The sequence below is a fragment of the Actinomycetota bacterium genome (assembly GCA_014360655.1).
GTDB lineage: Bacteria > Actinomycetota > Geothermincolia > Geothermincolales > RBG-13-55-18 > JACIXC01.
The window spans coordinates 1-57,671 of record JACIXC010000007.1 but is presented as its reverse complement, the minus strand read 5'-3'; the positions used below and the strand labels follow the sequence as shown (position 1 = coordinate 57,671).

Annotated in this window: 46 protein-coding genes and 2 tRNA genes (1 of these 48 running past the window's edge); 24 read left to right on the top strand and 24 right to left on the bottom strand. The window is 65.6% G+C overall.

What is annotated here, in order from left to right; all coding sequences use genetic code 11:
• Together H5T73_06580 and H5T73_06575 are read right to left on the bottom strand one after the other, a co-directional pair.
• Nucleotides 1-131, bottom strand: the 5' portion of a protein-coding gene (locus H5T73_06580) for an ATP-binding protein (protein MBC7247426.1). The gene continues 310 nt to the left of window position 1, outside the view; the window shows 131 of its 441 coding nt (coding positions 1-131); its start codon is at nt 129-131; its stop codon lies beyond the left edge, outside the window.
• Between the two features lie 2 nt (nt 132-133).
• The gene (locus tag H5T73_06575) at nt 134-505 is read right to left on the bottom strand and encodes an STAS domain-containing protein (protein ID MBC7247425.1); all 372 of its coding nucleotides are present in this window, start codon (nt 503-505) and stop codon (nt 134-136) included.
• A gap of 627 nt (nt 506-1,132) precedes the next feature.
• On the opposite strand from H5T73_06575, the gene lexA reads away from it, so the two are divergent.
• The 6 genes from lexA (at nt 1,133) to H5T73_06545 (ending at nt 6,716) form a co-directional block, all read left to right on the top strand.
• Nucleotides 1,133-1,738 carry a transcriptional repressor LexA gene (gene lexA, locus H5T73_06570; GenBank protein ID MBC7247424.1) on the top strand — a complete coding sequence of 202 codons (606 nt, stop codon included), beginning with the start codon at nt 1,133-1,135 and terminating at the stop codon, nt 1,736-1,738.
• A 158-nt stretch (nt 1,739-1,896) separates the two neighbouring features.
• On the top strand, nt 1,897-2,181 hold the full coding sequence (locus H5T73_06565) for a hypothetical protein (protein MBC7247423.1): 285 nt from the start codon (nt 1,897-1,899) through the stop codon (nt 2,179-2,181).
• Between the two features lie 24 nt (nt 2,182-2,205).
• Nucleotides 2,206-3,507: a DNA polymerase IV gene (locus H5T73_06560; GenBank protein MBC7247422.1), complete on the top strand. Its 1,302-nt coding sequence runs from the start codon at nt 2,206-2,208 to the stop codon at nt 3,505-3,507.
• 174 nt (nt 3,508-3,681) lie between these two features.
• Entirely contained in the window at nt 3,682-4,176 is a 495-nt protein-coding gene (locus H5T73_06555) for a DUF2284 domain-containing protein (GenBank protein MBC7247421.1), read from the top strand.
• A gap of 95 nt (nt 4,177-4,271) precedes the next feature.
• Entirely contained in the window at nt 4,272-4,418 is a 147-nt protein-coding gene (locus H5T73_06550; GenBank protein ID MBC7247420.1) for a hypothetical protein, read from the top strand.
• A gap of 84 nt (nt 4,419-4,502) precedes the next feature.
• Nucleotides 4,503-6,716 (top strand): DUF3604 domain-containing protein, encoded by a 2,214-nt coding sequence (locus H5T73_06545; protein ID MBC7247419.1) that lies wholly within the window; start codon nt 4,503-4,505, stop codon nt 6,714-6,716.
• On the opposite strand, the gene H5T73_06540 is transcribed toward H5T73_06545, so the two are convergent.
• The 7 genes from H5T73_06540 to H5T73_06510 all read right to left on the bottom strand — a co-directional run bounded on the left by H5T73_06540 (nt 6,677) and on the right by H5T73_06510 (nt 14,960).
• Nucleotides 6,677-7,558 carry a DNA-3-methyladenine glycosylase 2 family protein gene (locus H5T73_06540; GenBank protein ID MBC7247418.1) on the bottom strand — a complete coding sequence of 294 codons (882 nt, stop codon included), beginning with the start codon at nt 7,556-7,558 and terminating at the stop codon, nt 6,677-6,679. The two genes, H5T73_06545 and H5T73_06540, sit on opposite strands and share 40 nt — an antisense overlap.
• Before the next feature lie 215 nt (nt 7,559-7,773).
• A tRNA-Val gene (locus H5T73_06535) sits at nt 7,774-7,848 on the bottom strand.
• Nucleotides 7,849-8,190: 342 nt separating this feature from the next.
• On the bottom strand, nt 8,191-9,267 hold the full coding sequence (locus H5T73_06530; protein ID MBC7247417.1) for a hypothetical protein: 1,077 nt from the start codon (nt 9,265-9,267) through the stop codon (nt 8,191-8,193).
• Between the two features lie 550 nt (nt 9,268-9,817).
• Complete coding sequence (locus H5T73_06525) at nt 9,818-10,888, bottom strand: zinc ribbon domain-containing protein (protein MBC7247416.1); 1,071 nt, start codon at nt 10,886-10,888, stop codon at nt 9,818-9,820.
• 202 nt (nt 10,889-11,090) lie between these two features.
• Nucleotides 11,091-11,780 (bottom strand): response regulator transcription factor, encoded by a 690-nt coding sequence (locus H5T73_06520; GenBank protein ID MBC7247415.1) that lies wholly within the window; start codon nt 11,778-11,780, stop codon nt 11,091-11,093.
• Nucleotides 11,781-11,971: 191 nt separating this feature from the next.
• Nucleotides 11,972-12,820: a hypothetical protein gene (locus H5T73_06515; protein MBC7247414.1), complete on the bottom strand. Its 849-nt coding sequence runs from the start codon at nt 12,818-12,820 to the stop codon at nt 11,972-11,974.
• A gap of 37 nt (nt 12,821-12,857) precedes the next feature.
• Nucleotides 12,858-14,960: a vitamin B12-dependent ribonucleotide reductase gene (locus H5T73_06510; protein MBC7247413.1), complete on the bottom strand. Its 2,103-nt coding sequence runs from the start codon at nt 14,958-14,960 to the stop codon at nt 12,858-12,860.
• A gap of 487 nt (nt 14,961-15,447) precedes the next feature.
• Between H5T73_06510 and H5T73_06505 the strand changes: the two genes are divergently transcribed.
• The gene (locus H5T73_06505; GenBank protein MBC7247412.1) at nt 15,448-16,518 is read left to right on the top strand and encodes a hypothetical protein; all 1,071 of its coding nucleotides are present in this window, start codon (nt 15,448-15,450) and stop codon (nt 16,516-16,518) included.
• 341 nt (nt 16,519-16,859) lie between these two features.
• On the opposite strand, the gene H5T73_06500 is transcribed toward H5T73_06505, so the two are convergent.
• The 7 genes from H5T73_06500 to H5T73_06470 form a co-directional block, all read right to left on the bottom strand.
• Nucleotides 16,860-17,885: a hypothetical protein gene (locus H5T73_06500; protein MBC7247411.1), complete on the bottom strand. Its 1,026-nt coding sequence runs from the start codon at nt 17,883-17,885 to the stop codon at nt 16,860-16,862.
• 64 nt (nt 17,886-17,949) lie between these two features.
• The gene (locus H5T73_06495; protein MBC7247410.1) at nt 17,950-18,207 is read right to left on the bottom strand and encodes a glutaredoxin family protein; all 258 of its coding nucleotides are present in this window, start codon (nt 18,205-18,207) and stop codon (nt 17,950-17,952) included.
• A 271-nt stretch (nt 18,208-18,478) separates the two neighbouring features.
• Nucleotides 18,479-19,198, bottom strand: coding sequence for a Crp/Fnr family transcriptional regulator (locus H5T73_06490; protein MBC7247409.1), 720 nt, complete (start codon nt 19,196-19,198; stop codon nt 18,479-18,481).
• A gap of 56 nt (nt 19,199-19,254) precedes the next feature.
• Nucleotides 19,255-19,452: a ferredoxin family protein gene (locus tag H5T73_06485; protein MBC7247408.1), complete on the bottom strand. Its 198-nt coding sequence runs from the start codon at nt 19,450-19,452 to the stop codon at nt 19,255-19,257.
• A gap of 269 nt (nt 19,453-19,721) precedes the next feature.
• Entirely contained in the window at nt 19,722-20,951 is a 1,230-nt protein-coding gene (locus H5T73_06480; GenBank protein ID MBC7247407.1) for an NAD(P)/FAD-dependent oxidoreductase, read from the bottom strand.
• A 24-nt stretch (nt 20,952-20,975) separates the two neighbouring features.
• Nucleotides 20,976-21,731, bottom strand: coding sequence for a glutamine amidotransferase (locus H5T73_06475; protein ID MBC7247406.1), 756 nt, complete (start codon nt 21,729-21,731; stop codon nt 20,976-20,978).
• Between the two features lie 49 nt (nt 21,732-21,780).
• Nucleotides 21,781-23,172 (bottom strand): Mur ligase family protein, encoded by a 1,392-nt coding sequence (locus tag H5T73_06470; protein ID MBC7247405.1) that lies wholly within the window; start codon nt 23,170-23,172, stop codon nt 21,781-21,783.
• Nucleotides 23,173-23,542: 370 nt separating this feature from the next.
• On the opposite strand from H5T73_06470, the gene H5T73_06465 reads away from it, so the two are divergent.
• Both H5T73_06465 and H5T73_06460 read left to right on the top strand, forming a co-directional pair.
• Nucleotides 23,543-24,250 carry an HAD-IA family hydrolase gene (locus H5T73_06465; protein ID MBC7247404.1) on the top strand — a complete coding sequence of 236 codons (708 nt, stop codon included), beginning with the start codon at nt 23,543-23,545 and terminating at the stop codon, nt 24,248-24,250.
• Between the two features lie 150 nt (nt 24,251-24,400).
• The gene (locus H5T73_06460) at nt 24,401-25,336 is read left to right on the top strand and encodes a carbon-nitrogen hydrolase family protein (GenBank protein ID MBC7247403.1); all 936 of its coding nucleotides are present in this window, start codon (nt 24,401-24,403) and stop codon (nt 25,334-25,336) included.
• A gap of 243 nt (nt 25,337-25,579) precedes the next feature.
• Here H5T73_06460 and H5T73_06455 read toward each other — a convergent pair whose 3' ends face one another.
• Both H5T73_06455 and H5T73_06450 read right to left on the bottom strand, forming a co-directional pair.
• On the bottom strand, nt 25,580-26,719 hold the full coding sequence (locus H5T73_06455) for a DUF3048 domain-containing protein (GenBank protein ID MBC7247402.1): 1,140 nt from the start codon (nt 26,717-26,719) through the stop codon (nt 25,580-25,582).
• Between the two features lie 399 nt (nt 26,720-27,118).
• Entirely contained in the window at nt 27,119-28,000 is an 882-nt protein-coding gene (locus H5T73_06450; GenBank protein MBC7247401.1) for an amidohydrolase, read from the bottom strand.
• A 216-nt stretch (nt 28,001-28,216) separates the two neighbouring features.
• Here H5T73_06450 and H5T73_06445 point away from each other — a divergent pair, with 216 nt between their 5' ends.
• The 5 genes from H5T73_06445 (at nt 28,217) to H5T73_06425 (ending at nt 38,864) form a co-directional block, all read left to right on the top strand.
• A complete protein-coding gene (locus H5T73_06445) occupies nt 28,217-29,605 on the top strand; it encodes a HEAT repeat domain-containing protein (protein ID MBC7247400.1) in 1,389 nt (462 codons plus the stop codon).
• 17 nt (nt 29,606-29,622) lie between these two features.
• A complete protein-coding gene (locus H5T73_06440; protein MBC7247399.1) occupies nt 29,623-30,933 on the top strand; it encodes a hypothetical protein in 1,311 nt (436 codons plus the stop codon).
• A 337-nt stretch (nt 30,934-31,270) separates the two neighbouring features.
• Nucleotides 31,271-33,418, top strand: coding sequence for a DUF362 domain-containing protein (locus tag H5T73_06435; GenBank protein MBC7247398.1), 2,148 nt, complete (start codon nt 31,271-31,273; stop codon nt 33,416-33,418).
• Nucleotides 33,419-33,877: 459 nt separating this feature from the next.
• Nucleotides 33,878-36,721 carry a glycosyltransferase gene (locus tag H5T73_06430; GenBank protein MBC7247397.1) on the top strand — a complete coding sequence of 948 codons (2,844 nt, stop codon included), beginning with the start codon at nt 33,878-33,880 and terminating at the stop codon, nt 36,719-36,721.
• A 559-nt stretch (nt 36,722-37,280) separates the two neighbouring features.
• Nucleotides 37,281-38,864 (top strand): hypothetical protein, encoded by a 1,584-nt coding sequence (locus tag H5T73_06425; protein MBC7247396.1) that lies wholly within the window; start codon nt 37,281-37,283, stop codon nt 38,862-38,864.
• 349 nt (nt 38,865-39,213) lie between these two features.
• Here the strand turns inward: H5T73_06425 and mutM are convergent, their stop codons facing one another.
• The 4 genes from mutM to H5T73_06405 form a co-directional block, all read right to left on the bottom strand.
• Nucleotides 39,214-40,035, bottom strand: a complete 822-nt coding sequence (gene mutM / locus H5T73_06420) for a bifunctional DNA-formamidopyrimidine glycosylase/DNA-(apurinic or apyrimidinic site) lyase (protein MBC7247395.1) — start codon at nt 40,033-40,035, stop codon at nt 39,214-39,216.
• A 342-nt stretch (nt 40,036-40,377) separates the two neighbouring features.
• The gene (locus H5T73_06415) at nt 40,378-41,841 is read right to left on the bottom strand and encodes a HAMP domain-containing histidine kinase (GenBank protein MBC7247394.1); all 1,464 of its coding nucleotides are present in this window, start codon (nt 41,839-41,841) and stop codon (nt 40,378-40,380) included.
• A gap of 60 nt (nt 41,842-41,901) precedes the next feature.
• Nucleotides 41,902-42,594, bottom strand: coding sequence for a response regulator transcription factor (locus H5T73_06410; protein ID MBC7247393.1), 693 nt, complete (start codon nt 42,592-42,594; stop codon nt 41,902-41,904).
• Nucleotide 42,595: 1 nt separating this feature from the next.
• Nucleotides 42,596-43,516, bottom strand: a complete 921-nt coding sequence (locus tag H5T73_06405; GenBank protein MBC7247392.1) for a response regulator — start codon at nt 43,514-43,516, stop codon at nt 42,596-42,598.
• Nucleotides 43,517-43,836: 320 nt separating this feature from the next.
• Here H5T73_06405 and H5T73_06400 point away from each other — a divergent pair, with 320 nt between their 5' ends.
• The 5 genes from H5T73_06400 to H5T73_06380 all read left to right on the top strand — a co-directional run bounded on the left by H5T73_06400 (nt 43,837) and on the right by H5T73_06380 (nt 52,705).
• The gene (locus H5T73_06400) at nt 43,837-44,883 is read left to right on the top strand and encodes a hypothetical protein (protein ID MBC7247391.1); all 1,047 of its coding nucleotides are present in this window, start codon (nt 43,837-43,839) and stop codon (nt 44,881-44,883) included.
• A gap of 706 nt (nt 44,884-45,589) precedes the next feature.
• Complete coding sequence (locus H5T73_06395) at nt 45,590-47,179, top strand: IPT/TIG domain-containing protein (protein ID MBC7247390.1); 1,590 nt, start codon at nt 45,590-45,592, stop codon at nt 47,177-47,179.
• Nucleotides 47,180-47,355: 176 nt separating this feature from the next.
• Nucleotides 47,356-48,150, top strand: a complete 795-nt coding sequence (locus tag H5T73_06390) for an NAD-dependent deacylase (GenBank protein MBC7247389.1) — start codon at nt 47,356-47,358, stop codon at nt 48,148-48,150.
• A 232-nt stretch (nt 48,151-48,382) separates the two neighbouring features.
• Nucleotides 48,383-51,292, top strand: a complete 2,910-nt coding sequence (locus tag H5T73_06385) for a UPF0182 family protein (GenBank protein ID MBC7247388.1) — start codon at nt 48,383-48,385, stop codon at nt 51,290-51,292.
• Nucleotides 51,293-51,709: 417 nt separating this feature from the next.
• Entirely contained in the window at nt 51,710-52,705 is a 996-nt protein-coding gene (locus H5T73_06380) for a hypothetical protein (GenBank protein MBC7247387.1), read from the top strand.
• A gap of 60 nt (nt 52,706-52,765) precedes the next feature.
• Here the strand turns inward: H5T73_06380 and H5T73_06375 are convergent, their stop codons facing one another.
• The gene (locus H5T73_06375) at nt 52,766-53,392 is read right to left on the bottom strand and encodes a class E sortase (protein ID MBC7247386.1); all 627 of its coding nucleotides are present in this window, start codon (nt 53,390-53,392) and stop codon (nt 52,766-52,768) included.
• Between the two features lie 313 nt (nt 53,393-53,705).
• Between H5T73_06375 and H5T73_06370 the strand changes: the two genes are divergently transcribed.
• A tRNA-Met gene (locus tag H5T73_06370) sits at nt 53,706-53,782 on the top strand.
• Nucleotides 53,783-54,030: 248 nt separating this feature from the next.
• On the opposite strand, the gene H5T73_06365 is transcribed toward H5T73_06370, so the two are convergent.
• Entirely contained in the window at nt 54,031-54,726 is a 696-nt protein-coding gene (locus H5T73_06365) for a GerMN domain-containing protein (protein MBC7247385.1), read from the bottom strand.
• Nucleotides 54,727-55,370: 644 nt separating this feature from the next.
• Here H5T73_06365 and H5T73_06360 point away from each other — a divergent pair.
• The 4 genes from H5T73_06360 to H5T73_06345 all read left to right on the top strand — a co-directional run.
• The gene (locus H5T73_06360) at nt 55,371-55,739 is read left to right on the top strand and encodes a hypothetical protein (GenBank protein MBC7247384.1); all 369 of its coding nucleotides are present in this window, start codon (nt 55,371-55,373) and stop codon (nt 55,737-55,739) included.
• A gap of 98 nt (nt 55,740-55,837) precedes the next feature.
• On the top strand, nt 55,838-56,512 hold the full coding sequence (locus tag H5T73_06355) for a hypothetical protein (GenBank protein ID MBC7247383.1): 675 nt from the start codon (nt 55,838-55,840) through the stop codon (nt 56,510-56,512).
• A 335-nt stretch (nt 56,513-56,847) separates the two neighbouring features.
• Entirely contained in the window at nt 56,848-57,120 is a 273-nt protein-coding gene (locus tag H5T73_06350) for a GlsB/YeaQ/YmgE family stress response membrane protein (GenBank protein ID MBC7247382.1), read from the top strand.
• A 150-nt stretch (nt 57,121-57,270) separates the two neighbouring features.
• A partial coding sequence (locus H5T73_06345; GenBank protein MBC7247381.1) for a helix-turn-helix domain containing protein occupies nt 57,271-57,671 on the top strand: 401 nt, incomplete at its 3' end.

Sequence of the window (57,671 nt, the reverse complement as noted above, 5' to 3'; positions counted from 1 at the left end):
AGGTCGTCTATGCAATCCTCGCTGAAGTTCATGCGGCGGGCGATGGACCCGGCCAGCAGCCGCGCCAGGCTCACGTACTTCGCCTTTGCCGGCATCTCCAGCTCGAAGGCGGTGTCCCTTTCCCGGCCCAAGTTCACGCCCCCTCGATGTTCGCCAGCAGGTCCTCCCGTGACCGGTAGATGGGAAACACCTTGGTAAGACCGGTAATGCGGAAAATGCGCAGTATCCTCTCCTGGTTACAGATGATGCCCAGCTCTCCCTGGTGGTGCTTGACCCTCTTGAGGCCGCCCACCAGGACCCCCAGGCCGGTGCTGTCCATGAAGGCAACTTTTTCCAGGTCCACCACCACGCGGTATTTTCCCTCGTCCACGAGATCGCGTATGACGTTGCGCAGCTTCGGCGCGCTGTACACGTCCACCTCGCCCGATAGCACGATGAGGGCCAGGTCGCCGAGGTTTTCCAGGGTTACGTCGAGCTCCGAGCCTTCTCTCGTCTCTTCATCCATGGTCGACTCTCGAGTATCGCTTCATCTCCTTCCCCCGCAGGGGAAAGCCGCTCCAAGCGTGGGGTCTCCTACTTGGGCTTGGAGGGGCGCTTAACGACCGTGCCGCACTTGCTGCACTTGGCCTTATCCTCTCCCGGTTCGATGGACACCCGGGTGTTGCACTTCGGACAGAGAACCCTCAACACCTCGACGCTCGTCTTCTCATGTCCGTGAGGTCCCCTCACCATTTTTTCACCTCCAGCATTTCTTCGGAAACACTACCTTGATCCCGCTACGGCGAGGTCCACCAACTATTTACCCCCATCCCCCGCCTTTGAAACCTGCATGCGGTCGCGGGCCGCGTGGGGGCGCGGGGGAGGAGCGCGACCATGGTTTTCTACCACGCGCGAGGTGGGGATTCCTTCTCTTCTCTCCCGGAGCGCCCCCTCCCTTCGTGGGCCCGCGCGCCGTCGCGGCTGGTCCGGGACGGGAGGGCATCACCGCGGGTCACGGGCTGGGTGGCGTCACGGCGGGTCGCGCGCGATGCGACGGCCGCGGGGCCGTCGCGGCCCCGGGGGCGGGGTTGCATAAACAGGTGTTTACTATTAAACAGATGTTTACTATAATGGAGGCGGGAGGTGTCGGAGGATGGAGGAACTCACGCCCCGCCAGGAGGAGGCGCTGGAATTCGTCCTGGAAACGCTGGAGAGGAGGGGATACCCGCCCAGCGTGCGCGAGCTTTGCGAGGCCCTCGGCCTTTCCTCCACGCGGGGGGCCCTCCGGCACCTGGAGGCACTGGAGAGGAAGGGATGCATCTCCCGCGCCCCCGGCGCGCGCGCCATCCAGGTGCGGGACACGCTGCGGGGAGGCGTGGCCTACCTGCCCCTGGTGGGCGAGGTCCCGGCGGGACCGTTGCGCTATGCCTCCGAGGAGGTGGAGGAGTGGCTGCCGGTCCCCGCGCGCTGGGGAGGGAAGGGCAGGTTCCTCCTGCGGGTGAAGGGAGACAGCATGGCCGGCGACGGGATCTGCGACGGCGACCTGGTGGTGGTGGATCCCGGCGCTGACGTCGCGGAGGGGGAGATAGTGGTGGCGCTGGTGGACGGGGAAGCCACCGTGAAACGGTTGCGCCGCCGGGGGGAGACGGTGGAGCTGCATCCCTCCAATCCCCGCTACGCCCCGTTGCGGGTGAGGAAGGGGGAGGCGGAGGTGAGGGTGGCGGGAAAGGTGGTGTCGCTGCTGCGGGAGAGGGTATGAAGGTGAGTTGAGGCGACGGCCCGCGCGGCGTGCGGGACGCGGGTCGCGCGGAAGAGGCATCCAGGGAGGGCGCATGCCCTCCCTGCGTCCCTCGTCGGGGCGTGAGGCCCGCGCCTTGCCGGGGTTGGTGCCCGGGCGCCCGGCGGGGGCGCGTGGCCATGGCGGCAGGAACGACGGGGAGGAAGGAGAAGATGGTCACCCTGGTAGAGGAACCGGTGGACGTGTCGGCGGTCTTCCGCGGCGGGAAGCTGCGGCCCACCGCCTTCCTGTGGCGCGGCCGCCAGTACCGCGTCCGCAGGGTGCTGGGGAGTTACCGCGACATGAAGGGGCGCTACCTCGAGCTCCACTACTCGGTGATGAGCGACACCCCGGAGGTCTACGAGCTCCGCTTCTCCACCGACGGCATGAGGTGGAGCCTGGTGCGGGTGCACAGCGAGGGATAGCGGCGAGGTACAGAGGGGAGGGGCATGACGCAGTACGTCACGCGCGGCCTGCTGCGGGCGGCCGACCGGGGGCGGAGGGAAGGGGAGGGGCGCTGCGTCCTCCACCTGGACATGGACGCCTATTTCGCCTCCGTGGAGCAGAGGGACGCGCCCCTTTACCGCGGCCGCCCCCTGGTGGTCTGCCACACCTCCAGCGATTTCTGCTCCCACGGGGTGGTGGCCACCGCCTCCTACGAGGCCCGCCGCTGGGGGATAAAGGCGGGCATGTCGGTGTGGGAGGCGCGCAACCGCTGTCCGCACGCCTTTTTCGTCCATGCCGACATCCCCAAGTACCTGGACAACGCCCGGCGCCTGCGGCGCATCTGCGAACGGCTCTCCCATCGTGTGGAAGTTTTTTCCATAGACGAGCTCTTCGTGGACCTCACGCCCCTGCTGCGCCGGTACCCTCCGGGGGGGAGGCGCTGGGAGGAGGCCCTGCGGGTGGGCGGGAGGCTGAAGGAGGAGATACGGCGTGAGCTGGGCCTCACCGCCTCCGTGGGCATCGGCCCCAACAAGCTGGTGGCCAAGATGGCCTCCGAGTTCCGGAAGCCGGACGGGCTGACCCTGGTCCTCCCGGAACAGCTCCCGGACATACTCGCCCCCCTCCCCGTGGACAGGCTGGTGGGGGTGGGCGCGCGCATGCGCCGCCACCTCCGGGCCATGGGCATAGAGACCGTCGGGGACCTGGCGCGCGCGCCGCGGGAGGTGCTGCAGTGGAAGTTCGGGGTGGTGGGGAGCCTGCTGTGGGAGGCGGCCCACGGCCGGGACTCCGGGCCGGTGATGCGCGGGGGCGAGGGCGAGGAGATGAGATCCTTCGGCCACAGCCTTTCCCTGCGCGGCGGCACCCGCGACCTGGAGTACCTGGAGAACACCCTGCTGGGGCTGTGCGACGCCGTCACCCGCCGCATGCGCCGGGAGGGCTACCTGGGAAGGACGGTGAGCCTGCGCCTGCGCGTCGGCTACGCCCTGGGATACGCCCGCGCCCGCACCCTGCCCGGGTACACCGACCTCCCGTCGCCGGTCTACGAGGCGGCGCGCGACCTGCTGCGGCGGGAGGCCTCCTGCGGCCTGTGGACGGAGCCGGTGACCACGGTGGGGGTCTCCGTCTCGCAGTTGCGCCGGCGGGAGGAAGGCAGGCAGGTGACCATATGGGATATCATGGACGGCAGGGAGGAGAGGCTCACCGCCGCCCTGGACGCCATCCGCGACCGTTACGGAGAGGGGGCGGTCACCCGCGCCTCCCTGCTGGGGGACTTCGCCCTCTCCGGCATGAACCTCGCCCGCTGAGGCGCCGCGGGGGGGCGCCGGGCGGCGAGGGCCGCGCCTACGGCCGCCCGCGGCGTGCCTCGGGGCATGCCGGGGGAAGCGCGGCCGCCGGGGACGCGGCACCCCGCGTGGGCGGTCGGCGGGCCGGGGGCGTCCCCGCGGATGTCGGGAGGAAAAGAACGGGAGGTAGGATCCGTGATGGAAAGATATGTGAATATGGCCACGGGCATGGGAGCGCTGCATGCCCTGCTCATCGGCGTGTCGGACATCGTCTTCGACCCGCGCACCTACCTGAAGTGCGCCTGGGGGTGTCCCGAGTTCGGCCAGCTGAAATGCTCCCCCGACCTCATCAAGCCGTGGGAAGCCGAGCCGCTCCTGCGCCGCTACGACAAGGCGCTTCTCATCCACACGCACGTCAAGGAACAGGCCAACGAGATCGCCTGGGAGGTGGAACGCGCCGCCTTCCTCGACGGCCATTACTGGGCCTTCGCCCTCTACGACTGCCACGGATGCGAGACCTGCGAGGCCGTGTCGCGGCGGGAATGCGCCCACCCCGAGAAGGCGCGCCCGGGAGAGGATTTCCTGGGCATCGACGTCTATGCCACGGTGCGCCGCTTCGGCTTACCCATAGAGGTCCTCACCCACAGGGAACAGAGGCAGAACCGATATGCCTTCGTGTTCCTGGAGTAAGGGGTCGGGACGGCATGAGGACGCGGCGGATGACGGCGTTCGGATAATGCAGGCTGGAATAGGGGAAAGGAGGGCCCTGGATGGCGAGATGTACCATGTGCGGAGGTCGCGGATGGGTGTACTGCCCAACCTGCAAGGGAAACGGGATGATACCCATGCTGGCGGGGTCGGTGAAATGCGATAACTGCGGGGGAAGCGGCCGGCTGCCGTGTAACGGCTGCGGGGGAAAGGGGCAGGCGTAGGAGGCACGGGCGGGCGAGCGCGGGAGATACCCGCGTGCCCTCCCGCGGGAAGCGCTCTTCGATAAGTCATCGCCGAATGCGTGCATGGAGTCTGGATTGAGGAAATCGCTGAGAAGGGCGGGGAGAGCGGCGGCGGCGCTGGCGTGCGCCGCGGCCGGCGTGCTGGCCTGGGGGGTCGTGGATTTCCTGCGCGACCCCGGGTCCTTCCGGTGCGGGCGCAAGCCCGGGCCGTCCACGGAGACGGCCCCGGGCACGGCGGAGGTCACGCCCTCCACGGTGCGGGCGGGAGTAAGCCCGGTCACGGTCACCCTGCGCTTCCGCTGCGGGCCGGGCGGCATAAGCGAGGACGGCGGGATCAAGGTGGCGCTGTGCAGGCTACTTGATTTCGGCTCCCGCGGAAGGCGAACGGCTTTCCTGTACGGGCACGGATGGGGTGCGGTGCAGAACCTTTTCCCCCGCCTGCCGAATTATTACAGCTGTTCCCTGCGCACAAGCGGCGGCGCCCGCCTGGAAGTGGCTCCCCATGGGTATTTCCCCCTGCGGGCCGGCCTCCGCTTCCTGGGCCGTGAGTTCCTGCGCCGCTGCGGCATGAAGCTGGAGGCCCTGGACATCGCCTACCTGTACCTGGAGGAGCGCAAGATACGCATAAGGGTTAGAGGCGGTCGCCTGCGGGAAGGGGACGAGATCCTCGTGACCGTGGGCGATCGCGGACGCGGGAGCAGGGGCTGGAGATGCCCGCCCCACCCCTCGCGCGTGGAGCTGGCGGTGGAGGTGGATGAAAGGGGGACGGGGAACTACCGCCTCATCGCCGAGAGCCCGTCGCTGCGGGCGGTGGGAGGAAAGGCGGTGGCCCTGCAGCCGGTGCTCTCCTCTTTTGACGGGGAGGGGAGGGGGCGGCTGGTGCTGCGCGCCGTGGACGGCAGGGGCGACCTCGACCCTGCCTTCGCGGGAAGGGCGCGCCTGCTCGTGCCGGCGGGGATGGAGGCGCCGGAGGAGGCGGTCTTCCGCGAGGAGGACCGGGGCGTGGTGGTCGTCCATTGCAGGGCGACCGCTCCCGGCACGTACCGGGTGCGGGCCGAGGCGGGGGATATCGCGGGGGAGAGCAACCCCGCGTGTTTCCCCGGTTTCGGGGAAGGCCTGCGCCTCTTCTGGGGAGACCTGCACGCGCATACCGCCCTCTGTGACGGCACCCTGGAGCCGCGGGAGTACTACCGCCTGGCCCGGGACGCGGAAGCCCTGGACTTCGCGGCCGTCACCATGCACGACACCATGGAGGCCTTCGAGCCCTCGGGGCGGGAGGAGGAGTGGGAGCTGGTGCGGGAGCTGCAGCGGGAGTTCGACCAGCCGGGGCGCTTCGTGGCGCTGCTCGGCTACGAGTGGTCACACCACGGGTTCGGGCACCGCGGCGTCTTCTTCGCTCCCGGCGAGCGGGAGCCGCGTCCCTACGGGTGGCCGGACCCGCGCAGCGATGACCCGTGGAAGCTGGAACGCTGCCTGGCCGGGCACGATGCCCTGGTCATACCCCACCACACCGCCTGGCGGCGCATCTTCCTCCTCCCCTTAAACTGGGCCAAGTTCGTGAGGATGAGGGTGCCTCCCGCCTATACCTGGTGGGACGCCGCCAATCCGCAGCAGAGACTGGTGGAGATCTACAGCATGCACGGCGCCTCCGAGAGCTACGAGGGTCCCTTCCCCGTCACCCACGGCGATCCGCGCGGATGGTTCCCGACCCGCCTGCGCGACGACCGCGTTCCCGCGGGATATGGTAATTATTTCCAGGAAGCCCTGGCTGCCGGCCTGCGCCTGGGGGTGATCGCCGGCAGCGACCGTCACGATTACGCCGTGGACGAACGCATCCACCCGGTCGACGTATATCCCCGGGGACTCGCCGCCGTGTGGGCGGAGGAGCTGAGCTACGAGGGGATATGGAGGGCGCTGTGGAACCGGCGCACCTACGGGACATCTGGGGCGCGCATCCTCCTGGAGTTCTTCGCCGACGGGCATCCCATGGGGTCGGAATACGTATCCCCCGCGCCGCCCAGGCTGCGCGGACGCGTGGCGGGGACGGCGCCGCTGCGCGCGGTGGAGCTCATGCGCTGCGAGGGGGGCAGGTGGTCGGTAGCCTGGTCCGCGCGCGGGGGAAGGGAGGTCGCGTTCGATCTCGTGGACGGGGAGCCGGCGGGGAGGTCGTGCGGCGGGGCGGCCGCGGAGGCGGCGGGAGAGAGGATCTATTACCTGCGGGTGGAGCAGGAGGACGGTCACTGCGCCTGGTCCAGCCCCATCTGGCTCCTGCGCTGATGCGCGAGGAGGTAGAAGGCGGCCAGGCCGCGCCAGGGAGACAAGGGTCGCAGGATCTCGCGCACCTCGGCTTCGGAGGGGACGCCGCCTCCGGCCAGGTATGCCCCCACCGCCCTGCGCACCCCGAGGTCGGAGGCGGGAACCACGTCCAGCCTTCCCAGGCCGCGCAGGAGAACGTATTCCGCCGTCCACTGGCCCACGCCCTGCAGGGAGGTGAGCAGTTCCACCAGTTCCCTGTCTTCCATGTCTTTCCAGGCCTCGGGATCTACTTCTCCGCTGGCAAAGAGGCGCGCCAGCTCGCGCAGGGATTCCGCCTTGCGCAGGGAGAGGCCGCAGGATCGCAGCTCCCGTACGTCCGCCGCGGCCAGGGTCTCGGGCCGCGGGAAGGCGGTCAGGCGCCCTATCGCGGTTCCGAAGGAGGAGATGATGCGCTCGCGCGTGGCCAGCGCGGCGGTCATGGACACCTGCTGTTCGCTGAGGGCGATCACCATCATCTGGAATATATCGGGGGGACGCACGGGTTTCAGGCCCCTGAGGTCGGCGGTCACTTCCCGCAGCCTCGGTTCTTTCTCCGCGGCCCGGTAGAAAGGATCCAGGTACAGGTCCGCGTGCAGGATCCGACGCATGTGATCCAAGAACAGCCTGCTTTTGCGCGGAAGGGGGTGAGCTATGACCTCCACCACGGGAGGGTCTTCGCTGGTCTGCTGCAGGTTAAGGAGGGTGGGTTTCTCCTCCCACCAGGCGGCAAGGGCACCGTAGGAGGACGCGCAGGAGCCGGAGAAAGCGGTGAACATCCTCCATGAGAGGCGGAAATCATAGGGAGCCACGCAGGTTATTCTCACGATCGTTTACCGCCTGTCTCGTGACCGACATGGTGTGATCCCATTGAACATTAGAGTGTTTCGGTAAATAGCCGCGGCTTTTTAATAGATGGCCGCGATGATCATACAACGTGATCGTGATGTACCTCTCCTGTTGAGCTGCGGCCTCGCGGTCACGGCTATCGCATTCGCTGCGCGGCTATATATACAGAAAAGGGCCCGTGGGCCCTCTTTTCTGGTGGGCGCTGGGGGATTTGAACCCTCGACCTCTGCCGTGTGAAGGCAGCGCTCTCCCGCTGAGCTAAGCGCCCGACGCAAGATAATATGTTAGCAGAACGCGCACGAGATTTGAACCTGGGCACCTAGAGACCTAGACACCTTGGAGGTCCTCGACCCCATTCACTTCCCATACAATACGTTGTACTATGTTTCCCAGATCGAACACTTGAGAGATCACTTCTTCCCTCTTGTCGAAATTGCTTGTTTTGCCAGGATGACAGGGCTGCCTCTCAATCCTTTTCAACCTGAAGCGCCTACCGAAACGTTACGGCATTCCTGAGAGCCTGGCGGGGACGCGTCGCCGGCCAACGATTCTTATCGGAGCGGGAGCGGCAGGCCTGGAGCAGCAGCGGTTCGCGGACACGGCACGTCGATCACGAGGGGGTCATTTCCAGCCGCAGGGCATTTCCTTCATGGTGGTATGAGGCCGCCGCCGCTTTCCCCTTTTCGTGTTCCCACAGGGCCGTCAGGCGTCCCGCCACCACGGTGGGCGTGAAGACGTTGCGGATCTCGAAGATGGTATGGCCCTCCCCATCCTCCATGCGGGACAGGAAACCCATTCCCCTGAGAGCAAGGTAGCGGCGGAGGTTCTCCTCGTCCCACAGCCCGTCGCTCACTGCGCGGGAAGAGAGCTTGGCGGCGAAGTTTTCCTTTTCCGCCCGCACGAAGAATTCCCTTACCTCGGGGCCCAGTTCCCGCTCGAATTCGCGGAGGATGGCGTTCAGGGACTGGTGGCCGTAGAAGATATGCCGGCTCCCCGTCGCCCTCTCCTCTATGACCCCTTCCGCGAGGTCGAAGCGGAAGAGCTCACCGACCTCGCGGGGAACCCCGCAGCGCCCGCACGACGGAAGCGACCACCCGTCGGCCGTGTTCGAGGGCAGGAGCTTCTGCGAGGCCAGCCTGAGGTAGGCCTCGTCGCTCGCCACCTCGTCCCTTTTCCCCACGACTAGCTCCCCCACGTAGCTGTCGCCCTCGGCGCGGGCGGTGAAGGCGGCCGGGAACCCGTAAATGACGTCCAGCCCTCCCAGGATGACCGCCGTGCAGTGGGCCAGGTGGAAGGGGTTGGTGACCCTGACGGCCCCCATCTTCCCCTTGCGGTGCCCGAGCAGCTCTATCTTTCCCATGCCGATGGCCCTGGCGAAGAGGATGAGGGATTTCTGCGTGCGCCGGTAAATGGGCGTCCTGAACATGAGCCTCTGCGCAACGGGGTGGTCGCTGAAGAGGTTTTTGGCTATACCGGCGGCGGCTATCCTGCCGGCGATGTACACCATGCGGTGGATAAAGGGCCCCATGCGACGCTCCAGGTCCTCGAAAAGCCCGTTGTGGAAGTCGGCTTCGTAGATGCTGAAGTTGGCGTTGCCGCTCGCCCTGTTGACGATGCAGCCGTTCTCCCAGCGGTGGGTCTTCGGGATTATGGCGGGAACGCCGCAGAGGTCGCAACTGGCGGACACCTTGCCATCCCCCTTATACGCTTTTCTATGTGCAAGCCCGAGATCTCTTCCCGCGCAAGGGCAGATTGAATCCTCGGTCATGCAAGTCGGACCCAAGGTTATTATCGTTAACGAAGCGCCCGCGACTTTATAGCCTTTTACCGGTCGGTAACGTCATCGCTACAAGGGGATATGCAAAGTTGATGAACCGTGGCGGAAACGGCAGCCCGGCGGGAACTCGCAACAGCGGCGCGCCGCGAGGTTCCATATACTCGCGGTCGCGCCGTCTTGAAATGGGCGACTTGACAAGAAAAAGAGTGAGCGCCCTCTTGCGAGGCCCGATATAGTGGTCGTCACTAATTGCAGCCGGCGTGCACGCCAGGACGGCGATCTCGTCCCTTATGTCAGCGATCTCTTCCCTTGCATTTGAACCCTCCACCCCGACACATGAAGGCAGCGCAGTGCTCCGGGTCGAGTGCCGACTGCGGCAAGGGCGCAGGCCGGCTCCGGGAGGGACGGAAGACATCCACCGTTCGTCTCCGGCCCGGGAATCAGAGGGTGCGGGACTGCTTCAGGATCGCGGCAGCATGACCCCACAACGGATGCAGAATCTGTTGCTTCCTGAGATACGCGCTCCACATTGCGGGCAGGTTATCTCCTCGTGTCTTGCAGGATAGGGGTTCCTCACGGAGGAGAAATCCTCGAAGCGGGGGAAGAGAGGATCTGGATAGCCCGCTATCTCCGCTTTTACCGAGCGGAGCCCCGGTTTCCTCCCCGACTTTCGCTGCCTCTTTACTTCCCAGTAGATAAGCAGAGCGGTCCACGTGACGAGAATGGCTACTACGCCAAGCATGAAGAAGATGCCGAAACTCGCGTCGCTTAGGTGCAGCAACTCCGTCGCAGCGAGACCTAGCGCGATTATAAGCATGAAGATGAATATACCGATAAGGATGGCGACGCCGCTCTTCAACAACATGCTTGCTTCGCACAAGGAAGGGGGCGTTGCCCGTATGTCCTCGTTGGTGAGCAGGAAAGGCGTGGAGGAGATGGTGTGCAGCCTGCATTCCTGGTAATGCCGCTCCTCCGGAGTTATCCGTGCCGGCATCTCTTGGTCCGTGTTCATAAGCTCGCGGAATCGCTCGTCGACGGCCCGTAGGGTGGCCATTCTTCCGTTCATGCGTAGGGTAAGGAGAAGGATTATCGCGACCACCGAAACAATGCAGGCGAGCAGGAAAAGGGACTGGTGTAAGAGGGATTTTGCAAGGGGCGGTTTCCCGGTGTCGTAGGAAAAAACGACAAAGAGGGAGATGGTGACGATCCCCGCTGCGAACTGAACGGCAAGGGAGAGCAGGAAAGCCTTCCAGAAGCTCTTTCCCAACCCCTGTGACCACTTGCGGAAGTACTCGTATAGCTCACGGTCGTTGGCCGGGGGAAGGGAAGCATATAAGGGGTTCCCGGAGAGCCTCTTGCCTAACAATATCCTCACCGCGACCGTGAACTCGTGACGATCCCCTTTTTCCAGGAGTTCACCGCTACCCTGCAGGGATCTCCGCATCGCGGACCAGTAGACGTAGTAAAAGCCCAACGTGCCAAGGGCGCCGAGCAAGATAAACGTGAAAGCCATGATGTCCGTTTCGCTCATCCGGCGAGACACCCCCTCAGGCCGGTCGCCTGGTGATTTGGGCGGAAAGGATACTCTCTTCAGGCGTGGGTTTTCTGCCTTCCCCACTCCTTCCGCCCAGCGACCTCGCTCCCTACCGTCTTTGCCCGGTGTCGATAAGACCCCCGCGTCTTTTTCGCGTTTCACGCGGCGAAGCTAAGCGGGCGTCATCTCGGTGAGCGGCTCAGAAGAACTTGTAGCCGACGCCCGTGACCGTCTTGATGAACTCCGGGTTGGATGAGTCGCGCTCGATCTTCTTGCGCAGCCGCGCGATGTGGGTGTCGATGGCCCGCGAGATGCCCGGGTCATCGTAGCCCCACAGCGCCTTCACGATGTCCTTGCGCGAGAAGACGGTGCCGCGGTGGCTGGCCAGGAGCCACAGGAGGTCGAATTCCGTCTGGGTCAGCTCGACCGGCCGGTCGTCCAGGGACACCTCGCGCCTCCTGCGGTCTATCTCCAGCCCGCCGATGGAGACGTATTCCTCCTTATCCGTGGAGTCGCGCACCATGTCCGCCCGGCGCAACGCCGCCTTGACGCGGGCGATGAGCTCCGCCCCCTTGAAGGGCTTGGTGATGTAGTCGTCGCCCCCGATGGCCAGCCCGCTCACCAAGTCGGTTATGTCGTCCTTGGCGGTCAGGAAGATGATGGGGGCCGCGGTCTCGTCGCGCAGGCGCCGGCAGACCTCCATGCCGTCCACCTTGGGCATGATGATGTCCAGGATGATGAGGTCGGGATGCTCCTCCTCGCAGATGCGCATGGCCTCCTCGCCGTCCTCGGCGGTGAGCACCCTGTAGCCCTCCGACGCCATGAGCTCCGCGATGAGGCGGCGGATGTTGGGGTCGTCATCGGCGATGAGTATCGTCTTCTCCGCCATGCAGGCACCTCGCTAGCTCTCTACCGCTTACCGCTTCTCCGTCCGCGTGCCGCGCACCGAACGCGTCCATACAATATCTCGGTAAGCGCGCAGGCCTTGTTTAGCCCGCCGTGCAGCTCCTTCACGGGCCGACCATATTTTCCCATAGAGCGTCCCTCTGCGCAATCAAGCCGGGCCGCCGTGACCGCGGCTCACGCCCCGAGGCGCGCCAGGGCGGGGGATGTGGGGAGCTCCACCGCTACCCCCACAGCGGCCAGGGCCTCCTGCACGGCGCGGTAATGCATGAACCCTCCCACGTGCAGGACCGTCTCCCCGAGTTCGCCGTCCATCTCCATGGAGGCCACGCAGGGAAAGCTGTGCCAGTACTTGGCCACCGTCTCCGCCACCGTGGGGTCCGCCGGGGCCCCCTTGAGGTTGAAGGCGACGTAGTAGGTGTTGCCGCAGGGGGCGCTGCGCAGCACCCGCGCCTCCCGGATGTAACCCTCCCCCATGACCAGCTCCAGGCTGGGCCGGCCGACGCGGAAATGGTCCATGAACTCGTCCACGGCGGGATGTATCCCGGGGGCCAGGGAGCAGAAGGGCTTGGGGAAGGCGCAACCCACCCCGAGCTCGCGACAGGCCTTCCTCACCTGGCCGCGCACCCAGCGCCCCACCCATCCCGGTGCCTCGGAGGGAACGATGAGCACGCGGGAGCCGGCCTCCGCGGCTGCCGCGGGCAGGGAGAGAAGGACTTCCTGGTGGACGTTCACCGCCACCGTCGCCTCGTGGGGAGGGAGCGTTTTCCCCAGGAGCTCCAGCGGATCATCGAGATAATAGGGGAGAACGGGCGGCAGCTGCAGGATGTCCACGATGTCGCCGGAGAAGTCGATCCCGTAGGTGTCGCGGCAGTGGTCGCAGAGAACGCCGCAGCCGTTGCAGTACCCCTCCTCGTTGACCAGGTGGCTCAGGAAGCGCAGGGCGAAGGTGTCGTCGAAGGCCACCGAGAAGGGGTCGCGCCTGGAGGGTACCGGGCCGCCGCAGTAGATGACGAGGAGCTTCATGCCGGCGTTCAGCCCCCTCTTACCGCGTCTCCCTTGCTCAGAAGAAACAGAGGGGCGTAGGGCAGCCGCCGGCGTACTCCGACTCCGCGGTGGTGTACTCGGGCCTCTCCAGGAGCCTCACCATGGAGTCGCTTCCCAGGTAGAGGACCTGCTCGCGCTTGCTCCCGTAGCGGTAGACGGTTATCCCCTTGCATCCAAGGCGGTAGGCAAGGAGGTAGGCCTCCTCTATGTCGTCTATGGAGGCGTCGGAGGGGAAGTTGACGGTCTTGGACACCGCGTTGTCGCAGTGCTCCTGGAAGGCCGCCTGCATGCGCACGTGCCACGAGGGCGCGATGTCGAAGGCGGTGACGAAGACGCGCTTCACGTCCTCGGGTACGCCATCCAGGTGCTGCAGGGTCCCGCTGCGCGCGATGTCCATCATGAGGTCGTTTCCGTAGAAGCCCCTCTCCCGCGCCACGGACTCGAAGACGGGGTTGACCTCCATGAGCTGGGTGCCCTCGATGACGTTTCTCACGAAGGCGATGGCGAAGATGGGCTCGATGCCCGAGGAGCAGCCGGCGATGATGCTGATGGTGCCGGTCGGGGCGATGGTCACCGTGGTGGCGTTGCGCATGGGCACGCCACGCTTCTCCCACACCGACCCCGCGTAGTTGGGGAAGTTGCCCCGCTCCGCCGCCAGCCGCGAGCTGGCCAGGTGGGATTCCTCCTCTAGGAAGGAGGCGATATCCTTCGCCGCCTGCAGCCCCTCCTCCGAATTGTAGGGGATGCCCATCATGAGCAGGGCGTCGGCGAAGCCCATGACCCCCAGGCCTATCTTGCGGTTGCCCCTGGTCACCTTCTCCGTCTCCGGGAGAGGCCAGCGGTTGACGTCGATGACGTCGTCCAGGAAGCGCACGGCGGTGTGGATGGCGTGGCGGAGCCTCTCCCGGTCCAACCTTCCATCGCGCACCATGGCCTTGAGGTTGATGGAGCCCAGGTTGCAGCTCTCCCAGGGCAGCAGGGGCTGCTCCCCGCAGGGATTGGTGGATTCTATCTCCCCCAGGTGAGGGGTGGGGTTGGAGCGGTTGATGGTGTCCAGGAAGATCAGCCCGGGATCGCCGGTGCGCCAGGCCTGGGTGACGATGAGGTTAAAGACGTCGCGGGCGTGCAGGGTGCCGGTCACCGCCCCGCTGCGCGGGTTGCGGAGGAAATAGACCTCGTCCTTCTCCAGGGCCTCCATGAAGTCGTCGCTGATGCCCACGGAGAGGTTGAAGTTGGAGAGGAAGCCCTCCTGGTCCTTGGCGGTGATGAAGTCCAGGATGTCCGGGTGATCGCAGCGCAGGATGCCCATGTTCGCGCCCCGCCGCCGCCCTCCCTGGCGGATGATCTCCGTGGTGACGTCGAAGATGCGCATGAAGGAGACGGGACCCGAGGCGATGCCCATGGTGGACTGCACCACGTCGCCCTTGGGGCGCAGGCGGGAGAAGGAGAACCCCGTCCCGCCTCCCGACTTGTGCACCAGGGCCATGTTCTTGACCGCGTCGAAGATGCCGGGGATGGAGTCCTCCACGGGGAGGACGAAGCATGCGGAGAGCTGCCCCACCTCGGTGCCCGCGTTCATGAGGGTGGGCGAGTTGGGAAGAAATTCCAGGGAGACCATGAGGCGGTAGAACTCCTCCTCCCAGGCGACGGTGTCGGCCTGCGGGTCGTAGAGGGACTCGGCCGCCGCCACCGCCCGTGCCACGCGGCGGAACATCTGGTCGGGGGTCTCCACCACCTGGCCCCTCTCGTCCTTGAGGAGGTAGCGTTTCTTGAGCACGTTGACGGCGTTGACGGTGAGCTTCAGCTCGTCCTTGACGCCAAGGAAATCCTTGGTGCGGCGTATCTCAGCGCGCCGTTCCCGGTAGAGTATGTAGGACTTGGCGGTGCGGGGAAGTCCCTTCTCGATGAGGGTCTCCTCCACCAGGTCCTGGACCTCCTCCACCGTGGGGACGTCCCCCGCGTAGCGCCGCTCCAGCCTGGCGACGACCTCCCCGGCGAGGGCCTCGGCCTGCGAGGGGTCACCCTCGCCCACCGCCGCTAGCGCCTTGCGGATGGCGGCCGCGATCTTCTCCGTCTCGAAGGGGACCACCGCGCCGTCCCGCTTGCGTATCATCTCCATGGACATCTCCGTCATCCTTTCCTGTCCCTTGCGCCTCTGCCTGCCGCCCTCCCCGCTCGCGGGGAATGCGTCGCCCTCTCTTCTACTCCTTACCCGTTCATTTTACCCGCCCCCGGTGACCTTTACGACGCGGCGTGACAACGCGACGACGTCACGTTGCGTCGTGATCCACGTGCGGGCGAGCCCAGGGTCGCCGTCTTCCCTTTCACCCCCGTTCCATGGTCCTGTCTCGCGGCTTGGCGGGATGGTGCGTCGCGAACGCGAGACTAGCGGGAGGAGCGTGCGGAGCGGTCAGGGAGGCTCGCTTTCCAGCCCAGGCGGCGAGGGCGGTGAAGCTGGGCGGAGAGCAACAGCGAATGCGAGGCCTGCGCCGAGGGCCCGCGCCGGAGGCCCGCGCTAAAAGTCGGCCACGACTTTGTCGATAGATGTTCAGTAGTGATCGCTTGGTGCTTCGAGCGGCGAAAGCGGAAGGCGAGGTAGCGGAACGATGAATATCGAATCATGCCCCGAATGCGGGGTCCCAAGGCTTATAACCGGCGAGCAGCTCTGGCTGAACAACGGCGACATAGTGCAGGCCAGGGACCGGAGAAGCCGCATACTCTTCCTGGAAACGGAGAACCTGGACCCCCTGTTCCGCGGCATAGAGGAGATAATCGGCGTGCCGCTGGAGCGCATGGTGATCGCCGCGTCCCGCAGGGCTTACCGCGTGTACCTCAGGGCCTTCGTCCCCGGGGAGGTGCGGGAGAAGATAGCGCGGAGGGAGATGGACTACGAACCCATCGAGGCGGCCTTCCGGGAACTCGGGGCGTTGAACGGCACCGGGAGGTACGAGAGGGTGGATATGCGTTTCGAGGGAGACGACCAGGACTACGACACGGTGAGCATAAGCGAACCGTATTCCCTGCCCTTCTGCGTAGCCGCCCACGTAGGTGCCATAGAGGCCCTGACCGGGGTCGACCAAGGTTATTCCTACGAGGAGGTCTCCCCCGGGCTTTACCACATCACCACCTTCCCCTCCCCGCACCCCGATGAGTTGAAGGGGAGGCTGCACTTCGAACCTTACGAGCACCGGGAGGGAGGCACGGAGCTGGAGAAGTGCGCATCCTGCGGTGGTCCCAGGGCCCTGTCCGGGTTCGCGTGGTATCCCGACAGGGGAGTGATCGTAGACAGGGAAACGGGGAGGCGCATGTGCATCCAGGGAAACGCCCTCATCCAACCCGTCTTCGATGAGCTGGAGTCGGAGCTGGGGGATATCATACCCCGTGCCGTGGTGGAGGCGCAGCGTCGCTTCACCCGGAGCGGTTTCTTCGGCCTTGCGGACGCCGTGGCGGGGGAGGAGAATTTCAGGGAGCGGCTCGCCCTGCGGGGGCTGGGCAATCTCACGGAGCTCGTCGTGAAGAGGCGCGGCATGCACGTGCGGGTGGAGAACGCTGCCCTGCCCCTCATGCTCGTGGGGATCGCCCAGGGTTTTTACGAGATGGGGATGTCGGTTGACTCGAGCGTCGACTGGCAGTACCACGAGGACGGGGTCCTGGAGGTGGAGGTCAGGCCCCGCTGACGCTCTTCCAGGCCAGGACGCCGGCCGGTTCCCCGCCCCGCCCTTCGCGACCCCTTGGATTATCCGTATCGATTGGTATCCACGAGGGAGACTGACCAGAAAACCGGGCAAGGAAAGGCAAGGCCATGCCCAAAGAACGCTTCACCATGGTCCCCGATGACAGGCCGAGGCCCAATGCGGAAAGGACTTTTCTAGGCAACCTCTACTTTTGGCGCATAGCGTGGAAGCCCAAGAATCGACAACAGAGAAGCGCTAAGAAAGAGAAGGGTACAAAGCATTAGATCGTGTCGCGAAATGGGCTCACCTGAAGTTTCAAGATAACGTTCGTATTCCAGATTTACCTATAAGAGTAGCTCACGTACCTCTTTAAGCATGGCGAAGGCCTTCTCCACGGTGGCGGTGAGGTCCGGATTCACCAGGCAGCAGGTGGCGGGGGTGAGCAGGGAAGCGCCCGCCACGGCATCCCTGTCCAGACCCTCTCCTTCCAGTTTCTCCCATATCACCGACAGGCGGTCGGCGAGGCCGCGCGGGCTTTCGTTCGCGAGCAGCTCGCTGTGGGTGGGGACCGCCCCCCAGGCGACGCCGCCGCCGCGCGCGAAGAGGCGGGCGATGCCGGGGCCGTAGCCCACGAGGATGTCGCGGTTGTTGTAGGCGTCGAGGGAGATGAGGTCCACGTCCGACTGCAGCAGGAAATCCCAGTCGGGATTGCCGCAGAGGTGCACCCCGCGTGGCCCTTCCAGCAGGGAGAGGAACAGGGCGAGGTCGCCGCGGGCGCGCTCGGCCGGGTAGCCGGTGATGCCGGTGAAGAGGAACTCCAGCCCGGGCTCGTCCACCCACACGAAGGAGCGCGGATTGATCTCCCGCAGGTCTCGCAGCTGGCGGTTGACGCGCGAGGCCACGTGGCGCACGGCCACCTCGCGGGCGTCGTCGCGGTAGATGATGGGCTTTCCCTCGGCGTCCCTCACCATGAGGCACAGGGAGATGGGGCCCATGAACTGGCCGCGCAGGGCTGGGTATTCCGCGGAAGCCCGCTCGAGGAAACCCGCGTAGGTGGCCGACTCGTCCGGGTCCACCGCGAAGACGTCGGCGTGAGGCTCGAGCGACAGGTAATCGTCCAGCCCGGCGTAGAAAGCGTCCTCGTCGAAGAGGATGCGCAGGCCCTCGTGATCCACCGTCGTTCCCGGCATGCCGCGAACCGTGAGCACGTAGGTGTCCTCGGAATAGGAGATGTTGGGGAGGTGGGGCCAGAAGGGGATGTCCAGGGAGAAGGCCAGGTCGAGCGCCCTTTCGGGATCGCGGTGGGGCAGGATGCCCATGGCCGTGGTGGCCAGGGGTATGTCGATGCACAGGGGGTTCTGCGCTCCCAAGAGTCTTTCCTTCCCTTTCCCCTCTTTTTACCGTTTTCGGGCGGGCCTTGCACCTGGCGGCCGGCTACGACCCCGGGGATAGGAGCCCGGCGTCGGACAGCGCCTTGCGGTAGGCGCCGCGGTCGAAGCCCACGATGATGGTGTTCTCCACCTCCATGACGGGCACGCCCATCTGCCCGCTCCTGTCCACCATCTCCCTGGCGGCCTTCTCGTCCTGCGAGACATCCACCACGGTGAAGGGCACTCCCTCCTTCTCCAGGAAATCCTTGGCCATGCGGCAGTACGGGCAGGTGGGGGTGGAATACAGTCTGACCTCCGTCATGCGAGCCTCCTCCTTCGTTCTATCTCGGATGTGTCCCATCTCGGGCACGTTCCGCCCCGGGCAAGATACGCGCGGGCTTCCGACGACTTCGGCCACAGCATACGCGCATCGCCGCGGGGCCACCATGACCTTGCTCAGGGGATGCGCGGGGGCTCGCAGGCACGTCCCGTGCCGTCGGCGAGACGGGATTTCCGGGAAGCGGTCTTGAGGTCCGGGGCCATACGGGAGGGCAGGCCAGTGACGGCGGCCCTTACGTCACTTGCGGCGCTGCTCAACCCTGGGAGCAGCCCTCGCTCACCATGTCCTCCAGCTTCTTCCTGTCCCGGAGGACGATCCGGCCCTTGTCCGTGTCCACAAGGCCCAGTTTCTTGAAGTTGGAGAGCACCCTGATGGCGGTCTCCACCGTGGTGGCGGCCATGTCCGCGATGTCCTGGCGGGTGAGGGGCAGGTCTATGCTCACCCCGTCCTTTCCCGCCGTCCCCGCCTTGCGCGACAGCATGAGCAGCACGCGCGCGATGCGCCACTCCACCCTTTCCATGGCCAGGGCGCGGATGGTGTTCTGCGCCTCCCGCAGGCGCGTCCCGAGCTCCGTGATGATCTCCAGGGCGAGGTCGGGGTTGTCGCGCAGGAAGGCGAAGAAGTCGCTGCGGGAGATGCTCAGCACCTCCACGTCGTCCAGCGCCTGCGCCGTCATGGGGTAGGGCTGCCCGTCGAAGATGGCCTCCTCCCCGAAGATCTCCCCCGGGTAGGCCATCTCGACGATCATCTCCCTGCCGTCCTCGGTCTGCTTGAGCAGCTTCACCTCGCCCTTGACCACCACGTAGAGCTTGCGTGGGGGGTCGCATTCGAGGAAGATGTACTCGCCCTTGGGGAAGGTCTCGGTGGTGCAGAGCGAGTAAAGGCGGTCCAGCTCCTCCGCCTCCAGGAACTCGAACATGGGGATTTTCCAGAAGATGTTTACCCTGGAGGACCCGTTCTTCTTCTCTTCCATTTTTTACCTTAGAGGAAAAAAGGGGAGCAGTTGCTCCCCGCTGCGGTTTTCCGCGCTTACTCCATGGAGATGGCCTCGGAGGGGCACTCCTCGGCGCAGGTGCCGCAGCCGTCGCAATCCTCGGGACGCGCCACGAAGGCCACGTCGTCGTCGTTTAGCTCAAGAACGTCGTTGGGGCACTCGTCCACGCACAGCCCGCAACCCGTGCACTCGTCCTCGTCGATGACCGGCCTCTTGTCGCTTGGCTCTCCCATGAAAACTCCTCCTTCTCTAACCTCGTTTTTTCCAGGGCCCGAACTCCTCATATTCTATAGCACAGAGAGGATGGCCAGGCAACAGGAAAATCACTTTCTCCCTGCCTCCGGGCCTGCAGCGGGGAAGACCCTTGTGGCTGTCGCAGGGCACGGAAGCCCGGACCGGCTTTGCGTCGTAACACCCCCCTGGGCCTTAATACCCCCGGGTTCAAGGCTACGACGGGGGGCGGCCCAGAGGTGCTTCCCTCGGGAAGAACAAAAGCGGAGGGTCAGGCGATCTGGCGAAGGTTGAAGTCCTCCCGGAAGAGGCGGTCGCGCCAGGGAGAGAGGTCGGCGCGCTTGCGGATGAGCTCCTCCGCGGACCTCGCCTCGCCTATGTCCCCGATGAAGGTGGCGCCCACCAGGACGCCGTCACGCAGCACCAGCTTGCGGTATTTCCCGTCCCTGGGATAGTCCCCGGTGAGGATCTCGTAGCCCTCCTCGTCGGGCGGCAGGTCCAGCCCGATGCAGGCCACCGGCAGCTTGTAGATGACGATGACGTTGTAGGGCACCACCCCTTCCAGGGCCGCGTCTCCTCCGCTCATGTTGGTCCCCGCCACCTCCCCCTGCCGCTGGGCGTTGAGCCAAGAGGTGACCACGCGGTGCTCGCCGGAGGCGACGTCCAGGGCTTGCGCCACGTCGCCGGCGGCGTAGATGTCGGGGAGGCTGGAGCGCAGGCGGTCGTCGACGATGACCCCGCGGTCGCTCTCCACCCCGCTGCCCTCCAGGAACTCGAGGTTGGAGACCACGCCGATGGCCACCCCAACCATGTCGGCCTCCAGTTCCCCGCCCGAGGTGGTGAGCACGCCGCGTACCAGGCCATCCTTCCCCCGCACCTCCTCGATCCCCTCCTCCTTGTGCAATACGATGCCCTTCTCCGCGAGCACCCTTTCCACCAGGGCCGAGCCGGCGGCATCCAGCATCTGGGGCCAGAAGCGGTCCTCGCGGATGAGATAGTGGGTCTCCAGCCCCATCTCGTTGAAGGACCGTGCCAGCTCCACTCCCAGCAGCCCGCCCCCCAGGGCCACGGCGCACCGGGCCTCCCGGCCGCGGCGGATGATGTCCTCCGCCTGCTCGAGGGTGCGCAGGTAAACCACGCCGTCGAGATCGGCGCCCGGTACGGCGAGCTCCCGCGGGCGGGCCCCGGAGGCTATGAGCAGCCGGTCGTAGGGCAGAGCCTCGCCGGAAGAGAGGACCGCCTCGTGCCGATCGGGCCGCAGCGCGGTCACGCTCTCCTCAGCCATGAAACGGATGCGCTTCTCGCGGTAGAAGTCCTTCGAGACCAGGAAGACGAAGTCGCGTTTTCTCCACCCGCTGATGTAATCCGGCAGGCGCATGCGGTAGTAGCAGGGATAGGGCTCCCTGTCCACCAAGGTGATGTCGCCCTCGGGATCGCGCTCGCGGATGACCTGGGCGGCGCGTACTCCCGCCCCCCCGTTGCCGATGATCAGGTAACGCATGCCAAGCTCCTTTTCCCTTTCCCGTCAGGACTTCCCTTTCCGCCATGGTGACCGTATCTTCCAGGACCCGCCGGCCGTGCTCCTCTCCCGGCGCACCAGGTCGAGGGCGGCGCGGTGGGCGGCCTCCTCCAGGGCGTCGTCGAGGGGCGGCAGCGCCTCCAGCCCGTGCCGCCTCCGCAGGGCGTGCAGGAGGAGCCAGTCCGCCAGGCGGGGGTTCTTGGGGAGAAGGGAGCCGTGCAGGTAGGTGCCGATGGCGTTGCGGTAAACGCAGCCCTCCGTCCCGTCCTCGCCGTTGTTGCCGTGACCGCGGATGACCTTGCCCAGCGGCTGGCATCCCGGACCCAGGCGGGTACGCCCGGAATGGTTCTCGAACCCCACCAGCTCTCCCTCGGCCCCCGAGAGCTCGCAATGCACGGCCACGTTGCCGATGAAACGGGTGTCGCCTCCCACCGTCTCCGCGTCGAAGAGCGAGATGCCGGGCAGGTACTCTCCCGTCCAGGTGAGGAAACTCTTCCCCAGCAACTGGTAGCCGCCGCAGATGGAGAGCAGGGCGGCGCCGCCCTCAACCGCCTGCCGCAGGGCCGCGCCCTTCTCGGCGGAAAGGTCCTCGCAGACCAGCATCTGCTCGCGGTCCTGGCCGCCGCCGATAAAGAAGAGGTCGTAACGCTCGGGATCGAGGGGATCGCCCAGGCTCAGGGCGGTAACCGTGACCTCGATGCCCCGCCACGCGCAGCGCCGTACCAGGGCGATGACGTTGCCCCGGTCGCCGTATATGTTCATGAGCTCCGGGTAGAGATGGCAGATGCGCAGGTCGAGGCCCTTCACGTCCTCACCTCCCCTCCCAGAGCGCGGGAGCCGCCCCCATGCGGGAGAGGAGGCGGCGCAGGTCCAGGGTGGCGGTGTAGGTGGTGAGGGCGTACACGGTCTCCCCTTCCCGCGCCCTTCCCAGGGCGGTTCGCAGGGCCTCCTTGAGGTCGCCGCGCACTTCGAGGCGGGAGGGATCCAGCCCGGCGTACTTCATGCGCAGGGCCATGTCGTGAGCGCGGGTCCCCGTGGCTACCAGGCAGCGGGGCAGGGGTGCCAGCTCCTCGAAGTCCACGTCCCATATCCAGGAGACGTCGCGCCCGTCGGCTATGCGGTCGTTCAGGGCCGCCAGCACCACCAGCCCCGTTCCCTCCCCCTTGAGGGTGCGGATGACCTCGTTGAACCCCGTGGGGTTCTTGGAGAGCACCAGGAAGAGCTCGCGCCCGTCAACGGGGATGCGCTCCCCCCTGCCGAAGGCGGTGGCGTAGCCCGCGACCCCCTTTTCCACCTCTTCCCGGCCCAGGCCGAGGAGGCAGGCCCCTCCCGCGGCGGCCAGCAGGTTGTGCACGTTATAGAGGCCGGGGAGGCCGAGGTGCAGGTCCACCTCCCATTGCGGCGTGGAGAGCAGGACCTCGCTTCCCGCACTTCCCCGCGGCCTCACGCGCAAGGCGGTGAAGCTCGCCTGGGGGCGCGTGGAGCCGCAGCGCGGGCAGCGATATTTTCCCATGTGAGCGAAGTAATGCGCCGAGAAGGTCAGCGCCGTCCCGCAGGTGCGGCAGTGCTTGGAATCGGCGGCGTGGCGCAAGGAGGTCTCGGTGACCTCCTCGCATTCTATGCCGTAGTAATGCAGGGAAGCGCGGCTTTCCCTTCCCAGCGAGGCCACCAGGGGATCGTCGGCGTTGAGGAGGACGGCGGCGTCGGGGGCGAGCGCACCCAGGGCGCCGTCCATCTTGCGCGCCAGCGTCTCCAGCTCGCCGTAGCGGTCCAGCTGGTCGCGGAACAGGTTGGTGATTATTACCAGGCGAGGGCGCAGGCGGGCGACGGCGGCGGGGAGGGTGGCCTCGTCCACCTCGAAGAGGCCGATGTCCCCGCGCGGGTTCCCCGCCAGGTCCGAGGCCTGGGCCAGGGCGGCGGTGATGCCGGTGATGAGGTTGGCTCCCACGCGGTTGTGCACGGGGCGCATCCCGCCCTCGCGCAGCATGGCCGCAAGGAGGTTGGAGGTGGTGGTCTTGCCGTTGGTGCCGCTGACCAGCACGCACCCGCGGGGAAGGCGGGAGGCCATCTCCTCGGGGGCATGCGGGTCCAGGCGCAGCATGACCCGGCCCGGGAAGTTGGAGCCCGCCCCCATTCCCAGGCGACGCGAGATCCAGGTGGTCGCCTTTCCCGCCGCCACCGCGGCCGCAAGTCGCAGTTTCATGCCACCATTGTATAGGTTCGCGGGGCGGAAGTGATGGGGAGGCGAAAAGAAGGCGGCGGGGAGGAGGCAAGGAGGCGGAAAGGAGGAGGGAAGGAGGCGGCAAGGAAGCGGAAAGCAAGCAACAAGGAAGCGGAAAGTAGGCGACATGTAGGTGATAAGGAAGCCGAAAGGAAGTGGACGGCAAGGCGAAAAGCGGGCGGGAAGCCTGTGGGGAAGCGGCGGAGCTGAAGGTAAAGTCCGGGGATGTGGCGGGGAGAGCACGGGAAAGGACGGCACCGGTGGCAGCGGGGACCACGGGCGTCGGCGTTTCCTGTTACAATCGCCTTGTGAAGATCCTTGTGGGGACGAGCAAACGGGAAGGAAAGATACCGTGATCAGGGCGGTGTTCTTCGACGCCGGGAACACGTTGCTCCTGCCGCATCCCTCCGTGGAGGAGGTGTGCGCGGAGGTCCTCGCCGGGCACGGTTACCACCCGCCCCTCGAGGCGGTGAGGAAGGGCCTGGAGAGGGCGGAGCGCTACTACGAGGAGCGCTACTGGGCCGACGACACCTTCTGGGCGTCGGAGGAAGAGGCGGCGGCCATGTGGAGCGAGATGTACGCCCTGGCGGTGGAGGAGGTGGGCGTAGCCTCGCCTCCCGCCCTGGGAAGGGAGCTCTACGACGAGTTCGGCAAGGGGGAGCGCTGGGCCCTCTACCCCGATGTCATCCCCGCCATGGAAAGGCTGCGGGAGATGGGCATGCATATGGGAATAATTTCCAATTGGGACGTGCGCCTCCCGGGCCTCTGCCACCACCTGGGCCTCAGCCGCTACCTGGAGTTCGTCATCAGCTCCGCCAACCTGGGGCGCATCAAGCCCGAGGCCTCCATCTTCCAGGCAGCACTGGACCGCCTCGGGTTGCGGCCGCGGGAGGCGGTGCACGTGGGCGACCACTATTACGCGGACGTGCTCGGGGCGCGCGCGGCGGGCATCCACCCCGTGCTCCTCGACCGCTGGGGTCTGGCCGACAAGCCGGACTGCGCGGTGATAACGAGCCTCGAGGAGCTGCCGGATCTCCTGCTCTCTGGCGGCTTCGCGTGAATCTCGACCCGTGGAGGATATGGCCGGTATCCTTCGCGCGGGCGGGACCGGGCGAGGGAGGAAGAAAAAAGGAGGGCGAGATCGGCAACGGCGCCGGTCCTGCCTTGAGCGGTGGTTCTGGTCTGCATGAGAAGGAGGGGGAAACGCAGGATGAAGGTTGCCGCAGTGCAGATGAAGGCGCGCCTGGCCGACGTGGAGCACAACCTGGAGCGTGCCGCCGCGCTGGTGGACGAGGCATTCGCGCGGGGATGCGAGATGGTCATCCTCCCGGAGTTCTTCACCAGCGGGGTGGCCTTCCATCCCGACATGCTACGCGCCGCCCTTCCCTTCGAGGGACCGGCGCTGGAGATGCTGCGGGGCGCTGCACGGCGGCACGGCGGTTACGTGGGAGGCTCCTTCATCGCCTCGCGGGGCGGCGATAATTACAACGCTTTCGTGCTCGCCTTCCCTGACGGCGGCTACGCCGTGCACGAGAAGGACCAGCCTACCATGTGGGAAAACTGCTACTACCTCGGCGGAAAGGACGACGGTATCCTGGAGACCCCGCTGGGGCCGGTGGGGGTCGCCTTGTGCTGGGAGCTGGTGCGCACGCGCACGGTGCGCAGGCTGAGGGACAGGGTGGACCTCCTGGTGGGGGGCTCCTGCTGGTGGACGGTGCCGGACCGCGCCATACCCCTTCCCGGCAAGAAGAGCGCCCACCGCCGCAACCTGGAAATCATGCGCGAGACGCCGGTGCGCATGGCGCGCATGCTGGGGGTGCCGGTGGTACACGCGGCGCATGCCGGGGATTTCGTCGCGCGCATGCCGCTCTTACCCGGCCTGCCCTACCGCTCCTTTTACCTTGGCGAGACCATGGTGGTGGACGCGACCGGCGAGGTGCTGGCGGGGTTGTCGCGGGAGGAGGGGGAGGGCATCGCCGTGGCCGAGGTGCAGCCCGGGCGCCTGGCTCCCGTCGAAGATCCTCCGGACGGCTTCTGGATCCCGCGCCTGCCCTGGTTGATACGCCTCGCCTGGTCCTACCAGAACCTGCACGGAGTGTGGTACTACCGTCGCTGCAGGCGCTCCGGCAGGCTGCGCATACCCTGAAGCGCGGGCTTGGCCCTTCCGGTTTACCTGTATTTCCTTATGGGGGTTTATGCGTATTCTACATGCCGATATGCCGGGGGTTTCCTCCGGTGCGAACATGTCTTGTGAACATGTCTTATGCCTGCCGGGCCATGCTTGAGGCACGCTGCGAGATGTGCCGAAAGGGGAGCACGACCTGCCCCTGCCCCTTTCCCCACCGCGCTTGCCCTGCCTCCCCTTACTCGCTTTCCTTCACCCCGTCCTTCACTTGTAGTTCGCGCCTATGGACTCCGTCACCAGGTGGATCCAGGTCTGTCCCGGTCGCAGGGGGATGAGGTTCCCCTTCTCGTCAAGGAAGAGGGTGGGGGACGACCGGTTGGCCTTCTTCCAGGTGCCGTGGTGCACCTCTCCTCCGCAGAAGACCAGGCATTTCCCGCTCCCGATGACCTGCATGTTTGGGGTTTCGGAGCCAGTGACGTCGCGGATGCCGCTGCCGCTCGTGGTCACGAACTGCACTATGACGTTACGCGGGGCCACCCTCCTTCCGGTGGTGAGGTCCGTGTGCGGGGAACCGCTGATGGAGTGCAGGTAGGTGTCGCTCGCCGCATCGTACTGGTAGGAGGCGACACAGGCCGGGGCCTTGTAGGGTATCTCGATGGTGGTGGCGGGGGAGACCATGACGCTCCCTCCTTCCGCGCCGCCCTCCCCGCCGGCGGGATCTTCCCCTGTGGCGCCCTCCTCTTTCGCCGCCGGCTCCGCGAAGACCAGCCCGCTTTCCGGAAGCTCGTGGTAATCGTCCCCGCTTTCCGCGAGGAAGCGCCGCAGCAGCTCGCTGCTGGTATAGAGGTTATGGGGCGCCCGGCGGGAGCGGTCCCGCCAGAAATGGGAGCCGTCCTCCTCGATGTACTTCAGCCCCGAGGCCCTGACCAAGGACATCACCTGCGGAGCTCCCCCGCTGCAGATGAGCAGGGGGTCGAGGAAGGAGACGATGTCGATGTCCGAAGGCCTGGCGCTCCTGGTGGGCCCGATGACCTGCGGGTCCCTGGAGAGGAAGATGCAGATGAAGCGGGTGACACCGCCCTCCACCAGTTCCTCGAAGACCAGGTCGGCGTCCACGATGCCGCTCTGCGGCCTGGCCTTGGGGTCGTTCTCCACCTTCACCGCCAGCGGCCGCCTCATCACCACCTCCCACGATGACACCACCTCGCCGGTGAGCGGGTTGACGGCGGGCTTTTCCGGCTCGGGAACAGGTTGGTCGTCCTGCGCGGGCTTCGCCGCCGAGCACCCCACCACGGTGATGACCATCGCCAGGACGAGGACCGGGACGAGGATGTATGCCGGCAGCGATGGGCGCGGCCGTTTGCGCGCCCGCAGCCTGCGGTGTGCCGAGTTCAACGCGTACATCGTCTGCTCTCCTTCCCTTGTGTGCCTCATTCCATATCCATCCTTCATCCCCGTGCCGCCCGCCTCCTTCCGCGGGCCTGCCGATCCGTCGTACATCCCGCACGTCCGCCGCATGTTACCTTCCAACATTTACGCGACTTTCGCAACCCCTTCCTGCCGTCATGCCTTTACTCCCCCCACGCGACTTTCGCAAACCCTTCCTGCTGTCATGCCTTTACCCTCTCCTCCCCGCTTGCGCGTCCTTCGCCGTCGCGGCCTTTCGCGACCTCCCGCCGCAGCCTCCCCTCGCGATATCGCGTGCGACCGCACTTGATGCGAGCGCCCTTGCCATGCGACCGCCCTTGCATGTATCGGCAGGTTCGCCCGGGGGATGGACAGAGCAGCCTCCGCGGCCCGGCCTCAGGGCTCCAGGGCGAAGAGGCGCGCTGCGTTGCCGCCCATGACCGCCTCGCGCGCGGGATCGTCACCCAGCCCCTCCGCGGCGTCCGCGAGGGTGCGCGGGTAAGGGAGCAGCGGGTAATCCGTCCCGAAGAGGACCTTGTGGCCCCCCGCCGCCGCGGAGGCCAGGCGGAAGATGCGGGGATGGTAAAGGAAGGGGGAGGCGGCGGTGTCGTACCACACGTTGCGGCAGGCCTCCGCCACCTCCGGCATCATCTCGTAGAAGGGGAGGCCGCCGCCCCAGTGCGGCAGCAGGAGCTTCACCTCCGGGAAGGTGAGCACGAAGCGGTAGATCACCTCCGGGGTCACGGGGCCCTTGCCGGGATAGACGTGGCCTACCGGCTCGTTCACGTGGATGAGCAGGGGGACGTCGTATTCCATGGCCAGCCTCACCAGGGGAGCAAGCAGGGACTCGTCGAGGGGGTCGAATCCCTGGGGCTGGGCGTGCAGCTCGCCAAGGCCGCGCGCCCCCGCCTCCAGGCAGCGCCTGGCCTCGGCCAGGGCCTCGTTTCCGCGCGCGGGGTTAACCACCGCGAAGGGGATGAAGCGTCCGGGGTGGGAGCGGGCCGCCGCCAGCACGTGGTCGTTGTTCTCCGCGCAGCAGGCGGGGGTGGTCCAGGGAAAGGGGCAGATCACCGCCGCGCGCACCCCTGCCGCGTCCATCTCCTCCAGCATCTCCCCTGGAGAGACCATGCGCTGCCCGCCGCTCGCGAACATGAGCCGGAAGGCGACCTCATCCTCCGGGAGTGAAGAGGGACGCAGCCGGGCGCGGTCGGGGAACAGGTGCGTGTGCGCGTCGATGATCATCCCGCCTCCCCTTCCCGACTGCTCTGATGTCTGCATTCCCTTTGTCCTTGCCATACCGTGCGAGGACCCGGCGCCCCCGTATTCGCTTCCCTTGCTCCCTTGTGCCCGTCCGGCGCCTCCCGCCCCCTGGCCCGCCGTGGAAGCCTCGTTGCCGCATGAGCGGGCGGAGATCATTATAATATAACGAGCAGGTAACGAGCGGCCGGGGAATGACGTTTCGGGATAAGCGAGAAGGGCGGGACAGGTGAACGCATGGGAGTGATACTCTTTTACCTCCTGCTCCTCATCGTCATCGCCCTGGCGGCCACCGCTTTCTACCTCCTGGTGCGCATCATCGGCATCTACAGGAGGGCGCGCAGGCTCGAGACCATGCGCAACTACGAGACCATCCTCTATGCCGCCCTGCCCAAGCTGAGCCCCGAGGAAGCCATGCGCTCGCTGCTGCCGGAGCCGGACGAGGTAGCCCTCGAGGAGGTTCTCCTGAGAATGGGTGACGAGGCGGAAGGGGAATGGAAGGAAAAGGTGATACAGGTCTACCGCACCAGGGGATACGCGGAGAAGAGATTGCGCCAGCTCCGCTCCCGCTCGAAGTCCCGGAGGTCGCAGGCCGCCCGCCGCCTGGGAAGGATAGGGGACCCCGAGGCCGTCGCCCCCCTCAAGGAACTGCTCACCGACCCCAGGGAGGAGGTGAGGGAGGCGGCCCTCTTCGCGCTGGGCAGGATGGGGACGCTGCCCGCCCTCAAGGCCATGTGCGAGGTGCTGGGCGCGAGCGACCGCTGGGCGTGGGAGAAGGTGGCCGAGGCAATGGAGGAGATGGGTGACGAATGCCACCTGGTCCTTTGCGAGCTGCTGCGGGACGAGAACGCGGCGTGCCGTGCTTTCGCCGCCGAGGTGGCGGGCACGGTGGGAGGGAACGAGGAGGCGTCGCTGCTGGAGGAAGCGTTGCGCGATCCCGAGGTCGACGTGCGTGCCCGTGCCGCCTCCTCCCTGGGCAGGCTGAGGCATCACGTGTCTCGCCCCGCGCTGCGGGAAGCCCTGCGGGACGAGGCCTGGGAGGTGCGCTGCCAGGCTGCGAAGGCGCTGGGCCTTTTAGGGAACGGGGAGGACGCGACGGCGCTGGCCGCGGCCCTGCGCGACGCTTCCTGGTGGGTGAGGCAGAACGCCGCCGCGGCCCTGCAGGAGTTGGGTGAGGCGGGTGAACGTGCGCTGCAGGAAGCCCTGTGGGATGGGGACAGGTTCGCGCGCGAAACCGCCGCGCAGGCCCTGGAAGAAGCCGGGCTGGTGGAGATGGCGGCCACGGAGATGAGGGAAGGAAACCTCGATCTCGACAGGGGACGGGCCGTGCGGCGCATGGCGGAGATGGGGCGGGTGGGCTGCATCGCGGATTTCATCCTCCGTTCCCGGGAGAGGTCCGTGGTGGCGGGGTTCCTTTCCCTTCTCGAGGGCGTCGAGCATCCCCTGCTGGATACGGTGAGGAAGAAGGTCGCGGGTTTCGCCGCCTCGCAGGGGAACGGTGACGGCGCGGGAAAGGGCGAGCGAGGAGAGGGTCAGCCCGAGGAACCGGGCCGTGAGGAAGCGGGTCGAGAGGGTGCGAGAGGCGACCAGCCGGGCCGGGAGGAGACGGGCGGGAAGGTTCCGTAGCGCGAGCGAGGAGACAGGTGAGCGTCTACCATCTGCTGGTCTATGTCGCCGTCGCGTATTATTTCTTCATCTACAGCACCCACCTTCTTCACCTGGCCCTGGGATACAGGTCGGCCCTGAGATGGAATAAGATGGGATACCTCGAGGAGGCACACCGCCTCACGCGCAGCACCCTGGTGCCCCCGGTCACGCTGGTCGGCGACCTCAGCGCGGTAGAGGGAGACGCGGTGCAGTGGATCGACCACCTGCTGGGCCAGCGCTTCCCCCAGCTGGAGCTCATCATTGCCGCCCACGGGGATGACGAGAGGCTGGAGGCCATAGTGGAGGCTTATTACCTCCGACGGCTGGACAGGGTGTTCAGGCGTTTCACGGCCTCGCCGGAACCGCGGGAGATCTACCAGAGCGGGGACCGTCGCCTCCTCCTCGTCGTGGCGGAAGGGGACGGCAGCTCTTTCCTGAACCTTGCCTTGAACCTGGCCCGCTACCCGCTCTTCGCCGTCCTCGACGGGGAACCTTACCTGGAGGAGGACGCCTTGTTGTGCCTGGTGAAGCCCTTCATGGAGGGCGGGGAGGAGACGGTCGCGGCCATGGGGGTGGAGGTTCCCTCGGAGATGGAGGAGGATCACCTTCTGCCGCCCGGTCGCATGGCGAGGTTCTCCTTCATGGAATCCCTGCGCATGCAGCTGGGCTACCTGGCCGGTGCCCCCTCCCTCGGTGGACCCCCCGTCATGTCCGGTTCACTGGTGATATACCGCAGGGAAGACCTCCTGAAGGCGGGGGGGTTCCGCGCGGGGTCTGCCACGCTCGAGGCGGAGATGGACATGGCCGTGCGCCTCCACCGCCTGATGCGTGGCGAGAAGAAGCCCTACCGCTTCGCCCTGCTGCCCCGGGTAACGTTGCGGAGGCCTTTCCCCCGCAGCTGGCGTGAGCACTTCCGGGGATACAGCCGCCTGCGCAAGGGGGTGGTCGAGGCCATGTGGTCGGGAAGGGACATGCTCTTCAGGCCGGGGTACGGTTACCTGGGGATGGTGCAGCTTCCCGCCTTCTGGCTTCTGGTGAACCTGATGCCTATCCTCGGCTTGTTCTGCTATGTCGTCACCGTGGCCTTCTTCGCGCTGGGTAAGGTGGGATGGCCGCCCTTCGCCGCCTTTCTCGTCGTCTCCAGCCTTTATCCGGGGTTGGTGGGCGCGGGGGCCGTCTTCACCGCGCGGCATGAGCTCGGCATACTGCGGGGACAGGGCGCCCTCCTCTACGCCTACGCCCTCCTCACGCAGTTGTGGTTCCGCCAGGCAAGCGCCGTTACCGCCTTCTTGAGGTACGGTGTTTGAGTGCAGGCGCCGTGCGCTCCTTCACGCGTATTCCCCGGCCGCTCCGTTCCGTGTCGGCGGCACGTGTCCGCGGTGCTGCGCCGGGCGTTTCCGTGCCGCTGCGCCCGGGATCGGGGATTGCTATACTGGAAGACACGGGGGATGGCGCAGGGACGGATCGTAAGGCCCGGTTGTGGAGCCGGGTTGAAAGCCCGATCGTGAGCCCGCCTTTGAAGGCGACTCCCCGGCGCGCGGAACGGTGCCCATGGATGACGCGTGTGGCGGGAAGGGAAAGGTCGCGGAAGCCGCGGGGCGGCGGCACGTGCGAATGCCGCTGGGCTCGCCGCATGGTGCGCCGATGAGCACGCCCCGGAGGTCGCCGCGGAGATCCACCGGAAGCTTACTGGCAGGGATCACCTACCCGCTCTTCTCCTTCCTCTGCCTCCTGTGGCTTGTCATCAGGAGCGGGCGCAAGCCCTCGCGCCTGCGTTACCCGTGCCAGCAGGCGGCCATGGTCCATTCGGGATGGTTGCTCGCGCTGGGAGGGGCCTGGTGCGCGGCGTCCTTCAGGCGGACGCTGAATTGCAGGGCGCGGGCGGTGCCACTGCTGCTGCTCTTCCTGGCCGTGCTGCCGCTCTCGCTGGGCGGACAGGCGCCGGCGAGAGCAGTGGCCTCTCTCCCGGACGTCGCCGAGGCGCGGGTGCGTGCCGCCTCCCTCCTCCCCGCGACCTGGCAGGCGGCGGATCCCTCCACGGCGCACGACATCTTCGTGGTCAACCACGTCCCGCGGCCCGTGCCGGGGAGCTCTCACCATCCGGGCGTGGACGCCCTGGTGCATTACATGGGCGAGGGCGGGCTTTTCCTCTACCGCAGCGACAGGTACGGGAACGGCGCGGGGCCGGGCGGGCTCATCGCCCGCGACGACGTGGTGCTCATCAAGGTCAACGCGGCCTTTGACCAGAGGGGGATGACCAATACCGACGTGGTGAAGGGGTTGATCGCCGCCGTCCTGGAGCATCCGGACGGCTTCACCGGCGAGGTGGTGGTGGTGGAGAACTGCGAGGGGGGGCCGGATTACGACCAGGTCAGGAACAATGCCGAGGACACCCGCCAGTCCTTCCGGGCGGTGGTGGATTCCTTCGGGGACCCCTCCCGCGTCTCCGCCTCGAGCTGGTGGTCCTTCACCGACAACCTGGTGGGAGAGTTCGACGTAGGCGACTTCCGGCAGGGCTACGTGAACCTGGGCAACAACGTCTCCTACCCCAAGTTCATCACCGGGAGGGGCACCTGCGTCTCCCTGCGTCACGGCATCTGGACCGGGAGCGGCTACGACAAGAGCAGGATGAAGCTCATCAACGTTCCCGTCCTGAAGTCGCACAACGCGACGGGGGTCACCGCCTGCCTGAAGAACTTCATGGGCGTGCCCAGCATCCACATGACCACCAACGTCCATCACGACCTCATCTTCAACGGTTTCATGGGAAGGATGATGAACGAGGTCATCTATCCCTGCCTGAACATACTGGACGCCATCTGGGTGAGCCCCTCCCATCCCGACGGCCCGGCGGGCCCCTACTCCAAGGCGGTGCGCACCGACATCCTGCTGGCGGGGACGGACCCCGTGGCCCTGGACTGGTACGCCGCCAAGCACGTCCTCCTCCCGGTGAGCGGCTACGGGAGGCATGATCCGGATACCCCCTTCGGTGAGAATACCAATCCTTACCATGACGGCACGCGCAACACCGGCTATCCCTACAACGCCCTGCGCATCATGCTCGAGTCCACGGCGAGAGTGCTCGCCGCCGGGGGGCATGACGTAACCCTGGATCCGACGCGCATTACGGTGCACCTTCGCGACATGAGGTGGCTGGCGGACTGGTCCGGCGGCCACTGCGTGCTGGGCACGGGGGAGGCCCGCTGCGACTGGTACTTCGCCGAGGGCACCACGCGGGAGGGCTTCGAGGAATGGCTGTGCCTGCAGAACCCGCAGGGGGAGGCGGTGGCGGCCGACCTCACCTTCTACGGAGCGCAGGGGGAGGTCACCCCCCACCGCATCTGGCTTCCGCCCCACTCCCGCACCACGGTGAACGTCAACCACCTCCTGGGACCGGGAAGGGACCTCTCGGTGCACGTGCACACCTCCCTGCCCACGGTGGCGGAGCGCCCCATGTACTTCCTCTACCGCGGCTCCTGGTCCGGCGGCCACTGCGTGCTGGGCACGGGGGAGGCCCGCTGCGACTGGTACTTCGCCGAGGGCACCACGCGGGAGGGCTTCGAGGAATGGCTGTGCCTGCAGAACCCGCAGGGGGAGGCGGTGGCGGCCGACCTCACCTTCTACGGAGCGCAGGGGGAGGTCACCCCCCACCGCATCTGGCTTCCGCCCCACTCCCGCACCACGGTGAACGTCAACCACCTCCTGGGACCGGGAAGGGACCTCTCGGTGCACGTGCACACCTCCCTGCCCACGGTGGCGGAGCGCCCCATGTACTTCCGCCTCCCCCGCTGACCGTGCCCCGGGCGCAGGGGGTCGGGCGCCGTCTTGTGCCTGTTGTGTGCGTATGCGTTCTTCTTCCGGCGGCCGGGCCGCCGGGTAACGGTCTCGCTCGCAGGCTCGCTGCGACCGACCCTGTAGTTCCCCGGGCTGGGTGGGTGCGTATCCGTCCTTCTTCCGGCCCGGGGCCTCAGGGTAACGGTCACGCTCGGCGCCGCGTGCCTTTCTCATTAATCCGAAACCTTGGGTAAGGCGTCCTCGCTGCGACCGACCCTGTAGTTCCCCGGGCTGGGTGGGTGCGTATCCGTCCTCCTTCCGGCGGCCGGGCCGCCTGCGCCAAAGGGCGATCACATCCTTAATCCTTTCTTTACATTTTCACAAGGGAGCGTTAACCGCTGGGGGCGAAGATAGGGCAAGAGAAAGCGATATATGCGGGAAGCGGAAAGAATGGGGGCTGAGAAAGGGAGGTAGATCTTGAGGGCAAGGCTCGCGGGATTCAGGGAGTGGCTGAAGGGGCGGGATGGCTGGGACCTGGCCTCCGCGGCACTCCTGCTCCTCTTTCTCGTACTCATACTGGTGAACGTATCCATGTATCCCGTTTTCCTGGACATCCCCTACCACATGGCGGTCACGCGGGGGTTCCGGGAGGCGGGAGGCGTGACCACGTGGGATTTCTGGGACTACGCCCCCGAGGGCAGGCCCCACCTCTACCCGCCCCTGCTGCACGTGAGCATGTCCCTGCTGCAGGACCTGGGGCTCTCGCAGGAGGCCGTAGCCACCCTGGTCTGCCTGGTCATGTTTCCCCTCATCATGTTCGCCGCCTGGTGGATGATGCGCCGGCTTTTCGGCGCGCGCGCCGCCTTCTTCTCCCTGCTCTTCCTGTGCGTTCCTTACGCCTTCTTCTGGCAGACGGGGATCACCGTCGCCGCCTCGCTGGTCCTGGTGCTGACGCCCCTGCTCTTCCTGGCCCTGGAGAAAGACCGGCCCCTCGCCGCAGGCCTGCTCCTCGCCATGTGCCTCTACGCCCACCTGGTGCTGGGGCACCTGGCGGCGCTGGCGCTCGTCGTGTATCTCGCGCACAGGCGGCGATACTGGAAGAGGATAACGGCCACGCTGGCGCTCGCCTACCTCCTGTACCTTCCCTGGGGCCTGGTAATCATTACCAACCTATCCAGCCTGCACTTCTCGGAGCCTGGCGGGGGCGGAGCCCTCGTCGTGCACGTACTGGCGTGGCTGGCGGCGCTGGCGGGAGCAGTGGTCTGCTACCGCAGGAAAGGCACTTACTACCTGTTGCCCTCCTACCTGCTCTCCATGGTGCCCATAGCCTTCTTCTACTCCAACCGTTTCTGGGAGGGACATGCCTTCCTGCCCCTGGCCATGCTGGGCGCGGTGGCGCTGGACCGGCTCTGCGCGGTCCTGCACGGCGCCCTTGAGCGCCGCAGCGCCGCCGCCACCTCCTCCCGCGCGGCGGTCGTCCTTCTCACCGTCGGCGCGGCGATGCTCCTCCTCCTGGTGGACCCCGTGCTCACGACCAGGAACGCGGGCGGCGCGGGGGCGCGGGCGTGGGCATTGCCGGGGAGCGCGCCGGCGGCGCGGGAGACGGCGCGTCCGCCCCTGGACGGGGCGCCGTTCGCTGCGGGTAACCCGCGGCCGCCCATCGGCGCGGATGGGGCGCCGTTTGCGGGCCTCCCGGTGGAAAAAAGTGATTCCCTGCGCCTGGAACTCGCGCCCACCTCCCTCCTGGTGCTCACGGGCCTGGAGGAGGCGGGCAGGCAGCCGGGAGCGGACCAGGAAATCTTCGGGCGGGAGAACGAGGCCCTGATGTGCGCCGTGCAGGAAAACAGCCGGCAGGGCGACGTCGTCTTCGTCCTCGACGGAAGACTCGGTGACCTCATTTACGCCATGACCGGAAGGTACGCGACGCGCGGCATGTTCCACGAGGTGCAGCCGGGGGAGGAGGTCGGCCTCCTGGAGGGCCTTGGCGGCGCGGACCTGGCGGTGATAGGCGGGGCGGGCGGGTCGTCGCGAGTGCCCTTCCCGCAGGGGGATGTCCGTGGAGGAGGCGCCACGGGAGCTGCTCCGGGGGGAACCGCTATACGGGGAGCCGCCCCGCTGGCAGGCGCTTTGCCGGAAGGTCCGCCCGGCTGGAAGATAGTGGCAAGAGAGGGACGGTACGTGGTGCTGGCGAGTGAGGGCTACCGTGGCGTTGCAAGCGGGCCATGCGGCGCCGCAGTGCCCCTGGGTGCCGCATATGCCCTGCTGGCGCTGGCCGTGGCCGCATGCTTCTGGGACCTCTGCCGCCGCGGACCCCTCTTTCCACGCGGTGGTGGAGAAACGGGCCCCGGCGGGTTCCCTCGCGGCGCCGATGGCGGAGGTCTCCACGGCAGGGGAGAAGGGGGCAAGGAAGGCGGAGTGGCATTCGGCCGTAAGGAGGGCTGCGGGGGCCGTTCAGGAGGAAGGCCCGGCGGGAGCGGTGCGGGAGAGGACGTATGCGACGGGGGCGCGGAAGGCCCCCTTTCGCTCTTCGGGGAGGCCTGGCTCAAAGGGCCCCGCGCGGGCGGCGGGGAGGGCGAGGGGCGCGACATGGATGCTGTCCTCGAGGAGACGCTGCTCCTCGTACCCGCCTACAACGAGGCGGAGAACGTGGGACGGCTGGTCCAGGAGATCAAGTGGATGTATGGGGAGGTGGATGTCCTGGTTCTCGACGACGGCTCGTGCGACGGTACCTCCGGGAAGGCCTACGCGGCTGGAGCCGCGGTCCTCAGGTCCAGCAGTAACCGCGGCATCGGGGAGATGATGCGCCGCGGTCTCTCCTACGCCTGGTACAGGGGCTACCGCTTTGCGGTGCGTCTCGACGGTGACGGTCAGCACCCGCCGGCCTGCATCCCCGCCCTGCTGGAACCGCTCGTGAGGGGCGAGGCGGAGGTGGCGATAGGCTCGCGTTTCCTGGACGGGAAAGGCCGGAACGCTTCCGGAGGAGGGACATCTCTCCCCCGCCGCATGGGGATGGCTTACTTCCGCCTCGTCTTGAGAGCGGCCACGCGCCGTGCCTTCAGCGATCCCACCTCCGGCTTCCAGGCTTACTCCCGCGCGGCAATGAGCTTCCTCGCCTCCCGCGCTTCACGGCGTTATCCGGAAACCTACTGGCTGTTGCTCCTCTCGCGGGCCGGACATCGCGTGAGCGAGATCGCGGTGGAGATGCGTCCGCGGCGCCACGGGCAATCCAGCATAGGTCCGCGGGAGGCACTGGCGATGACCGCCGGCGCCACTGCCTGCCTCCTGCGCAACCCCGTCCACGGGTCCCCCTGGTCGTCATGAAGGACCCGGCACCGCTCGCCGTCGCCCGCCTTTCGCCTCACCCGTGCAAGGGGTACCCAGAGCCGCCCTTTTCCGAGGGATATCGCTCCCATGCCTGAACGCGACGCAAGCGCGCCGCATCGTGTTTCCCGCGTGTGGGAGCGCGGGCGCGGGGACGCCGGTCCGCGGCCGGCAAGCGTCGGGACCGGGAAACAGCACGGGAGCACGCATTACGGGGACCCGCATGCGCATAAGAGCGGGCTGCGGCGAGGGTTCATAGAGGTGCCCATAAGGGGAGGCGCGAGAGAACGCGTGGCGGGATGTATGAAAGGTCCGGTAAAGGGCCTTAGGGTCCGGGCATAAGGTAAAGACGAAGGCTGAATCGGTCGAAAAAAATAATTAATAGTTCTCTTTTCATCGGTGATGCCGGCAGGAAAAAGCAAGGCGGAGCCCTCGCGTTCTTTTCTTACCGGCGATCCATCGCTTAGGCCGCCGAGGGAGAGTAAGGTCGACGAGGGAAAGGCACGGTTTCCGAACGGGGCTCGCCCTGGCCCCGTGGTACGCAAGGAGGGGATGCCAAATGCGAAAAAGGGTAAACGCCATCTTTCCCGTCATCTTTCCCGTCATTTTCATCTTGTTCTCGACGGTATTGGCGGGTGCCGTCGCGCCGGCGGCCGACGGAGAGGAGTTCCGGGCAAGCTGCGGCAGCACGGGCTGGTATTTCGCGGAGGGCTACACGGGAGGGGACTTCGACACCTGGATCACCATCCAGAACCCCAACCAGACCGACGCCACGGCGCACCTGCGCTTCTTCCTCAACGACGGTGACCCCGTGGACATGGACCTGCCGCTGGGCAAGGAGACCAGGACCTCGGTGCTGCTGAACTCCATCCCGGCGCTGAAGAACAAGGAGGTGGCCACCATGGTCACCGCCACGGGGGACGGGATCATCGCCGAGAGGGCCATGTATTTCAGGTACGAGGGGGGCGGCGCCGCTCGCGCCGGCGGGCATGCTTCCATCGGAGCGACCGACACGAGCTGCTACTGGTACCTCCCGGAGGGTTACACGGGCGGCGGCTTCGACACCTGGCTGGTGCTCATGAACCCCACGGACACGGACGCCAACGACGTGTACGTGAAACTGCTGGTGCCCTGGAGCGACCAGTATTACATGTTCAAGACCTCGGTGCCGGCGCAGCGCAGGAGGACCATCAAGATCGACGACCTGGTGTGGAAGGAGGGCACGGATAACCTCATCGCGGACGTGGGCGCGGCCACCGGCGGAGGCGGCACCGGGCAGGAAGTGAAGTTCGACAACACTGAGGTCTCTACCTACGTCTTCTCGAACGGGGGCGTGGGCCTGGTGGTGGAGAGGGCCATGTACTTCGACTACTACGGGAAGGCGGGAGGGTCCTGCTCCATGGGCGCGCCCAGCGCCGCTTCCACGTGGTATCTCCCCGAGGGCTATACGGGAGGGGACTTCGACACCTGGGTCGAGGTCATGAACCCGTCCGGAGACTACGTGGATATCGTGTACACCTTCTACTCCAACAAGCCGGGCTTCACGCCGGTGAGCGTGACTCACCCGGGCGTTAAGCCCTGGTCACGCGACACCATCAAGGTGGACGCCGTGCCCGGCCTGGAGGGGACGGACGTCTCCACCAAGGTGCAGGCGTACAAGGCGGGTACCACCACGCCGGCGTATGTCGTAGCGGAGCGGGCCATGTACTTCCGCTACGGCACGGCGAGCGATGGCCACACCTCCATCGGGGCAGCCCACGCCTACAACTACTGGTTCCTGGCGGAGGGTTACACCGGCGGCTCCTTCGACACCTACGTATGCGTCATGAACCCCATGAGCATCCCCATGAAGGTCAAGGCCACCTTCATGACCCCCAGCGGCCACACGGTGAAGAAGGAATACGACGTGCCCGCCTACTACCGCCTGACCATCAAGGTTGACGACCAGGACCCATCCCTGGCGGCGACCGACGTCTCCACCATGATCGAGGCGGAGACGTTGGGAGGGGCGAGCGCGGAGTACCAGGCCGGCATGATCGCCGGCGTGGTCGCGGAGCGGGCCATGTACTTCACCTACAGGGATCCTATCGACGGGTCCCTCAAGTCCGGTGGCTCCTGCTCCATAGGCTACGGCAGCTACTGAAAAACGCTCTTGCGAAGGGGGCGGGCCCGGACCCGCCCCCTTCGTCATCCGGCGTTGGGAACCGGGGCGGGCTTACGGCGGCATCGCTGCCGTCAATCCGCGTTGCAACCGCATGGTGCCCCCCCGACATGTTTCCTGCCTTGCCGGGTCATGCCCGATTTGTACGGTCAGCGATCGCGGAATGGCACCCGGCTCGGTCTTTCGGGTATGGTCGAGCCCTGGGCCAATCAGTATTTCGCTATCTTGCCAAAAAATGGCACCCGGCCCGCTCTTTCGCGTATGGTCGACTTGACGTGTGAGTAAACCTTGCCCGGGAGGGGAGCAGGGCGAGAAAAGGGCGGGCTTTCCCCTATCTCTGGCAGCGTGGGCAGAAGTAGGTGCCGCGCCCGGAAACCTTTTCCCGGCATATGATCCCACCGCATGACCGGCATGGCTCGCCGGCGCGACGGTAAACGCGGTGTCGCTCCTGGAAGCTCCCCCTCTCTCCCTGCAGGTCCACGTAGTCGCTCACCGAGGAGCCGCCGCCAGCCAGGGCCTCCGCGAGCACCTCGCGGATGGCGGCGTGCAGGCGTGCGACCTCACCGGCATCCAGCGTGTCCGCGCGCCGCAGGGGATGTATGCCCGCGCGGTGCAGCGCCTCGTCGGCGTAGATGTTCCCCAGCCCCGCCAGGCGCGCCTGGTCCAGGAGCGCCGACTTCACCCTGCACTTGCCATGCAGGGCGAGCGCCAGTCGTGCGGCGGTGAAATCCTTCGCCAGCGGCTCAGGGCCCATCCTGGAAAGGGAGGGGAGGGAACGGTAGTCGCCGTCGCGCACCAGCGCCGTCTCGCCGAAGGTGCGCGGGTCGACGTAGAGGAGGTCCCTGCCGTCCTCCAGACGGAAGACTATGTGGGTGTGGCGGGGCCTCTCCGCGCCGCGCGGGACCAGGACCAGGGAGCCGGACATGCCCAGGTGGATGACGAGCTCCCGCCCGCCGTCCAGCGCGATGATGATGTACTTGCCCCGCCTCCTCACCCCGCGCACCTTCCTTCCCCTGACCCCCCTGCGGTAGCCCAACGTGGTGGGAGATCTTACCAGGCGGGGAAGAAACACCTCGCAGGAAAGGATGCGGGCACCGCGCAGCTCCCGTGCCAGCTGCCCGCGTATGGTCTCCACTTCCGGAAGCTCGGGCACAGGCCTTCCCCTCTCCACGTGCCGGACGTGTCTCCGGCAATAAGGGCGGCGCTCAGCTTTCCCGGCGCCGCCGCGCCGGCGTCCTCACCCGTCCTTAATTAATAGTATTATGACCGATATCATGATCACGATCATGACCACGGTTATCACCATGGTAGCGGAGCGCGTGGGGCGGCGGGGCGGACGGCGCGTGATGACGGTGGCGGTAACCGGAGGATATTGGCCGGACATTGACCGGCCCGCCTTGCTGATTTTCAGTGACACGAGCCGCCGCGCCGTGTCGCAGCGGCTTCCGGGACGGGAGTCCGCTTGCGCGCGCTCGGCCGGAAGCCGGGAAGCGCGCTAGGCGCCGTCCTGCGGGGAGCCCCGGAAGGGTTCCGCGCCGCCCATCTCCCCGGGAATCTCCGGCAGGGTGCCGGGAAGCTCAACGGTGAACACGCTCCCCTTGCCGGGCTGGCTCCACGCGGTGATCCTTCCCCCCAGCAGGCGAACCAGCTCGCGGCAGACGGCGAGCCCCAGGCCGGAGCCCCCGTACTGCTGGGAGCGCGACCTCTCCACGCGGAAGAAGCGGTCGAAGATGTGCTCCAGGTCCTCCTCCGGTATGCCGGGCCCGCTGTCGCGCACCTGGATGCGCGCCCCTCCCCGGGGCAGGGGGTCCGCGGAGACATGCACCGTGCCCCCTTGCGGGGTGAACTTGACGGCATTGTCCAGAATGTTGGTGAACACCTGCTCCAGGGCGACGCGGTCGCTCTCGACCGGACGCAGAGCGGGAGAGAGGAAGAGCTCGATGGCCAGGCCCTTATCCTCCGCCCGGGGTCGCAGTCTCTCCCGCACCTCGCCCAGCAGATCGGGGAGCGAAACGGTCTCCGGATGCAGTATCCATGCGCCGGCGTCCAGGCGGGAGAGGGCCAGGAGCTGCGCGAGCACCCGCTGCAGGCGCCGGGTCTCCTCCTGAATGATGCGCAGGTAGCGCTTCTTCTCGTCCTCCCGTTCCACCATGTCGTCCAGCAGGGCCTGGGTGAAACCCTCGATGGAGGTGAGCGGGGTCCTTATCTCGTGAGACACGTTGGCCACGAACTCCTTCTGCTGCTGGTAACCGCGCTGCAGGCGTTCCGCCATGTAGTTGAAATAGCGGGCCAGCGAGGATATCTCGTCCCTTCCCTCCACCTCCACCCTGCTCTCCAGGTTCCCGTGGGCCATCTCCCAGGCCGCGCGGCTCAGGCGGTGCAGCGGACGCGTGACGTAGTTGCTGAGGTAGAGGGCGAGGAGGACGGAGATGACCAGGGCGGCGCCGCCGGCGATGGCCAGGTAGCGGATAAGGTCCCCCACGCCCGCCTGCAGGAGCTGGTCCCTTCTCTTCGCCACCACGAGGTTATGGTAGGAATGTTCCGCGGCTATGTTGAGGGGGATGGCCACCACCAGGCAGCTTCCCAGCGGAGATATGTCTGCGTCCACCGCCCTTGCCTCGTCTTCCGCCAGGAGGTCCGCTGCGATGCGGCGGGGATAGCGCAGGGGCAGGGGGAGCGGGGCGACCACGTATCCCTGCGCGTCCACCACCACGCTGACCGCGTTCACCAGCTTGCCCTCCAGGCGCAGGAGCTGGGTGATGCGCTCCTGGTTGGCCGCGGGCAGGTCGGGAAAACGTTGCACCAGGTTGAAGGCCACCTCCAGGTCACGCGCCATCTCCTTCGCCTGCTCCACCAGTTCGGCGCGCGCGCGTTTCTCCAGGCGGTCGTTTTCCCTCCAGGCGAAAAAGGCGAAGAGGGCGCCGAAGAGAAAAAGGCTCAGGAGGCCAAGGACCAGCAAGTAAAAGAGGAACCTCGCGCGCAGGGTTCGGAAACGGGGACCTCTTTCGGCGGTCATCGCTCAGCGCTTTCCTTCCCGGAACTTGTATCCCACCCCCCATACCGTCTCCACGTAGCGAGGCTCCTGGGGGTTGTCGCCGAGTTTCTCGCGCATGTGGCGGATGTGGACGTCCACGGTGCGCGTGTCCCCGTAGTAATCGTATCCCCACACCCTCTCCAGCAGCTTCTCGCGGCTCATGACGATGCCCCGGTTCAGGGCCAGGACGTAAAGGAGGTCGAATTCGCGGGGGGTGAGTTCGACGGCTCGTTCGCCTTGCATGACCTTGCGCCGGGAGGCGTCGATCACCAGGTCCTCGACGTGGAGCACCTCGCGGGATTCGGCAAGGGGAAGGGTGCGGCGCAGGACGGCCTTGACCCTCGCCACCAGCTCCCGGGGGCTGAAGGGCTTGGTGAGATAATCGTCGGCGCCCAGCTCCAGGCCCACCACCTTGTCCACCTCGTCCTCGCGCGCGGTGAGCATGATGATGGGGAGGTTGGAGCGCGCCCGGATGCGCCTGCACACCTCCCACCCGTCCGGCTCCGGGATCATGATGTCCAGGACGACGAGGGCGGGGTGCAGCTCCTCGAAGAGGCGGAGCGCCTCTTCTCCGTCGCGGGCCTCCGCCACCCTGAATCCATCTTTTTCCAGGTAGAGGCGGGCCAGCTCGGTGATGTTTGGCTCGTCGTCCACGACGAGGATGAGTTCGCCGGCCATTTCACTCCTCGATGACGAAGGCGCTCTCTTCGTGCGCGCGTGCCTTGAGGACCGCCTGGGCGCCCCATTCCGCAAGGACGTTATAGGTGGCGAGGAAACGACGGGTGTTGCATACGCCGCCCAGGGAAAGCCTGACCAGGGGGGCGCTCACGGCATTGCCGCGGTAATCGTAGTAGTGCAGCTCCCCCCGCTGGCGGTGCTGCTCGTAGTAGAAATCCGCCTTCTCCTTCTCGAAGCGCTCCACCAAGCCTTTGCAGAGCGGCTCCGCCACCTCCGGGGGGCAGAGGACAAGGAACTCCTCGTAGGTGGGCTGGCCGATGAAAGCCCTCTCGCCCACCCGCTCGGCGGCCTCCTCCTCGATCATGCGGGCGAAGGCGGCGAGCACGCGGTCCGCGCGGCTCACCCCGTAGGCGTCGCGGTATTCCCTCAGGTGATCTATGGCCGCGAAGACGGCGGCGAAGATCTCGCCCCGTTGCAGGCGCCCGTTGATTTCCTTCTCTATGGTGGAAGCCCCGGGCAGGCCGGTCACCGGGTGCCCGGAGAGGTTCTCGTGGCTCTGGCGGATGTGCGCCTTGATGCGGGCCATGAGCTCCTGGTTGTGGAAGGGCTTGGTGATGTAGTCCACGCCCCCGGCCTCCAGGCCCTTGATCTTGTCCTCCACCGACTCGCGCGCCGTGAGGAAGATTATGGGGATCATGCGCGTGCGCGTGCGGGAACGCAGCTGGCGGCATACCTGTATCCCGTCCATCACCGGCATCATGACGTCGAGGATGATGAGGTCGGGACGCAGGGATTCCGCCAGCTCCACCGCACGGTTGCCCTCGGTGGTCACGTAAACCTCGAAGTCCTCGTCCTCGAGATAGAACTTCACCGCATTGAGGATCTCCGGTTCGTCGTCGACGAATAGTATCCTTCCCTCCATGCAGACCCCCTCCTTTTCGCTACACGCTAATTTTAACGCAAATCGGCGCGGCGCGGATGTCTTGCGTAATCGTCCAGCAGGGGGGCGGCGCTTCAGGAAGCGACGCAAGCAGCCGAAAAAGGATATATGACGTGGACATGATGCCAGGCACGGTTTAACATATTTTACATAAATTACAAGAGGAAAAGGGAGGCGCCCGCGTCGCAGCCGGCGCGTTGCGCCGCGCGGCACGCGGGTGAAGGATCGCATGAAGAGGCGTGGCTTTACGGCGCGGACGGATTTGAACCGCCCCGGTGGGGAGAGGATGTGAAGGAGGGGGTGTGGTAATGAAAAAAGCCGAGAAGGGAAAGAGGGGAAAGAGGGCGACCGTGCTCGCCGGCATGGTGGCATTGTTAGCGGCCCTGCTGCTGGCACTGAACGCCACCGTGTGGGCGGAGGAACAGCCGGTGGGAGTGCCGCCCGCGGAAGAGAAGCAGGTGTCGCAGCAGGCCGCCAAGGGCCTCACCATCGATTACTGGGAGCTGCAGGTGGGAGAGAAGGCCGTCCATTACACCGACGACTGGTGGAACGACATCCACGGCGACATCAACGGCACCAGGGCCTTGGGGTACTGGGACGCGGCGAGACTCTATGCCAGCAGCGTGAGCCCCATAAACTTCGCGTCGTCCCACTACTACAGCGTGAAGGCCATCAGCCACCTTAACCCCGTCTATTTCGACCTCAAGGGCCCCTGGTACTTCAACATGACCACCCCTATTGAGTATACCGAGGAGGTGGTGGACATAAACCAGGCGCCGGAGGCGGCGGAATTCCCCGAGGCCACCTACGCCATACGCTATCTCCGCGTATTCTCCGGCGGCCACCGCGTATGGGGGTACTATTACTGCAGCAACGACGCCGCCGGGAAGGCCTGGAAAACGTGGGGTTACAGCAAGGAGTACTATAACGTCGCGTCCGAGAAACCGGAAAAGCTGGTGTACCGCTACGTGAGCCCCCATGACCATAGGACTCCCGTGGCCAGGACGCCGATGAGTTTCCCCATAAGCGTGGGCAGCACCGGCTCCGTGGACGCGGTCGCCGTGACCGTGAAGGGTAAGTACGCTTTCACCATTCCCGGAAAGACCTGGGAAGCCGTAGCCGAGGGGAAGGTCGTGACGCCGGCGGGAACCCATGACGCGGTGCTCGTGCGCTTCGACGCGAGCGACGGAGCCGGCCATCATTACATAGACTATGGCTGGCTGGTGCAGGGGATTGGGTTCGTGGCCGTTGTTGACAGCGTCGTCGGCGACACCGATCCCGTGTTCGAGACGGCCGAAAACCTGGTGGTGATGAAGTCGTTCACGCCGGCGGGGGGCGAGAAGAAGTAGGATCGTGGCGGAAACACCGTGACGGGCGTGTATTGCCTGGAAGGTTCCGTGCGGTAGCGGCTGGATCGTCTATATTGTAGATTGCATAGATAGTAGAAAATCGCCTGCATCGCTTCCCGGGAAGCGCGGCTTTCCCGGGAAGCCCGCATTTCCGGGACAACTTGCGACCGCCTTTCGTGCCCACCTACCGGGCACGCATGGGATCTCGGCGCAGGCGGCTTCGAGAAGGCACGAGGGACCCCTGCGGCCCTGCGAAAAACGCCTTGACCGTCATGCTGACCTTGCTTTTCGTACATATGCGATAACCCTCGCATCCGTTACGGGAGCCCCGGCTCCAGTGCCGCACCCACGAAGCCGCGGAGTCCTGCGATCATCCAGCCCACGCCTCCGTCAAGGGATCCCCCTCCGTCACCACGGTTAAGGTGACTCGCATCACCCGGACGGTCCGGGCCATGGTTCATCTGGCGCATGGTTCCCCGACCCCGCGCTCCTCTTTGCGGGGGGCGGATGGGTTGCGTGTCGGACCGGCGTTTATAATGGACGTGTCGGAGACGGATGGGGTGGCGGAGCGAGAAGGAAAGCGGTGGAGAAGAGGATGCGACGCGCGGAGGGAAGAACGGTGACGGGCCGGCGTCACGCGGCAAAACGCCGCCGGAACCCCCCCGGGATGCCGCCCACCCGGCGTCGTGGCGCCGGCCTTGCGGTAATGGCTCTGGCGCTGGCCGTGGCCATGGCCTTTCCCGTGCCGGCGGAAGCGCAGGAGCCGCTGGAGCCGCCGGTGATAGAGGCCGTCTTTCCCCCGGGCGCCTGGCCGGGCACCCCCGTTTCCATCCAGGGCAGGAATTTCGGTGCCCTGCAGGTCCCGGGCTTGAGCAGGGTGACCTTCAACGGGGTTGACGCGGGCACGGCCACTCTGTGGTCCGAGAATTACATACTGGTGGCCGTCCCCGGGGGGGCGACCAGCGGGCCGGTGGTGGTCTCCACCATGCTCGGGGACAGCAACCCTTACCCCTTCACGGTTTATGAACAGGAACCCCAGTTCACTTCCTACTTCGCCGAGGGCACCACGCGCGCCGGCTTCGAGGAGTGGCTGACCATCCTCAACCCCTACGATTCCCAGTACACGGCCACCGTCACTTACATGGTGGCGCAGGGGGCTAACCGCATCCGCTATTACAATCTACCCGCCCGCTCCCGCGTCACCGTGAACGTGAACTCCGAGATCGGTTCGGGGCGCGACGTCTCGCTCTCCGTCTCGGCGGCGCAGAGGCTATACGCCGAACGCTCCCTCTATTTCGATTACGGGGGCTCCTGGAAGGGCGGCCACTGCTCCGTGCCCGCCACGGAGGCCAGCGACAGGTGGTACTTCGCCGAGGGCACCACGCGCGCCGGCTTCGAGGAGTGGCTGTGCCTGGCCAACCCCGGCGCGCAGGAGGCGCAGGTGACGGTGAGGTATTGCGGAGCGACGGGGGAGGCCATGCAGCAGGACGTGCTCATAGCCCCTCGAAGGCGGGTGAGCATCGACGTCAACTCCGCCGTGGGCGCGGAAAAGGACGTGGCCCTGGAAATAGTCTCCACGCAACCCATCGTGGCCGAGCGCCCCATGTACTTCGCCTACCGGGGGGCGTGGGACGGGGGCCACATCACGGTGGGGGCCACGGAGACCAGCGACAGGTGGTACTTCGCCGAGGGCACCACGCGCGCCGGCTTCGAGGAGTGGCTGTGCCTGGCCAACCCCGGCGCGCAGGAGGCGCAGGTGACGGTGAGGTATTGCGGAGCGACGGGGGAGGCCATGCAGCAGGACGTGCTCATAGCCCCTCGAAGGCGGGTGAGCATCGACGTCAACTCCGCCGTGGGCGCGGAAAAGGACGTGGCCCTGGAAATAGTTTCCACGCAACCCATCGTGGCCGAGCGCCCCATGTACTTCGCCTACCGGGGGGCGTGGGACGGGGGCCACATCACGGTGGGGGCCACGGAGACCAGCGACAGGTGGTACTTCGCCGAGGGCACCACCCGCGCCGGCTTCGAGGAGTGGCTGTGCCTGGCCAACCCCGGCGCGCAGGAGGCGCAGGTACATATCGACTACTTTTTCCAGGGAGGAGAGGTGCAGGGGCAGGACCTGCACGTGCAGGCGGGGAGCAGGGTGACGGTGTACGTGAACCAGGCGGTGGGCGAGGGCAGGGACGTGGCCGTCAAGGTGAGCTCGCAACGGGGTATCGTGGCCGAGCGCTCCATGTACTTTCTCTACCGCGGGGGTTGGGACGGGGGACACAACACCCTGGGGATGAACCTGTGAGCCATATCGACATGCATGTCCACCGGCGGGGAGGAGGGCACGAAGGCGGTAAGCGGCGGGCGGGGGGCCGCTGACGGGATGGCGAAAAGAGCACCTGCCGGCGCAAGCTGTGCCAACGACCCTCCCGTCGGTGCGTGCTATAATCTCACCGTGGATGCGAGGCCAAGGAGGGTGACTTGAGCTGTCCGGCTGGTGAAGAGATGGTGGATGAGGAATGCGTGCGGCAGGCGGCCGCGATGCTCCTGGAGAGCAGCCAGGTCGTGGCGCTTACGGGAGCGGGGATCTCCGTGGAGTCGGGCATACCCGACTTCCGCTCCCCGGGAGGCCTGTGGACCAAGTACGACCCACTGCTCTACGGAACCTACGAGTCCTTCATCAACCACCCGGAGCGCTTCTACGAGATGGCCAAGGAACTGAACCCCACCCTGGAAAGGGCGGAGCCCAACCCGGCCCATTACGCCCTGGCCGAGTTGGAAAGATTAGGAAAATGCCGGGCGGTTATCACCCAGAACATCGACAACCTGCACCAGAGGGCCGGCACCACCGAGGTGCTCGAGTTGCACGGCACGCACAGGACCGGCCACTGCATGCGATGCAGGCGCGTCTTCAGCCTGGAGGAGATAAAGGAGCTCAGCAGGGAAGGGGAATGCGTGGCCTGTTGTCCCGAGGATGGGACGGCCATCAAGCCGGACGTGGTCTTCTTCGGGGAACCCCTGGACTCCCGTGTGCTCGCCAGGGCGGCGGAGCTCGCTTCCACCTCCGACCTCATGCTGGTCATCGGGTGCAGCCTGGAGGTCTATCCGGCGGCTGCGCTTCCCGAATACACCAAGCGGCGAGGGGGGCGCCTCATCTTCTTCAACACCGTCACCACCCATCACGACAGCATGGCCGACCTGGTATGCTTGGGGAAGGCGGGAGAGAACCTGCCGGCGGTGGTGAAGGCATACAAGGAGCTCGTAGGGGTGGAGTGAAGGGAGCGCGGAGAGAGACGGAGAGAGAATAAGGAATGCGGGCGGCTTAGAGTCCCGGCATGCGCGGCCGCGAAACGCGGGGGGAATGGATCAAGATAGGGGGCCTGCAGGCGCGGGGCGTGACCGGATACGGATCTCGCGGGGGAGAGAGCGAGCCGGGCAGAAGGCTCGCAGGCAGATGATCTAACTGGAAGCAAAATAAGCAGGCAACAGCCGTTCAAGGAGGAATGTCTTGCCGGAGGAAAGATCACCCTGGGATTCCCTTTTCAAGGGAGGAGGCGGCGAGCCGCCGCTCTTCTTCCGCCGCAGGAGCGCGGGAGAAGGCGGAGGGTTCGGCGCGAGGTGGAGGAAGATCAGCAACCGCACCAAGTGGATAGTCGGCATAATCGTAGTGGTGCTCCTGGTACTGATCCTCAGCGCCTCCTGGCTGTCCACCTTCTACACGGATTACCTCTGGTACAAGGAAGTGGGATATACCTCCGTCTTCTGGAAAAGGATCACCACGCAGATCTGGCTCTTCTTCGCTTTCGCCATCATATTCTTCGCCGTCTTCTACGGGAACATATACCTGGCGCGAAGGCTTACGCCGCGTTACGAAAGGCCTGCAGGAAAGCTTACCCCCATCGAGGAATCGCTGCAGAACTTCCGTGAGAGCGCCGGCCGCTGGCTGGACCGGGGTATGCTCATCGTGTCCGCCTTGATCGCCTTCGCCGTCGGATGGGCCTCCGCCGGGCAATGGGAGAACGCGCTCGAGTATTTCAACCACGCCTCCTTCGGCAAGGTCGATCCCGTCTTCGGTAAGGACATAGGCTTCTACGTCTTCGAGTATCCTTTCCTCCGTTACTTGACCGGCTGGCTGTTCACCACGCTCATCTTCACCATCATCGTTTCCGCGTTGGTCCATTTCCTCTACGGCGCCATCAACTTCGGAGACAGGAAACAGCGCTTCGCGGCCCACGTCAAGGCCCACCTCTCGGTGCTGGCCGGGGCGCTGCTGCTGCTGCAGGCATGGCGTTTCCGCCTCAGCATGTTCGGCCTCCTTTATTCGCAGCGCGGCCCGGTGACGGGTGCCACCTACACCGACGTCCACGCGCAGATACCCGCGTACTGGATACTCATCGCGACGTGCTTCGTCTGCGCCGGGCTCTTCATCCTCAACATACGCTACCGGGGATGGAGGCTGCCGCTGGCGGGCCTGGTGGGCATAGTGGTGGTTTCCCTCCTCGCCGGCTCGCTTTACCCCTTCATCGTGCAGACCTACGTGGTGAGGCCCAAGGAGCTCGCCCGCGAGAGCGAGTACATAGGACGCAACATCGAGTCCACCCAGGACGCCTTCCGCATCCAGGACGAAGGGGAGGAGGCGGTGGTGGAGAGGCGCCTCTTCCCGGCGGAGTTGAACCTGACCTACGATGACATCCTGGCAAACAGGACCACGGTCAGCAACATCCGCCTATGGGACCCCCGCGTTATACAGCAGGTCTATAGCCAGCGGCAGCTGTTGCGGCAGGAGTATTTCTTCAACGATGCTGACGTGGATCGCTACACGGTTTTCGACGACGTGTACACCCAGATGCTCTTATCCGGTCGCGAGCTGGTGGTGGACCAGCTGCGCGAGGATGCACGCACCTGGCAGAACGAGCATCTCTCCTACACCCACGGCTACGGCCTGGTGATGAGCCCCACCAACCAGCTCACCCAGGAAGGAGACCCGGTGCTGGTCATCAAGGACATCCCGCCGCAATCCCAGGAGGGGCTGGGCGTGGAGATAAAACGCCCGGAGCTCTATTACGGCGAGAAGGCCCATGATTACGTGGTGGTGCGCACGGGAGCCCAGGAAATAGATTATCCGCTGGGAAACACCAACAAGTTCGTGGAGCCCTACTACGAGGGCGAGGGCGGCGTACCCGTCTCCAACTTCCTGAAGAGGGTGGCCTTTTCCATACGCAACCGCGATATCACCTTCCTCTTCAGCGGTTACATCAAGGGCGAGTCGCGCATCATGTTCCGCAGGAACATCCGGGACAGGGCGCTGGAGGTGGCGCCTTTCCTGCGCCTTGACGGCGATCCCTACCTGGTGGTCACCGACGACGGAAGGCTGATGTGGATCATCGACGCCTACACCACCAGCGACCTCTACCCCTATTCCGAGCGCTATAACGGCGAGTTCAACTACATACGCAACTCGGTGAAGGTGGTCATCGACGCCTACAACGGGACCCTCACCTATTACCTGGTGGACGAGAAAGACCCCATCGCCCAAACATACGGAAAGATATTCCCCGACCTCTTCACCCCCATGGATGAGATGCCCGGGGACATCAAGCGCCACCTGCGCTATCCGGAGGACCTCTTCTCTGTGCAGATGGAGATGTACCGAACCTATCACATCGACGATATCAGCGCCTTCTACCAGAAGGAGGACGTGTGGGACGTCTCCACGGAGACATACGGCGCCGGCGCGGAGCCGCAGCAGGTGAAGCCTTACTACATCATCCTCAAGATCCCCGGCGAGGAGAAGGAGGAGATGGTCCTCATGCTCCCCTTCAACCCTCGCGGCAAGGACAACATGGTGGACTGGGTGGCGGCGCGCTGTGACTTTCCGCATTACGGAGAGCTGCTGAACTTCTCCTTCCCGGCGGGAAAGCTGGTGAACGGGACGCAGCAGTTCGAGTCACTGGTGGACCAGAAGACGGAGATCTCGGAACAGATAACCCTGTGGAACCAGGCGGGTTCACGGGTCATCCGGGGAAATACCCTGGTCATCCCCATCAAGGATTCCCTCATCTACGTTGAGCCCCTCTACCTCCTGGCCACAAATCCCGCCATACCGCAGCTCAAGCGGGTCATCGTGGGCTATGGCACGCAGGTGGAGATGAAGCCCACCCTCGAGGAGGCGCTGCAGGCCATTTTCGGTGCGGGACCACAGCCCCAGCCCCAGCCGCAACCCCAGCCGCAACCCCAGCCGCAGCCCGGGGGAGATCTCGTGGCCTTGATCCAGGAAGCCAACCGGGTCTATGACGAGGCACAGGCCGCCCTGCGCAACGGAGAGTGGGCGGCCTACGGTGAGAGGATGAGCAGGCTGAGCCAGCTCCTGGACCAGATGGCCTCGTTGGCGCCGGAGACGACCCCGCAGGCTCCTTGAGAGACCGCGCAGCGGAGCTGCTGCAAGGCGACCGCGGGTTGCCCGCCTTGCGGGTCGCGGAACACGGTGGGGGAAAGACAGGTCTGTTCGTTCGCGAACTCGGAAGGTTGGACGCATCCCCGCCCCCCACCGTTATCCTCCCCGAGCAAGGTGTTCACTCGTGCCGAAGGGTTCCCGTACGGAAGCCCCGATGTGACAGCCCTTTTGACGTCGGCTAATGACAACGGTTGTGCGAGCGAGTAAGATAGGCTTACCGGTGGGGAGATTGGACTTGGGCCTGGAGGGCACCAAGGTTCACGGAAGGCAGGTGTGAAAATGGCCCTGCCACGATGCAAGGCATGCGGATTGCCCAGGCGGCTTTCCAAGGGTTTCCTGTGGCCCGGTAACGGCACCATTTTTTCACGCCACGATCCCGACATGCGCATGGTGTTCTTCGAGGCCGATTACTACCCTTACGTGTGGAAAGAGCTTGAGGACAGGCTGGGGGTACCCATCTCCGGTGCCTACATCCGCGGCCAGAAGGCATCCGTTCTCGACTACCTCGGGGAGAACGTCCTTTTCGGCTGGCGCGGCGTGGTGTTGCGCAGGCTGCCCTTCTCTTTCCTGCTGCAGAAGGTCATCGACGAACTGGCTTTCTTCGGTTTCGGCCACCTCGAGTTGCTCGAGTACCGCAGGCACAAGGTAGTGCTGCTGAGGGTCTCCAACGCGTTCGACATACTTTCCCTGGCCTGGGGGACCAAGGGGTTCTGCGCCATGGTCGACGGCGTGCCCATGGAGATGGCGTGGACGAGGGAGGGCGAGGACTACCTGCTCACCGCGACTCCCCTCCCCGAGGGTATCGAGGAGGAGGAGCCGGACCTGGAAGCCCTGCGGGACCTGCGCCTTGCAAAGAAGGAGCTTGCGGCGGCTGCATCCTTTCCCGACCGCGAAGCGCGGCGGGAGACCTGTCCCCGCTGCGGAGTGCCTTCCTCCCTCACATCACTGGCGTGGAAGGAGGAGGAAGGCTGTATCGAGCTCCTCCCCGAGGGAAGACGGGTGGTCTTCAGCACCGGTCACGTCATGCTCGGTGTGTTGCACGAGCTGGAAAAGACGGTGGGAAGGAGCCTGGAGCAGGAGCTGTATGAAATTACCAAGAATTACCATATGGAGACAATGGAGGACCTGTGGGGACACGACAGGGCAGAAACCTACCGCGAGCTCCTTGAGCGCCTGTACGCATGGGGATACGGAATTCCCCTGAGCGTCAACTTCGGGGTGGGGCACCTGGAGCTGAGCGTCGGGAACCCGTTCTTCCCTCCCCGCCTGGCGGGCATGGTGGCGGCGGTCTTCGAGGGACTGGAGGGGCAGGAGGCGGTGGTCGAGCAGAGTATGCCGGAACCGCACGTCCTGGAAATGCAGATAAGCACCACCTAAAGCGCTGCGTACACGGAAGGCGCGCACCACCATGCGCCGTGTGTCCCTGCCCCCTTCCTCTTAATGCTCCATCTCCTCCACGGGGGTGAAACCCTGCAGGGAGGCACGCACCACTAGGCGCTGCGTGGCCTGCCCTTCCGGGGCACAGGTGGTGAGGGTGAGGATGGGTTCCTCCGTCTGCAGGGTCACGTTCTCGCTGGGGTCGATGTATCTTAGCTCGTAGACCCGGTATTCATAGAGGCCTCGGGGGTTGCGGATGTATATGGAATCGCCGGCCTTGAGCTCGTCCAGGCGGTTGAAGGGCCTGGTCTTGGTGGTGCGGTGGCCGGAGATGACGCAGTTGCCCGGCCAGCCGGGGAAGCCGGTGTGTGGGAGGTGAATGGGTCCCAGCGCGAGGATCTCGTAAAGCTCCTCCTCGTCGTCGCTCCCCTCGCGCACCTCCTCGTCCAGCCCTATGGCGGGGATGCTGATGTAGGCCGGGGTTTCGAAGGAAAGGGGGGGACCGAGCAGCTCATCGTGGGTAAGGGGCCTGGATGTGCCCGCCTCCGCGCTCGCGCCCTCCACTTCCGCGGCGCCCCGCCTCACCCGGTCGTAGAGATATGGCATGAGCACGGCGAAGGCGACGATGAGCAGCACGGATACGCTTACTGCCATGTAGACCGCTCGACGCCCTCCCAGTATCCTCATGAGGACACCTCAACCCTGTTTCTTAAGACCCCGTTCGCAAAAACGCCCATCGCTTTCCCCGCCGGCTCTCGGCCGAGCAACGCCTCACAAGGTTACCCGCAGCGGCGACGACGATGTCCGCCGCCCATCCCACCTCACAGTGCCTATTATAAACGCCGGCGGACACATCCAAAGGCGGGGGCGCGCGACGCTTTCCCGCCGCGGAGGCGCCTCGGGCGAGGGCGCCGCTAGGCTGCACCCCCCTTGTTGTTCTGATGCCTCTTCGTGTAACATATAAAATGCAGTGGAAAAATATTGGGAACTTGAAAAGCGACGCGGGGTGGAGCAGTCAGGTAGCTCGTCGGGCTCATAACCCGAAGGTCGGGAGTTCGAATCTCCCCCCCGCTACCAGCGTAACAAGGCCGGGGCGCAGGTCTCCGGCCTTTACCTTGTCCTCGCGTCCGCCCGTATTCCACCCCCGTGCGGGCACGTCGTTTCCATGCCATTCCCGCGCGGGCGTGCCATCGCCTTTCTTCCGGCTCATCCCGCGTCCCCATGCGGTCGTCGTGGTGCGGGCCTTCCGCGTTGCCTCAAGACGTTACATACTCAAGGCCGAGGGCGATTTTCCGACCCTTTCTTACCGGCGGCCGCCATTCCCCTCAAGAAGGGGCTTTCACCTTCGACATGTCGCGCTCCAGGTACTCGGGCAGGCCGACGTGTCCCCAGAAATCCTCGATGAAGAGGCCGTCCACCATGCCGCTCTGCTGCCCCTCGACCAGCAGCTTCACCTTCTGGATGGTTGGGAACTCGGTCAGGGTGTTGGCGATGGAGGTGAGGGCAAGGTCTTCCACCGCGGCTCCGGCACCCCCCTGCTGGGCCTTGTCGGTGATGATCTCCTTGCTCACGTTGAGGGTGCAGATGCCGTCCTTGATGCTTATATCCAGCACCTTGACGGTGTTGGGAAAAATGGCCTTGAGCCCGCTTCCCTCCGCGGGGCCCTTGAAAAGCTCCTCCATGGCCGCGCGGGCCACCGCCTGGGTATAGGGTATGGTGCGTTTCTCCGGAACCAGGTAGAAGTCGGTGGGGGTCACCTCCATGAAGTAGAGGGTAAGCGTGACCGGACCCCCCTGGCCTTCCTGCCCTTCCCCGCCCCCCTTTTCCTCCTTTCCCTGGCCTTCTTTTCCCTGCTCCTGCGTGCCCGGCGTGGTCTTCCCGCATCCTGCGAGGAGAACGGCGGAAGCAAGCAGGAAAAGCGTCAAGACCGTGACGCACCACCGCAGCAGGCGGCCTCGCGACAGCCCTTCCAGCGACAGCTTCTCGCGCGAGGGCCCATACCCCGGCGGACCGTCCTGCAAGAATGTATTCCGCGACGGCCCGTGCCGTGACACTCCATCATGCAACTTTGGTTCTATCGATAACCGGTTTCTCGACAACCTGCCTCCTTTCATCGCGGCTCCTTTCCCTTCGCCGAACTTCTTATAAACACCTTGCCCGCCACGCACCGCGGTTCGCTCGGCCTCCTTATCCCTCGCGCCCCCTTGCGGTTACCGCCTTGCCCGGCTTCTTCCCTGCCAGCCCTTTTGACGTAACGGAATCGTTCCGCGGTTCACCGCGCGGCCCTTCCCTTCGCCGAACTCCCTGCAAATGTCTTGCCCGCGACGCGTCGCGGTTCGCCCGGCCTCCTTTGCCCTGGCGCCTCCACCCTCGCGCCCGGCGCTCCCTTCTGTCTTTGCAGTTTTTCGAGATCGCCGGCCGACGCGGCTCGTAACGAGGCGTCATCGCTCCGCGGCAACCGTATCCTGCCCCGTCCGCCGTCACCGGCTCCGCCGGCATATCCCGTCCATATCCTCGGCCATACGAATATCCCGTCATCATAATATGATAGGGGAGTGACAGCCGGCGGAGACGGGGTAATGAAATAATGGAGCGACAGGCGGCGAAAGGGGGGTAGTGAACGCTGCCGCGCAAGGAGCGGAGAACGAGGGTCGAGTAAGGCTGGGTGTATCATCGGCGGCATGCTCGGGAGGCGATACTCGGGATTGCGTCCAAGGGAAGCAAGGGGGAAGCTGGAGGGAAGCTGGAGGGGAACGGGAGGGGAGAAAGAGGGAAGCTAAAGAGGGGGAGGTGTGGAACAGGAGGGGAGAAGCAGGGGAGAAGGCGGGAAACAAGAGGGGAGCTGGAGGGGAGAAAGGGGGAAACAGGAAGGGAGAAGGAGGGAAAAGGAAGGGAGAAGGAGGAGAGAAAGCGGGAAACAAGAGGGGAGCTGGAGGGGAGAAAGAGGGAAACAGGAAGGGAGAAGGAGGGAAAAGTAAGGGAGAAGGAGGAGAGAAAGCGGGAAGCTAGAGGGGAACGGGAGGCGGGAAGTTAGAGGGAAAGGGGAAGGAAAAGGAGTTCGATGATAGGCTGATAGGGACCGGCGGGCAAGGCCCGGGAAGCGCGCACGTGAAAAGCGGGGAGGTCGAAACGATGGCGCATTACGAACACCGGACAGAGGAAAGCTGGAAGGAATTCAGGTTCAATTTCCCCTACCGGGAGGGGTTGCGGAGGTTGCGCGAGGAGGTGCTGGCGAAGACGGACTTCGACCCCTCCGTCCTGTGGGTATGGGGCACCATGCAGGCCATGGCGGTGATAGGCATCCTGAAAGCGTGCGAGCGCGAGTTCGGCGCCGAGGGGCAGAGGGTGGTGAAGGAGGCCCTGGTCGAGGTGGGCAGGGATGTGGGAAGGCAGATGATGGGGGACCTGGAGAAGCCCGCGGGCCTCTCCGACGCCGAGACGGCCAGCTTTTTCGCCACCGTGGTAAACTGCATCGCCTACGCTTCCCTGGAGGAGCCGAGCATAGACTCCGAGGACGAGGTCAGCTTTCACATCCTATGGTGCCCCCACCAGGACTGTTACGGGGCCTTCGACTGCCGCGTGCAGCGCTACTTCGTGCAGGGCATGCTGGAGGCGGTGAGGGAGAAAGGACTGCTCACCGACTGGCAGGTGCGCTTCACCCAGACCATTCCTGCCGGCGCCGAGACCTGCCGTTTCGTTCTCTGGCGCGCCCCCGACGGGGAGAAGTCACAGTGGGAGCGCTATAGCGAGCTGCTGGAGGAGAAAGCCCTGGAGATGGCGCGGGCGGAAGGGAAACAAGAGGGGTGAAGGCGAGGCGGAGAAAGCGAAAAGAGCAGGGGATGAAGGGGGAACGGGAGGGGAAACGAGCGGGAAGCGGTCACGAGAAAAGGAAGGACAAGAGGATAAGGGGAACGGGAAGGGCAGGGGATGAGAGGGGCGTCAGGGATGGGGATGGGTCGGGCAAGAGAGGGGGAAGAAACGGGAAGAGGAAAGAAAAAAGAAAGCGAAGAGACGGGGAAGAGATGGGAAAAGGAAAGGAAAAAGAAGGGGAAGAAGCAGGAAAGAGACGGGAAAGCGAAAGGGAAGAGACGGGCGAGAGACAAGCGAGAAGCGGAAAATTGGAAGAATAGGGGGCTACCGGCATGTCGCTGGCTGGATGGATCGTCATAGGGTTTTTCGCCGGGTGGTTGGCGGGCGTGGCCACCGGCACCAAGAAGAAATACGGTTGCCTCCTGAACCCCGTGGTGGGGATCATCGGCGCGTTCATCGGGGGCTTCATCTTCACCTACCTGCGGAACGAGAAGGTCACCTTCGCCTTCAACTGGTGGAGTTTCTTCGTTGCCTTCGTGGGAGCGGCGGTGCTGCTCCTGGCGGTGAGGCTCCTCGCCTGGCTCCTGCGGGGACGCAGGCATTGACGAGATGGCGCGACGCGCCACTCCTTTCGCGCTCGCCGCTGCTTATTAAACCAGGGGTGAACCGGCGCCGGCTGCCCGGGTTCAGAAACATGGTGGACACCCCCTATACTTGCTTTGTGTAAAAAAGAAGCAGAGCAAGGAGGTGTCCAAATGAAGGGTTCAGTTGGAACCACTACTAGTATCTACCACACCAGGCTTCCCCATCAATGGGAGTTGGAGAGAATGATGGGCGAGGTCCTCTCCAGGGAGGCCAGAAGGAGGCTGCGCTGGATAGAGCACTTTCGCAGCTGCGGAAATGCCAGGATGACCTGCCGCCACTTCGCCATCTCCCCCACCACCTTCTACAAGTGGCTGAAGAGGTACCTGAAACGGGGGCTCAGGGGACTGGAGGACCTCCCCCGCACCCCGAAAAGGAAAAGGGTCTCGGAGATCCCCTGGCAGACGATCCAGCTCATCTGCGACTTAAGGAGAGAGCACCCCGCCTGGTCCAAGCACAAGATAGCGGTGATCCTCAAGAGGGACTACGGCATCCGCCTTTCTTCCTCCAGCGT

What these genes read in the sequence shown, in the direction of transcription:
- H5T73_06350 (MBC7247382.1), top strand. Translation starts at nt 56,848, where the DNA reads ATGTCGCTGGCTGGATGGATCGTCATAGGGTTTTTCGCCGGGTGGTTG.
- H5T73_06490 (MBC7247409.1), bottom strand. Translation starts at nt 19,198, where the DNA reads ATGGAAGAGAAGAAGAACGGGTCCTCCAGGGTAAACATCTTCTGGAAA.
- H5T73_06575 (MBC7247425.1), bottom strand. Translation starts at nt 505, where the DNA reads ATGGATGAAGAGACGAGAGAAGGCTCGGAGCTCGACGTAACCCTGGAA.
- H5T73_06475 (MBC7247406.1), bottom strand. Translation starts at nt 21,731, where the DNA reads ATGAACATATACGGCGACCGGGGCAACGTCATCGCCCTGGTACGGCGC.
- H5T73_06470 (MBC7247405.1), bottom strand. Translation starts at nt 23,172, where the DNA reads ATGAAACTGCGACTTGCGGCCGCGGTGGCGGCGGGAAAGGCGACCACC.
- H5T73_06450 (MBC7247401.1), bottom strand. Translation starts at nt 28,000, where the DNA reads ATGCAGACATCAGAGCAGTCGGGAAGGGGAGGCGGGATGATCATCGAC.
- H5T73_06550 (MBC7247420.1), top strand. Translation starts at nt 4,272, where the DNA reads ATGTGCGGAGGTCGCGGATGGGTGTACTGCCCAACCTGCAAGGGAAAC.
- H5T73_06445 (MBC7247400.1), top strand. Translation starts at nt 28,217, where the DNA reads ATGGGAGTGATACTCTTTTACCTCCTGCTCCTCATCGTCATCGCCCTG.
- H5T73_06455 (MBC7247402.1), bottom strand. Translation starts at nt 26,719, where the DNA reads ATGTACGCGTTGAACTCGGCACACCGCAGGCTGCGGGCGCGCAAACGG.
- H5T73_06515 (MBC7247414.1), bottom strand. Translation starts at nt 12,820, where the DNA reads ATGAAGCTCCTCGTCATCTACTGCGGCGGCCCGGTACCCTCCAGGCGC.
- H5T73_06520 (MBC7247415.1), bottom strand. Translation starts at nt 11,780, where the DNA reads ATGGCGGAGAAGACGATACTCATCGCCGATGACGACCCCAACATCCGC.
- H5T73_06410 (MBC7247393.1), bottom strand. Translation starts at nt 42,594, where the DNA reads ATGGCCGGCGAACTCATCCTCGTCGTGGACGACGAGCCAAACATCACC.
- H5T73_06510 (MBC7247413.1), bottom strand. Translation starts at nt 14,960, where the DNA reads ATGGAGATGATACGCAAGCGGGACGGCGCGGTGGTCCCCTTCGAGACG.
- lexA (MBC7247424.1), top strand. Translation starts at nt 1,133, where the DNA reads ATGGAGGAACTCACGCCCCGCCAGGAGGAGGCGCTGGAATTCGTCCTG.
- H5T73_06355 (MBC7247383.1), top strand. Translation starts at nt 55,838, where the DNA reads ATGGCGCATTACGAACACCGGACAGAGGAAAGCTGGAAGGAATTCAGG.
- H5T73_06375 (MBC7247386.1), bottom strand. Translation starts at nt 53,392, where the DNA reads ATGAGGATACTGGGAGGGCGTCGAGCGGTCTACATGGCAGTAAGCGTA.
- H5T73_06505 (MBC7247412.1), top strand. Translation starts at nt 15,448, where the DNA reads ATGAATATCGAATCATGCCCCGAATGCGGGGTCCCAAGGCTTATAACC.
- H5T73_06380 (MBC7247387.1), top strand. Translation starts at nt 51,710, where the DNA reads ATGCGCATGGTGTTCTTCGAGGCCGATTACTACCCTTACGTGTGGAAA.
- H5T73_06435 (MBC7247398.1), top strand. Translation starts at nt 31,271, where the DNA reads ATGAGCACGCCCCGGAGGTCGCCGCGGAGATCCACCGGAAGCTTACTG.
- H5T73_06480 (MBC7247407.1), bottom strand. Translation starts at nt 20,951, where the DNA reads ATGCGTTACCTGATCATCGGCAACGGGGGGGCGGGAGTACGCGCCGCC.
- H5T73_06485 (MBC7247408.1), bottom strand. Translation starts at nt 19,452, where the DNA reads ATGGGAGAGCCAAGCGACAAGAGGCCGGTCATCGACGAGGACGAGTGC.
- H5T73_06560 (MBC7247422.1), top strand. Translation starts at nt 2,206, where the DNA reads ATGACGCAGTACGTCACGCGCGGCCTGCTGCGGGCGGCCGACCGGGGG.
- H5T73_06545 (MBC7247419.1), top strand. Translation starts at nt 4,503, where the DNA reads ATGGAGTCTGGATTGAGGAAATCGCTGAGAAGGGCGGGGAGAGCGGCG.
- H5T73_06425 (MBC7247396.1), top strand. Translation starts at nt 37,281, where the DNA reads ATGCGAAAAAGGGTAAACGCCATCTTTCCCGTCATCTTTCCCGTCATT.
- H5T73_06460 (MBC7247403.1), top strand. Translation starts at nt 24,401, where the DNA reads ATGAAGGTTGCCGCAGTGCAGATGAAGGCGCGCCTGGCCGACGTGGAG.
- H5T73_06525 (MBC7247416.1), bottom strand. Translation starts at nt 10,888, where the DNA reads ATGAGCGAAACGGACATCATGGCTTTCACGTTTATCTTGCTCGGCGCC.
- H5T73_06405 (MBC7247392.1), bottom strand. Translation starts at nt 43,516, where the DNA reads ATGGAGGGAAGGATACTATTCGTCGACGACGAACCGGAGATCCTCAAT.
- H5T73_06395 (MBC7247390.1), top strand. Translation starts at nt 45,590, where the DNA reads ATGGCTCTGGCGCTGGCCGTGGCCATGGCCTTTCCCGTGCCGGCGGAA.
- H5T73_06495 (MBC7247410.1), bottom strand. Translation starts at nt 18,207, where the DNA reads ATGACGGAGGTCAGACTGTATTCCACCCCCACCTGCCCGTACTGCCGC.
- H5T73_06565 (MBC7247423.1), top strand. Translation starts at nt 1,897, where the DNA reads ATGGCGGCAGGAACGACGGGGAGGAAGGAGAAGATGGTCACCCTGGTA.